The organism is Virgibacillus senegalensis (genome assembly GCF_000821245.2).
GTDB classification, from domain to species: Bacteria; Bacillota; Bacilli; order Bacillales; family Amphibacillaceae; genus Sediminibacillus; species Sediminibacillus senegalensis.
In genome coordinates this window covers 1,451,717-1,509,387 of the sequence record NZ_LN611425.1, presented here as the reverse complement: position 1 = coordinate 1,509,387, position 57,671 = coordinate 1,451,717, and the positions used below count along the sequence as shown (strand labels likewise).

At 42.5% G+C, this 57,671-nt stretch carries 57 protein-coding genes, 3 pseudogenes and 2 riboswitches (1 of these 62 cut by a window edge); of the genes and pseudogenes, 42 read left to right on the top strand and 18 right to left on the bottom strand.

The window, feature by feature from the left end:
- Positions 1 to 816: the 5' portion of a permease gene (locus BN1067_RS18455; RefSeq protein ID WP_199868566.1), read on the bottom strand. The gene continues 369 nt to the left of window position 1, outside the view; the window shows 816 of its 1,185 coding nt (coding positions 1–816); it begins with the start codon at positions 814 to 816; its stop codon lies beyond the left edge, outside the window.
- Between the two features lie 365 nt (positions 817 to 1,181).
- Here BN1067_RS18455 and BN1067_RS18450 point away from each other — a divergent pair.
- Positions 1,182 to 1,734, top strand: a pseudogene (locus BN1067_RS18450) (HAD family hydrolase).
- 5 nt (positions 1,735 to 1,739) lie between these two features.
- Here the strand turns inward: BN1067_RS18450 and BN1067_RS18445 are convergent.
- The 9 genes and pseudogenes from BN1067_RS18445 to BN1067_RS18400 form a co-directional block, all read right to left on the bottom strand.
- A complete protein-coding gene (locus BN1067_RS18445; protein WP_053220264.1) occupies positions 1,740 to 2,900 on the bottom strand; it encodes a Ger(x)C family spore germination protein in 1,161 nt (386 codons plus the stop codon).
- Entirely contained in the window at positions 2,887 to 3,987 is a 1,101-nt protein-coding gene (locus tag BN1067_RS18440; protein ID WP_053220263.1) for a GerAB/ArcD/ProY family transporter, read from the bottom strand. The genes BN1067_RS18445 and BN1067_RS18440 overlap by 14 nt, the downstream gene beginning before the upstream one ends.
- A 2-nt stretch (positions 3,988 to 3,989) precedes the next feature.
- Positions 3,990 to 5,419, bottom strand: a pseudogene (locus tag BN1067_RS18435) (spore germination protein).
- 590 nt (positions 5,420 to 6,009) lie between these two features.
- A complete protein-coding gene (cysC, locus tag BN1067_RS18425; protein ID WP_053220260.1) occupies positions 6,010 to 6,615 on the bottom strand; it encodes an adenylyl-sulfate kinase in 606 nt (201 codons plus the stop codon).
- Complete coding sequence (sat, locus tag BN1067_RS18420) at positions 6,612 to 7,766, bottom strand: sulfate adenylyltransferase (protein WP_053220259.1); 1,155 nt, start codon at positions 7,764 to 7,766, stop codon at positions 6,612 to 6,614. The genes cysC and sat overlap by 4 nt, the downstream gene beginning before the upstream one ends.
- Positions 7,759 to 8,859: an inorganic phosphate transporter gene (locus BN1067_RS18415; protein ID WP_053220258.1), complete on the bottom strand. Its 1,101-nt coding sequence runs from the start codon at positions 8,857 to 8,859 to the stop codon at positions 7,759 to 7,761. The genes sat and BN1067_RS18415 overlap by 8 nt, the downstream gene beginning before the upstream one ends.
- A gap of 16 nt (positions 8,860 to 8,875) precedes the next feature.
- A complete protein-coding gene (locus BN1067_RS18410) occupies positions 8,876 to 9,589 on the bottom strand; it encodes a phosphoadenylyl-sulfate reductase (protein WP_053220256.1) in 714 nt (237 codons plus the stop codon).
- 96 nt (positions 9,590 to 9,685) lie between these two features.
- Positions 9,686 to 10,045 (bottom strand): annotated as a pseudogene (locus BN1067_RS18405) (inorganic phosphate transporter); the annotation flags it as partial.
- Positions 10,046 to 10,061: 16 nt separating this feature from the next.
- Complete coding sequence (locus tag BN1067_RS18400; protein WP_053220256.1) at positions 10,062 to 10,775, bottom strand: phosphoadenylyl-sulfate reductase; 714 nt, start codon at positions 10,773 to 10,775, stop codon at positions 10,062 to 10,064.
- A gap of 276 nt (positions 10,776 to 11,051) precedes the next feature.
- Between BN1067_RS18400 and BN1067_RS18395 the strand changes: the two genes are divergently transcribed.
- The 8 genes from BN1067_RS18395 (at position 11,052) to BN1067_RS18365 (ending at position 17,149) form a co-directional block, all read left to right on the top strand.
- Positions 11,052 to 11,810, top strand: a complete 759-nt coding sequence (locus BN1067_RS18395; RefSeq protein ID WP_053220255.1) for a phosphosulfolactate synthase — start codon at positions 11,052 to 11,054, stop codon at positions 11,808 to 11,810.
- A gap of 24 nt (positions 11,811 to 11,834) precedes the next feature.
- Positions 11,835 to 12,233, top strand: a complete 399-nt coding sequence (locus BN1067_RS18390; RefSeq protein ID WP_053220254.1) for a VOC family protein — start codon at positions 11,835 to 11,837, stop codon at positions 12,231 to 12,233.
- A 211-nt stretch (positions 12,234 to 12,444) separates the two neighbouring features.
- Positions 12,445 to 13,305, top strand: coding sequence for an ROK family protein (locus BN1067_RS18385; protein ID WP_053220253.1), 861 nt, complete (start codon positions 12,445 to 12,447; stop codon positions 13,303 to 13,305).
- Between the two features lie 166 nt (positions 13,306 to 13,471).
- Positions 13,472 to 14,221: a GNAT family N-acetyltransferase gene (locus tag BN1067_RS18380; protein WP_053220252.1), complete on the top strand. Its 750-nt coding sequence runs from the start codon at positions 13,472 to 13,474 to the stop codon at positions 14,219 to 14,221.
- 93 nt (positions 14,222 to 14,314) lie between these two features.
- Complete coding sequence (locus tag BN1067_RS20005) at positions 14,315 to 14,482, top strand: hypothetical protein (RefSeq protein ID WP_199868565.1); 168 nt, start codon at positions 14,315 to 14,317, stop codon at positions 14,480 to 14,482.
- 221 nt (positions 14,483 to 14,703) lie between these two features.
- Positions 14,704 to 15,258, top strand: a complete 555-nt coding sequence (locus BN1067_RS18375) for a GNAT family N-acetyltransferase (RefSeq protein ID WP_110943573.1) — start codon at positions 14,704 to 14,706, stop codon at positions 15,256 to 15,258.
- Between the two features lie 85 nt (positions 15,259 to 15,343).
- Positions 15,344 to 16,600, top strand: a complete 1,257-nt coding sequence (locus tag BN1067_RS18370; protein WP_110943572.1) for an MFS transporter — start codon at positions 15,344 to 15,346, stop codon at positions 16,598 to 16,600.
- Positions 16,601 to 16,603: 3 nt separating this feature from the next.
- A complete protein-coding gene (locus tag BN1067_RS18365; RefSeq protein WP_053220251.1) occupies positions 16,604 to 17,149 on the top strand; it encodes a Rossmann-fold NAD(P)-binding domain-containing protein in 546 nt (181 codons plus the stop codon).
- Between the two features lie 632 nt (positions 17,150 to 17,781).
- Here the strand turns inward: BN1067_RS18365 and dacB are convergent.
- Positions 17,782 to 19,305 (bottom strand): D-alanyl-D-alanine carboxypeptidase/D-alanyl-D-alanine endopeptidase, encoded by a 1,524-nt coding sequence (gene dacB / locus BN1067_RS18355; RefSeq protein WP_053220249.1) that lies wholly within the window; start codon positions 19,303 to 19,305, stop codon positions 17,782 to 17,784.
- A 502-nt stretch (positions 19,306 to 19,807) separates the two neighbouring features.
- On the opposite strand from dacB, the gene BN1067_RS18350 reads away from it, so the two are divergent.
- From BN1067_RS18350 to BN1067_RS18280, 15 genes are all read left to right on the top strand, one after another.
- Positions 19,808 to 20,062: a hypothetical protein gene (locus BN1067_RS18350; RefSeq protein ID WP_053220248.1), complete on the top strand. Its 255-nt coding sequence runs from the start codon at positions 19,808 to 19,810 to the stop codon at positions 20,060 to 20,062.
- On the top strand, positions 20,047 to 22,182 hold the full coding sequence (locus BN1067_RS20540; RefSeq protein ID WP_053220247.1) for a LuxR C-terminal-related transcriptional regulator: 2,136 nt from the start codon (positions 20,047 to 20,049) through the stop codon (positions 22,180 to 22,182). The genes BN1067_RS18350 and BN1067_RS20540 overlap by 16 nt, the downstream gene beginning before the upstream one ends.
- A gap of 253 nt (positions 22,183 to 22,435) precedes the next feature.
- Positions 22,436 to 22,521: riboswitch (cyclic di-GMP riboswitch) on the top strand.
- Positions 22,522 to 22,702: 181 nt separating this feature from the next.
- Entirely contained in the window at positions 22,703 to 23,281 is a 579-nt protein-coding gene (gene folE / locus BN1067_RS18340) for a GTP cyclohydrolase I FolE (RefSeq protein ID WP_053220246.1), read from the top strand.
- A gap of 14 nt (positions 23,282 to 23,295) precedes the next feature.
- Complete coding sequence (locus tag BN1067_RS18335; protein ID WP_053220245.1) at positions 23,296 to 24,126, top strand: 6-carboxytetrahydropterin synthase; 831 nt, start codon at positions 23,296 to 23,298, stop codon at positions 24,124 to 24,126.
- A complete protein-coding gene (locus tag BN1067_RS18330; RefSeq protein WP_053220244.1) occupies positions 24,119 to 24,832 on the top strand; it encodes an SDR family oxidoreductase in 714 nt (237 codons plus the stop codon). The genes BN1067_RS18335 and BN1067_RS18330 overlap by 8 nt, the downstream gene beginning before the upstream one ends.
- Positions 24,833 to 24,852: 20 nt before the next feature.
- Entirely contained in the window at positions 24,853 to 25,773 is a 921-nt protein-coding gene (locus BN1067_RS18325; RefSeq protein WP_053220243.1) for an ATP-binding protein, read from the top strand.
- A complete protein-coding gene (locus tag BN1067_RS18320) occupies positions 25,763 to 26,806 on the top strand; it encodes an alpha/beta hydrolase (protein ID WP_053220242.1) in 1,044 nt (347 codons plus the stop codon). The genes BN1067_RS18325 and BN1067_RS18320 overlap by 11 nt, the downstream gene beginning before the upstream one ends.
- A 14-nt stretch (positions 26,807 to 26,820) precedes the next feature.
- The gene (locus tag BN1067_RS18315; protein WP_053220241.1) at positions 26,821 to 27,051 is read left to right on the top strand and encodes an acyl carrier protein; all 231 of its coding nucleotides are present in this window, start codon (positions 26,821 to 26,823) and stop codon (positions 27,049 to 27,051) included.
- A 1-nt stretch (position 27,052) separates the two neighbouring features.
- Positions 27,053 to 28,531: a class I adenylate-forming enzyme family protein gene (locus BN1067_RS18310; RefSeq protein WP_053220240.1), complete on the top strand. Its 1,479-nt coding sequence runs from the start codon at positions 27,053 to 27,055 to the stop codon at positions 28,529 to 28,531.
- A 2-nt stretch (positions 28,532 to 28,533) separates the two neighbouring features.
- The gene (locus BN1067_RS18305; protein ID WP_053220239.1) at positions 28,534 to 30,156 is read left to right on the top strand and encodes a methyl-accepting chemotaxis protein; all 1,623 of its coding nucleotides are present in this window, start codon (positions 28,534 to 28,536) and stop codon (positions 30,154 to 30,156) included.
- An 11-nt stretch (positions 30,157 to 30,167) separates the two neighbouring features.
- Positions 30,168 to 30,506, top strand: a complete 339-nt coding sequence (locus BN1067_RS18300; protein ID WP_110943569.1) for an STAS domain-containing protein — start codon at positions 30,168 to 30,170, stop codon at positions 30,504 to 30,506.
- Positions 30,507 to 30,600: 94 nt separating this feature from the next.
- Positions 30,601 to 31,338, top strand: coding sequence for a PP2C family protein-serine/threonine phosphatase (locus tag BN1067_RS18295; protein WP_110943633.1), 738 nt, complete (start codon positions 30,601 to 30,603; stop codon positions 31,336 to 31,338).
- A gap of 11 nt (positions 31,339 to 31,349) precedes the next feature.
- Positions 31,350 to 33,419 carry a FapA family protein gene (locus BN1067_RS18290; RefSeq protein WP_053220237.1) on the top strand — a complete coding sequence of 690 codons (2,070 nt, stop codon included), beginning with the start codon at positions 31,350 to 31,352 and terminating at the stop codon, positions 33,417 to 33,419.
- Between the two features lie 18 nt (positions 33,420 to 33,437).
- Complete coding sequence (locus tag BN1067_RS18285; protein WP_053220236.1) at positions 33,438 to 33,752, top strand: STAS domain-containing protein; 315 nt, start codon at positions 33,438 to 33,440, stop codon at positions 33,750 to 33,752.
- Between the two features lie 327 nt (positions 33,753 to 34,079).
- Positions 34,080 to 35,555, top strand: a complete 1,476-nt coding sequence (locus tag BN1067_RS18280; protein ID WP_053220235.1) for an MDR family MFS transporter — start codon at positions 34,080 to 34,082, stop codon at positions 35,553 to 35,555.
- A gap of 52 nt (positions 35,556 to 35,607) precedes the next feature.
- Here BN1067_RS18280 and BN1067_RS18275 read toward each other — a convergent pair whose 3' ends face one another.
- Together BN1067_RS18275 and BN1067_RS18270 are read right to left on the bottom strand one after the other, a co-directional pair.
- The gene (locus BN1067_RS18275; protein ID WP_053220234.1) at positions 35,608 to 35,793 is read right to left on the bottom strand and encodes a Spo0E family sporulation regulatory protein-aspartic acid phosphatase; all 186 of its coding nucleotides are present in this window, start codon (positions 35,791 to 35,793) and stop codon (positions 35,608 to 35,610) included.
- A 412-nt stretch (positions 35,794 to 36,205) separates the two neighbouring features.
- Positions 36,206 to 36,358: an aspartyl-phosphate phosphatase Spo0E family protein gene (locus tag BN1067_RS18270; protein ID WP_110943567.1), complete on the bottom strand. Its 153-nt coding sequence runs from the start codon at positions 36,356 to 36,358 to the stop codon at positions 36,206 to 36,208.
- Between the two features lie 136 nt (positions 36,359 to 36,494).
- Between BN1067_RS18270 and BN1067_RS18265 the strand changes: the two genes are divergently transcribed.
- Complete coding sequence (locus BN1067_RS18265) at positions 36,495 to 36,917, top strand: hypothetical protein (protein ID WP_407701375.1); 423 nt, start codon at positions 36,495 to 36,497, stop codon at positions 36,915 to 36,917.
- Between the two features lie 186 nt (positions 36,918 to 37,103).
- Here the strand turns inward: BN1067_RS18265 and BN1067_RS18260 are convergent, their stop codons facing one another.
- Positions 37,104 to 38,384 (bottom strand): MFS transporter, encoded by a 1,281-nt coding sequence (locus tag BN1067_RS18260; RefSeq protein WP_053220233.1) that lies wholly within the window; start codon positions 38,382 to 38,384, stop codon positions 37,104 to 37,106.
- A 35-nt stretch (positions 38,385 to 38,419) separates the two neighbouring features.
- Entirely contained in the window at positions 38,420 to 39,025 is a 606-nt protein-coding gene (locus BN1067_RS18255; RefSeq protein ID WP_053220232.1) for a TetR/AcrR family transcriptional regulator, read from the bottom strand.
- Between the two features lie 240 nt (positions 39,026 to 39,265).
- On the opposite strand from BN1067_RS18255, the gene BN1067_RS18250 reads away from it, so the two are divergent.
- The 12 genes from BN1067_RS18250 (at position 39,266) to BN1067_RS18195 (ending at position 51,244) form a co-directional block, all read left to right on the top strand.
- Positions 39,266 to 39,418, top strand: a complete 153-nt coding sequence (locus BN1067_RS18250; protein ID WP_053220231.1) for a small acid-soluble spore protein P — start codon at positions 39,266 to 39,268, stop codon at positions 39,416 to 39,418.
- Between the two features lie 252 nt (positions 39,419 to 39,670).
- Positions 39,671 to 40,612 (top strand): bifunctional riboflavin kinase/FAD synthetase, encoded by a 942-nt coding sequence (locus tag BN1067_RS18245; protein ID WP_053220230.1) that lies wholly within the window; start codon positions 39,671 to 39,673, stop codon positions 40,610 to 40,612.
- A gap of 45 nt (positions 40,613 to 40,657) precedes the next feature.
- Positions 40,658 to 40,906, top strand: a complete 249-nt coding sequence (locus tag BN1067_RS18240) for a DUF1450 domain-containing protein (protein WP_053220229.1) — start codon at positions 40,658 to 40,660, stop codon at positions 40,904 to 40,906.
- A 90-nt stretch (positions 40,907 to 40,996) separates the two neighbouring features.
- Positions 40,997 to 41,491 carry a DUF1189 family protein gene (locus BN1067_RS18235; RefSeq protein ID WP_053220228.1) on the top strand — a complete coding sequence of 165 codons (495 nt, stop codon included), beginning with the start codon at positions 40,997 to 40,999 and terminating at the stop codon, positions 41,489 to 41,491.
- Positions 41,492 to 41,636: 145 nt separating this feature from the next.
- Entirely contained in the window at positions 41,637 to 42,878 is a 1,242-nt protein-coding gene (locus BN1067_RS18230; RefSeq protein WP_053220227.1) for a dicarboxylate/amino acid:cation symporter, read from the top strand.
- Positions 42,879 to 43,217: 339 nt separating this feature from the next.
- The gene (locus BN1067_RS18225) at positions 43,218 to 44,636 is read left to right on the top strand and encodes a DHA2 family efflux MFS transporter permease subunit (protein ID WP_053220226.1); all 1,419 of its coding nucleotides are present in this window, start codon (positions 43,218 to 43,220) and stop codon (positions 44,634 to 44,636) included.
- A gap of 296 nt (positions 44,637 to 44,932) precedes the next feature.
- Positions 44,933 to 46,657, top strand: a complete 1,725-nt coding sequence (locus BN1067_RS18220; RefSeq protein WP_053220225.1) for a carbon starvation CstA family protein — start codon at positions 44,933 to 44,935, stop codon at positions 46,655 to 46,657.
- Between the two features lie 228 nt (positions 46,658 to 46,885).
- Positions 46,886 to 47,143 (top strand): cory-CC-star protein, encoded by a 258-nt coding sequence (locus BN1067_RS18215; protein ID WP_053220224.1) that lies wholly within the window; start codon positions 46,886 to 46,888, stop codon positions 47,141 to 47,143.
- A 19-nt stretch (positions 47,144 to 47,162) separates the two neighbouring features.
- Entirely contained in the window at positions 47,163 to 48,110 is a 948-nt protein-coding gene (locus BN1067_RS18210; protein ID WP_053220223.1) for an ArsA family ATPase, read from the top strand.
- Positions 48,111 to 48,273: 163 nt separating this feature from the next.
- Positions 48,274 to 49,338 carry a fatty acid desaturase gene (locus tag BN1067_RS18205; RefSeq protein WP_053220222.1) on the top strand — a complete coding sequence of 355 codons (1,065 nt, stop codon included), beginning with the start codon at positions 48,274 to 48,276 and terminating at the stop codon, positions 49,336 to 49,338.
- Positions 49,339 to 49,504: 166 nt separating this feature from the next.
- Positions 49,505 to 50,623: a sensor histidine kinase gene (locus tag BN1067_RS18200; protein WP_053220221.1), complete on the top strand. Its 1,119-nt coding sequence runs from the start codon at positions 49,505 to 49,507 to the stop codon at positions 50,621 to 50,623.
- Between the two features lie 21 nt (positions 50,624 to 50,644).
- Positions 50,645 to 51,244 (top strand): response regulator transcription factor, encoded by a 600-nt coding sequence (locus BN1067_RS18195; RefSeq protein WP_053220220.1) that lies wholly within the window; start codon positions 50,645 to 50,647, stop codon positions 51,242 to 51,244.
- Here BN1067_RS18195 and BN1067_RS18190 read toward each other — a convergent pair.
- Both BN1067_RS18190 and BN1067_RS18185 read right to left on the bottom strand, forming a co-directional pair.
- Complete coding sequence (locus BN1067_RS18190; protein WP_053220219.1) at positions 51,237 to 52,523, bottom strand: glycosyl hydrolase family 18 protein; 1,287 nt, start codon at positions 52,521 to 52,523, stop codon at positions 51,237 to 51,239. The two genes, BN1067_RS18195 and BN1067_RS18190, sit on opposite strands and share 8 nt — an antisense overlap.
- A 155-nt stretch (positions 52,524 to 52,678) precedes the next feature.
- Positions 52,679 to 52,990, bottom strand: a complete 312-nt coding sequence (locus BN1067_RS18185; protein WP_053220218.1) for a DUF3889 domain-containing protein — start codon at positions 52,988 to 52,990, stop codon at positions 52,679 to 52,681.
- A gap of 145 nt (positions 52,991 to 53,135) precedes the next feature.
- Positions 53,136 to 53,180: riboswitch (PreQ1 riboswitch) on the top strand.
- A gap of 139 nt (positions 53,181 to 53,319) precedes the next feature.
- Between BN1067_RS18185 and queC the strand changes: the two genes are divergently transcribed.
- Genes queC through queE form a run of 3 tightly spaced genes read left to right on the top strand, consistent with a single transcriptional unit; the run spans position 53,320 to position 55,182 of the window.
- A complete protein-coding gene (gene queC, locus BN1067_RS18180) occupies positions 53,320 to 53,985 on the top strand; it encodes a 7-cyano-7-deazaguanine synthase QueC (protein ID WP_053220217.1) in 666 nt (221 codons plus the stop codon).
- Complete coding sequence (gene queD, locus BN1067_RS18175; RefSeq protein ID WP_053220216.1) at positions 53,985 to 54,461, top strand: 6-carboxytetrahydropterin synthase QueD; 477 nt, start codon at positions 53,985 to 53,987, stop codon at positions 54,459 to 54,461. Before queC ends, queD begins: the two co-directional genes overlap by 1 nt.
- On the top strand, positions 54,454 to 55,182 hold the full coding sequence (gene queE / locus BN1067_RS18170; protein WP_053220215.1) for a 7-carboxy-7-deazaguanine synthase QueE: 729 nt from the start codon (positions 54,454 to 54,456) through the stop codon (positions 55,180 to 55,182). The genes queD and queE overlap by 8 nt, the downstream gene beginning before the upstream one ends.
- Before the next feature lie 252 nt (positions 55,183 to 55,434).
- Here queE and BN1067_RS18165 read toward each other — a convergent pair whose 3' ends face one another.
- The gene (locus BN1067_RS18165) at positions 55,435 to 56,130 is read right to left on the bottom strand and encodes a YetF domain-containing protein (protein ID WP_053220214.1); all 696 of its coding nucleotides are present in this window, start codon (positions 56,128 to 56,130) and stop codon (positions 55,435 to 55,437) included.
- A 146-nt stretch (positions 56,131 to 56,276) separates the two neighbouring features.
- Between BN1067_RS18165 and BN1067_RS18160 the strand changes: the two genes are divergently transcribed.
- Positions 56,277 to 57,308 carry a S66 family peptidase gene (locus BN1067_RS18160; RefSeq protein ID WP_053220213.1) on the top strand — a complete coding sequence of 344 codons (1,032 nt, stop codon included), beginning with the start codon at positions 56,277 to 56,279 and terminating at the stop codon, positions 57,306 to 57,308.
- Positions 57,309 to 57,327: 19 nt separating this feature from the next.
- The coding region (locus BN1067_RS18155; RefSeq protein ID WP_053220291.1) for a VOC family protein at positions 57,328 to 57,671 on the top strand (344 nt) is incomplete at its 3' end.

Genomic DNA, 57,671 nt, shown 5'->3' with positions numbered 1-57,671 from the left:
AATTGGTGGAACAATTAAGTCGGAGTATATGAAAGCCATGATGCCGGCAAAGGTTACACCACTTGATGCCAAAATGGTCGATATCGGAATGTTTCCCATCGAGCCAATAAACGTCAATGCAGCAGCCAGCGGGGCAATTATAGCGTTTTCCAGAACTACCCAAAAACCGCCTTCTGATCCCGTCAGGAATAACTTTTCCCAAAAAGATTCAGGAACGAAAGTAGCCATAATCCCGGCAACCGTAAAGCCGATCGTAATGTCTTTCCATACCATTTTCCAATTCATGACAAATTCATGTCCAACCTGGTACCACCCTTCCTTTGTCCGAATCTTCTTTCGCCATTCGAAGTCTTCCTGGTGTTCCTCTTCTGCGCGCTTGCGAGCTGTTTCTACCCATTTTTCAGGCATGGTAAACCGAGCTAGTAGTGAAGCGACTATGATCAAAAGCATACCGCCAAAGATTTCTGCCACAACAAATTGCCATCCTAAAAATATATAAATCAATATACCTAACTCAATTACCAGGTTTGTAGAAGCAAATAAAAAGGCAAGTGTAGCGATAAAATGTGCACCTTTTTTAAATAAGCTTTTCCCGGCAGCTAGGGCTGCGAAGGAGCAAGAAGAGCTTATCGCTCCAAATAGTGTTGCAAGTCCGATTGATTTGGCATTAGCATTTCCGATGTATCCAGCCAGTTTTCCTTGGGGAATAAATGCCTGAATCATCGAACTTATTAAGTATCCAAGTACAAACGCCCATCCTGCTTTCCAGAAAAAGCCAACGGACGTAATCGCCGATTGCCCGATTTGTTGTAACATGGTAATCATCTCCAAACTGTTTTTGAAAATCTAAGATCATTCGGGATCGGACCAAAGAAAGGGAAGCTTGTTCCGTATTTAATTTCCACTGACATGATTAGCTTAAACGGAACGAAGATGCTGGGATTGAGCGGGGGGAGAACATAATAGTATGGATAGGTCAGGCTAACAAAAAAGGAGAAGGAAGTGAAAACTTTAGCTATATTGCCACCGCTCTGTACACGGTTGTTTAATGTTCCGCATAATAAAAATGAATCCGGATTAGACTAGTGTTCACTACTATGGACATTACTTCTTTGCTTAACTGGCGGATAGTGATCATATGAAAATAGAAAGGAGTGGGTTGTTTGGGGGGATATAAAGCCATGATATTTGATTTGGATGATACCTTGCTTAATAGGAATAAGGCAGTAGATAATATGTTTTTAGCTGTATTAGAAAAGTGTTAAGGGGGAAATGTTAAAGGTTCTGCGAAAAAAGAAATGCTGCATAAATTCAAAGAATATGATAATAGAAGCTATGGCAATGGTGATAAAGTAAAAGTTTTGGAATCTTTTTTTAATGAATTCCCACCTGAATATAGGCTGCCAACTTATAGACAACAAGCTAAATTTATCAACACTAATTTAAATAGTTGTTTTGATAAAATAATCATTTCTGAAGAAGTGGGATTTAGTAAACCGGACAAACGTCTATTCGAATTAGCATTAAATATACTTAATGTGCAACCGGAAGACACACACCTTATTCATCGGAGATGATATAGAAAAGGATATTGGTGGTTGTCAAAATGCAAATATAAAGGGCATATGGTTCAATTCACACGGGATTGAGAACGATACCGGGATAAAGCCATATGCCAAAGTCAGTTCGTTAGATAGATTGATACTTTTTTTACTTAATAAGTGCTTTGTCTAAGCTTCCTATTGGTTTATTACTTCTTTTCTTAAAGCATTTTCATGCTGTATCGTTACCTTCACATCTACCTCTATGTTCATCTTTGGATAAATTTCCGTCCAATCGTTCTTTATGTGCTTCCATTGCTTGGGGAATTGCTCTCGAATCGCCCGACGCAGAAAAAATATATCATGATTTTCTTCCTGCATTTTTTGAATCGTTTCTGTGGTTAAATTTTTAATATGATCGGCAACAGCTTTTTCCATTTGCGGTATACTCATATCGTCCGGGCTGTCCAATATGGAAATTTCCTCTTTAATTCGGTAATGAATATTAGGGGAATCTCCACTCATGCTGATATTCGGACTGCTTGATTGCGATATACTGTTGCTAATCAGCTTTCCCTCCTCTGTGTGGATTTCTTGAATGGTTCGTTTTTCTATCTTCCCCATTAAATACATCCAAGCTTTTGCTTCCGCTGCGGTTAGTTCCGTTTCCAATTTGTAGCGATCATAAAATGCCATTCTGTTTACTTGGATCCATGTATTTTGCCCTGAAGCTTCTGCTCTTTGCAGGGAGGAATTCATAACCATATTGGCCAAAGGTGTAAAAGCCAATCCATCCGGATCTGACTGATGAACAAATAATTCATTTAAATTAACAGGGCGATAGGTTGATGATCGGTTGGCCAGGTTGAGAATGTTTTTGACTCCGCTTGCTTGAACTGTCTCAAACGGTGTCTTTGAACGCAGCAAATCTTCTCCCTTTCCATTGGCTGTTATGATATTTACCGTTCTTCTGATTTCAAATTCTCGATCAATCGTGTTGACTACATCTTCTATTCCCTGGCTGGCGATTCCTTCACCTATCACTATCAATTCCATGTGCGAATAGATGGTAGTCCGTGGAGAAATTTCCGTAAGCTTTGCCATCGCTTCTCCAAGTGAGTCAGCTTCAATGGAAAAAGTCGTGTTATCCTGATTCCCTGCGCTTTGTGACCCTTCTGTTGAAAACTGTTCGGGAAGTGCCCATTCAAAGGTTACGCGCAGCTTCTCTTCATTGGTTATGTCCAACGCCATGCCCATGATGAAATTGATATCGGATATTTCATTGCGGTCCCAGCAACCCGTCAAAAATAACATCCCAAAAAGAATGAGTATGGTTTTTTTCTTTTTAATTTGCAGCATGGTTCATCACCTTTGTCCGGATAAAAAACATCACACCCAAAATCATTGGCACAATGGCTTGAAAGACCAAAGCCACGTACACCCACTGTTTGAAGAAGAAGCGGAAGAGACTGGTGGTATCCGGCATAATAGTGACAATAACGAAGAATCCGATGATGATAAAAATGAAATCCAGGACTTTGGCAGGTATATCCCGGTTTAGGGTGTGTTTCAATGTCTTTATGGATACCGAAAAATAAATACCACTGACTAACAGGATAGCCCCTGCCCATATCGTAACCAGAAAAATTTCCATTCGTTCCATAAACTCGCCGATTTGTATCAACGTAATTAACTCTACAGTAGGATACTGAAGACGCTGAAGTTCAAACGGAGAAAAAACTCCGATTTCTTCTATTATCAGAAGGCTTGTCAGCAAGCAGGAAAATACAATTCCCGCTAGTATCTTTCCGTGCTTGCGCTTTTCATTTTTGTAATTGACGAAGGGAAACAATGTAGCGATTAAGACTACTTGTCCGTAGCTGCTAAAAGCCACAATCGTACTGTACATCAAGCCTCCAGTATCCCGGGGAAGTATCGGCTGATAGTAAGGGTAGTGTACTTCTGGAAGCACAGACAATATCAAACCAATCAAGGTAACGGTCATCAGGATTAAAACCATGTTGCTTGCCCGAGCCAACACTTCGATTCCAAGCAGGGAGCAATACAGGCAAAGCAATAAGACCAACAGAAGAATTGAAATCATTGGGGTGGCCGGGAGAAATAATACCTTGAATGTAGTAACAATCATTTGAGAGTGGATAATGAACAATACAAAATAGTAAGCGAAGTAACAGCCAGCTATCGTTTTTCCAATGAATGTTCCAAACAAAGATTGTAATACTGTCGAGAAATTTTTATTAGGAAATCGTTCGGCTATCACCAACATCATTTTCGCCAATAAAGCCGCAGAGAGGGTGGCCAATAGCAAAGGTAGCCATACATGATTTCCGATGTGTTCAGCCATTACCGATGGCGAGTAAACAAAAATCTGAACGAGCAATGTAAGCATGATGAGAGAAGTCATTTGGCCATGGGTGATTCGCAATATTAATCTTCCTCTTGTCGGTATTTTTTGCCGGGATTTAACTTGCCCGGAAATCGTTTGAGTGAAGGTTGATCAACAGTAAACTTTGGATACTTTGCCTGCTGAAATAACGGAAAACGAAAAATAGTATCTTTAAGTCCTTGCGGAAATAATGGGGCGTGCGGGGCTAAGTAGGGATAGCCAAAGGATCTGAGGCTCGACAAATATAAATAGAGCACGAGCATGCCCCAGACGATGCCGAAAAAACCGAATGTCGCTGATAGAAAAATAAAGGCGAACCGGATAATTCGAAAAGAAACGCCCAGACTGTAGTTTGGTATGATAAAGGAAGAAATAGCTGTTATTGATACGATGATAATTACCAAAGGACTGACAAAACCAGCTCGTACTGCAGCATCACCTATTACAAGGGCCCCGACAATACTTATAGTATTTCCTATCGCTTTCGGCAAACGCAGCCCCGCTTCCCGTAAAAACTCAAAAGTGATTTCCATAAACAGCGTTTCAATTAACGCTGGAAAAGGGACAGTTTCTCTGCCAGCTGCAATACTTAGTGCTAATGCGGTAGGAATCATCTCTTGATGAAAGGTAGTCAGTGCAATGTATAGACTGGGCAGCAAAAAAGACGCAAACAAAGCGATAAACCGGACCAACCGAAGTAAAGTTGCGATATACATGGAATCATAGTAATCATCCGGAGCTTGAAGCAGGGATAACATGCTGATTGGCCCATATAGAACGAAGGGATTGCCGTCGACAATGATTGCTACTTTTCCTTCCAAAATATTAGCAGCAATTCGATCAGGTCGTTCACTGCTTCCAATCAGTGGAACGATCGCATAAGAATGGTCTCTGATAAAGGCCTGTATTTGATTGCTTGACTGGACAGCATCGACTTCTATTTTGCTTAACCGTTTTTTAATCTCGCTGACAATTTCCTCACTTGCCACGCCATCCAGATACATTAAAACAACATCTGTGTTGGAAATCGTGCCAGCTTTTTTCTTTTCTACTCGCAAGCGATGGTTGAAAATACGCTTCCGTATTAAAGAAATGTTGGTTTGGTAGTTTTCCGTAAACCTTCCCGCGGTCCTTTTATTGTCGCTTCTGCAGCTGGCTCTTCAATTGCCCGTTCCTTAATGTCCACAATATTGATAACATAAGCTTCTTTTTTATGGGGAACAAAAAACACAAAATTCCCCATGGTAAGCGCTTGGACAACGTTTTTCAAACTGGTTTCTTTTTTATAACTGTATGGCAACCGCTCCAATTGGATAGCTTCGTCTGTTTCTGCTGCTCTTCTGAGATGGACAAGAAGCTGCTTCACTTTTTTATCATCAACCAATGTATCTATGTAAGCAACGCCAAATTCCCCGCCAACCGAAAATGCTTGTAAATCATCGTTATTTTTTAAGTAATGGGTTAATAACATGTCAAAATTGTCTTTGATTTTTGCGGAAATAGCGTTTTCTTCAGTAGTAAAACGGCTTGTATAATTATTGCCCGTAATCTTTTTGCCTTTTCTTTTTCTCCACATGTATTATTGGCCTTCCTCTTCCAGATTGTGTAGTTTATTGTGTGTCACAGGGAGGAATTCATACATCTTTAGCTAAGAAATTCGTTCCTAAATGAGACATGAAAGGAGCGGTTCCTTTTCGCGTGATTTGTATTTGGAGAGCAGTTCAAAGAGGAGTTGGAAATGTTTTTGTCGAATACTGTGGAAAAATAACAGTATTTTTCATGAATGCATGCTATAATGAGGGAATGGAAGAAGAAATAGGAATGTTGGCGTTTTACCGGTTACCTGGCTGAAATAAGCCAGGTAACCGTATGTTTCTTATAGCTTTTTTACTGCTTTCGGATTTATGCAAATTTAAAGAGAGAACAAGGATAAAACCATAAATGGAATCCAGACGTAAAAACCTGCTGATAAAAATCAGCAGGTTTTTTTGCGAGGAACATACAGGTATCCGGAAAGTCAATCCTTTACCTTATTAGTGTGGTGGGGGTCAGTCCCCGATGCTAGTTTTTGGGAATAATCTGTTCGTTTTCTAAATACTTAATGATGGTTTCTGCTGCCTGTTTGACTGTATAGTGTTCGGTATTGATGGTCAATTCTGGATTGATTGGTGGTTCGTAAGGGGAATCGATGCCGGTAAAGTCGCGGATGATACCTTGCCTTGCTTTTTGATATAGTCCCTTTGGATCCCGATCCTCACAAACATCGAAAGGACAATCAATAAATATTTCATGGAATTCCCCTGCCGCAAAGATACTTCTTACTTGATCCCGGTCTTTACGATAGGGGGAAATAAATGCGGTCATGACAATCTGGCCGCTGTCAACAAATAATTTAGCTACTTCTCCGACTCTGCGGATATTTTCCACCCTGTCTTCCTGGCTGAAACCGAGTTCTTTGTTCAAGCCATGACGGATGTTATCACCATCCAGTACGAAACTCCTGATCCCAAGTTTGTGAAGTTGGCAATCCAATTCGTTTGCCAAGGTAGACTTTCCTGAACCTGAGTACCCGGTAAACCAAAGCGCACAGCTTTTGTGTTGATTCAACAGTTGGCGGTCGGTTTTTGTAACAATGGCAGGATGCCAAATAATATGATTCTGTGTCATGAGTGCCTCCCCATTTCAATTACTGTTTCTTTCATTCCTTCTATTAATTTCCCGGCAACTTCCGGTCTGCTGAATTGCTTTGGAGGCATTTTACCTTCCCGAAGCATTTGGCGTACTTTGGTTCCGGATAAAGCGATGTGATGCTCGCTTCCATGGGGACAAGTCTTACTGGTTCCCATCCCTTCACATTTTCGACAGTAAAAGCTATTTTCAAAGCAAAGTATGGTGATGCCGAGTTCCTCTTTCGAAAATTGTTGAAATATTTTTTGTGCATCATACGTCCCATAATAATCCCCGACTCCTGCATGGTCGCGGCCTACGATAAAGTGAGTGCATCCGTAGTTTTTTCGTACAAGGGCATGGAATACGGCCTCCCGTGGACCCGCATACCGCATAGCGGCTGGAAACACTGCCAGAAAGACTCGGTTCGAAGGATAGTAATTTTCAAGCAAGATCTGGTAGCATTCCATTCGCAAGTCACTAGGAATGTCCCCGGCTTTAGTTTCACCTACCAAAGGGTGGAGCAACAAACCATCAACGTTCTCCAGGGCTGTTTTTTGGATGTACTCATGAGCTCGATGTACTGGATTACGGGTTTGGAAACCGACAACTGTTTTCCAGCCGAGTTCGGTGATTTTTTCCCTCGTTTGAATGGGTTCAAGATGATAAGCCGGAAAAGCTTTTTCAGGAGGAATTTTAATCAGTTTTATCGGACCGCCTAGATAAATATTTGGTCGCTGAAATAGCTTTTTAACACCGGGATGCTCGATATCCGTTGTTTGGTACACATTGGCCGCTTCTACTTCTTTGTCCGGTGTGAAAATATCTTCAACAATCATGACACCATAGACTATTCCTTCATATACAAGATTGACAGAATCCCGGATCCGGATCCTGCTTGCAGTTTCAGAGTCGACCGGCAAAGTGATTGGTATACTCCAAGGAGTACCATTATCAAGCCGCATGGTTTTAACCACTGTCTGATAATCTTTTTCTCCCATAAAGCCGGACAAAGGACTGTAAGCGCCGGTGGCAATAAGCTCTAAATCACTGAGTGCCATTTTGTCCAGCATGACTTCCGTATTATTTTCAGATGGACTGTAGTTGGTGTCGACCTGGTCTACGAGACGACCACCATGTGGTTCAATCATTTTTTATTACCTCCTGATTGGTTAGTACTACTGATTTGTCATAGCGCGGTATAGGGGCTTCGGACGGTTTCCATAAGGACAGAAGTCCGATAAGCACGATAAAGGCGAGCATCATCAGGATTCCCGACAGGTCAAAATCGCTGCTCATTAATTTGACGAGATTATAGGAGATGACTAAGGAAAATAACGGAGATAATAACCAGGTTTTGATCAGCCTGGCAAAGATCGCTCTTTTCCACAACTGGCTCCCTTGGTCTGCAGCGCCGGCTCCTAATATACTGCATGTAGTCACTTGTGTATGCGGAACAGGGATGCCCAACAGCGAGGCTGCCATCACCAGTGCAGCACCAATTCCGGAGATGGCACTCCCTTGCAGTAAGCTTAAATCGGTAATTTTTTTCCCGTTAGTTTCAATTACTTTCCCGCCCAGGAAAAATGCGCCGGCTGCTATGAAAAGGCCGCCCAGAATAGTACCCTGGCTGATTGACAGCCTCCCTGCAGCCACTAGCGGTCCAACGGAGTTGGCGACATTGTTCATTCCAGCCGAGAATGCCTCTAAACTCCCCATTACAATCACCATGACGGTAAGGAATTTTTTCAAACGTCCATGGTAAAGGTTACGATGCCCTTTCTCGACTTTGCGGATCACTTTGTTTGCTGCAAAAGCAAGCAAAAAAGCGAAAAAGGGAACAAGAAGCCAGCAAATTACGATGATAAACAGCGTTTTGAGATAAAGTACCTGAAAGGCGATTCCGACACCGACAATTGCTCCCACGGTTACTTCACTCGTAGATAATGGAATTCCACTCAGATTGGCGATGAATAATGCTACGGAGGCAGAACTGAGAATAATTAATGCAATGGGAACCGATACGATGTCTTCCGGTACGATTTCGCTTCCAAGCGTTTTGACTACTTCACTGCCTCCGAGAACGGCCCCCAGACATACTCCGGCCGCACAAAGAAACAGTGCCAATTTGCGGGTTTTGATTGCACCTGATCCATAAGCAATCCCCATGGCAGCTGCCGCTCCGCTGGCTCCAATATTCATGGCAAAGAAACCGGCAATTATAAATGCAAGTATCATCATCATTTATATCAGCATCAAGTCAAACTTGATGAAGCCCACACTCTTTTTTGGAAAAATTGGCCCATCTTCCTGACCGTGAATCTTCGTTGGATGTTGCCGGAATGGTGCATTTCGCACAGCCGATACTCGGATAGTTCTGGTCGTGGAGCTCATTGTACGGTAACCCGTTAAGCTTGATATAGTTCCAAACATCCTCCCACGTCCAATGAATCAAAGGACAGATTTTTACCTTGCCGAATTTTTCGTCCTTGTTAATATACTTTGCTTTTTCCCTGGATGCTGATTGTTCCCGTCTCAATCCGGAAATCCAGGCGTCCACTTCGGAAAGTTGGTGTTGTAATGGTTCAATTTTGCGGATGTGACAGCATAGATTTGGATTTCGTTCCCACAATTTTTCGCCATGGTCGGCAGCTTGCTGTTCAAGTGACTTTGCAGGCTTTGCCATGATGATTTGGAGCTTTGGATATCTTTGTTTAACTTTTTCAATGAGGGAATAGGTTTCGGAAAAATGCAAGTCTGTATCAAGGAAGACTATTTTTGCTTCCGGATTTACTTTTGAAATCAAGTCAGTCAGGACAACACCCTCCGCGCCAAAGCTGCAGGCATAAAGGATACGATCCTGATAGGTTTGATAAGCCCATTTGAGGACATCCATAAAATCTTTCAACTGATGATTGAGTTTTTGCTGTTCGGGATCCTGCCACGTTTCAAAGGTAAGTTTATCTGTTTCCATCGTTCTCCCTCCACTTTTTGATGAAATGGTTCAACTGGCTTTTCTTCCAGCGTTCTGGGTATTTGCCTTAAGGTATTTGTATTCAAATAGGCGNTAAAGTACCTGAAAGGCGATTCCGACACCGACAATTGCTCCCACGGTTACTTCACTCGTAGATAATGGAATTCCACTCAGATTGGCGATGAATAATGCTACGGAGGCAGAACTGAGAATAATTAATGCAATGGGAACCGATACGATGTCTTCCGGTACGATTTCGCTTCCAAGCGTTTTGACTACTTCACTGCCTCCGAGAACGGCCCCCAGACATACTCCGGCCGCACAAAGAAACAGTGCCAATTTGCGGGTTTTGATTGCACCTGATCCATAAGCAATCCCCATGGCAGCTGCCGCTCCGCTGGCTCCAATATTCATGGCAAAGAAACCGGCAATTATAAATGCAAGTATCATCATCATTTATATCAGCATCAAGTCAAACTTGATGAAGCCCACACTCTTTTTTGGAAAAATTGGCCCATCTTCCTGACCGTGAATCTTCGTTGGATGTTGCCGGAATGGTGCATTTCGCACAGCCGATACTCGGATAGTTCTGGTCGTGGAGCTCATTGTACGGTAACCCGTTAAGCTTGATATAGTTCCAAACATCCTCCCACGTCCAATGAATCAAAGGACAGATTTTTACCTTGCCGAATTTTTCGTCCTTGTTAATATACTTTGCTTTTTCCCTGGATGCTGATTGTTCCCGTCTCAATCCGGAAATCCAGGCGTCCACTTCGGAAAGTTGGTGTTGTAATGGTTCAATTTTGCGGATGTGACAGCATAGATTTGGATTTCGTTCCCACAATTTTTCGCCATGGTCGGCAGCTTGCTGTTCAAGTGACTTTGCAGGCTTTGCCATGATGATTTGGAGCTTTGGATATCTTTGTTTAACTTTTTCAATGAGGGAATAGGTTTCGGAAAAATGCAAGTCTGTATCAAGGAAGACTATTTTTGCTTCCGGATTTACTTTTGAAATCAAGTCAGTCAGGACAACACCCTCCGCGCCAAAGCTGCAGGCATAAAGGATACGATCCTGATAGGTTTGATAAGCCCATTTGAGGACATCCATAAAATCTTTCAACTGATGATTGAGTTTTTGCTGTTCGGGATCCTGCCACGTTTCAAAGGTAAGTTTATCTGTTTCCATCGTTCTCCCTCCACTTTTTGATGAAATGGTTCAACTGGCTTTTCTTCCAGCGTTCTGGGTATTTGCCTTAAGGTATTTGTATTCAAATAGGCGAATGAGTGTTAAAGCAAGTGTGCCTATTTCCTTGGGTTGTAACGGATTTCACCTAGGCGAATATACTTGGTGTAGGCTGCCGTAATAAACGGTATTACGGCGGGCAGCTATTTTTGCAAGGAAAACACCAGGTGTCAGAGTTGGTCCGGTTTATGAAATCTGATGGGGGAGGTGTGCGGTTATATGAAAGGTGAAAATTTGTGCTTACCAGAACGGGAAAGGAAACCGAGGGAAAATGGCATTACCGTGGTGATTGACAATGGTGCCCCCCTCCAGCTGCTTAATGCTGTGGTGGACAGCTCTGGGGATTATATCGACTTTGTAAAATTCGGCTGGGGAACTTCGCTGATTTCGAAGCATATCGAGGAAAAGATTGACTATTTAGGGCGAAACGGGATTGATTTTTTCTTTGGGGGCACTCTTTTCGAAAAATTTTTAAGCCAGGGGAAAGTAGAAGACTATTATACCTATTGCCGCGGGTACGGTTGCAGCTATGTGGAGATTTCCAATGGAACGCTGACGATTTCTAATCATCAAAAGGCGGAATATATACGAGAATTTTCCAGGGAGTTTTCTGTTTTTAGCGAGGTAGGCACAAAAGATGCTTCCGTGGCATTGAACGAACAATCTAAAGATTGGCTGGAAAATATACATGAGGATATGGAAGCAGGGGCAGCCAAGGTAATTACGGAAGCAAGAGAGAGTGGAAGTGGTGGTATCTGCGGGGAGGACGGCGGCATACGCACGGATATTTTCGATGAGATTGTCGCAGCTGGAATACCAATGGAGCGGCTCATATTTGAAGCTCCCAATAAATCACTGCAAACTTTCTTCATCAAACAGATTGGTTCAAACGTTAACCTGGCGAATGTGGCTTTAAACGATGTGATCGGCTTGGAAACATTGCGGTTGGGTTTGCGTTCCGATACGTTCCATTTATAAAAGAAAGAGGATGAGGTGGAAATCATGAGAGAAACAAACAAAGTGTTTCACTTAGCAATACCGTGTAAAGAGTTGGATGAGACAGTAGACTTTTATGAAAAGTTAGGCTGCAAGCTTGCAAGAAGGTATGATGACCGAGTGACCTTTGACTTCTTTGGTGATCAGGTCGTTTGCCATCTGAGCCCGGATAATATCGACCAAAATCCAAAAATGTATCCCCGTCATTATGGCATCACTTTTTTAGACAGGGAGGAATATGATCAGGCTTTAGAATATGCAATTACGGAAAAATTGCCTTTTTTTACCGACCCGATGGTGCGTTTCAAGGGAAAACAAGAAGAACACATGACTTTCTTTTTAGTTGATCCCGCTAACAACCTACTGGAGTTCAAATACTATCACGACCCCTCGATGGTGTATTAACGAGGGATAACCCGGCTGAACGAAAAGCCGGGTTATTTTCACAAAGAAATAACGGAACGCTAGAAGAAGTGTTCTTAGATAGACTATTCTGCCAATTCGCAACAATCAATGATATGATGGAAGAAAATAATCGAATCGAATTCTAAACGGTAAATGTGATTGAATCCATGAACGAACAACTTTAATAAATGAACGGCGGGAGGAAATAAAGATGTATTTCGGAGCAATCGAAGCAGGCGGAACGAAATTTGTTTGCGCTGTCAGTAACAGCCAATTGGAAGTTGTTGATCAGGTCACCATTCCAACCACACAGCCCGAAGAAACATTGCAAAAGGTGTTTGCTTTTTTTGATCAGTACTCCTTGCAGTCGATGGGAATTGGATCTTTTGGACCGATTGATAGTAACGAGCAATCCCCTACATACGGTTTTATAACGAGTACGCCGAAATCGGGCTGGAAGTATTTTGATTTTATCGGTCCCATCCAAAAACGCTGGCAAGTGCCGGTAGCTTGGACTACCGATGTGAATGCGGCAGCGTTCGGGGAATTCAAACAAGGAAGTGCCAGGAATGAAGCAAGCTGTATCTATTTAACTGTGGGAACCGGTATTGGAGGGGGCGCTGTTGTGAACGGCAAGATCCTGGAGGGGTTTGGCCATCCTGAAATGGGTCATGTATTTGTTCGCTCTCATCGTGAAGATGATTACAGTGGTTCTTGCCCCTACCATGAGCATTGTCTGGAAGGAATGGCGTCTGGTACGGCAATCGAAGATAGAAGCGGCAAAAAAGCAGAATCTCTTGCCAACTCAGATCCTGTCTGGAAAATGGGAGCCTTTTATCTGGCCCAGGCACTGGTTGACTATACGTTGGTTTTAAGGCCGGACAAAATAATCCTTGGCGGAGGAGTAATGAAACAGGCGCATTTACTCTCGTTGATTCGTACTTCCTTTGCACAATTGATCAACGAGTATGTTGCTGTTCCACCACTTGAGCAGTATATTGTTGCGCCTGGATTGGGAGACCGTGCCGGAATCACCGGCTGTCTTTTGTTGGCTTCAGAATTAGAAGGGTAACACAAGTTGTTTTGTTATGGGAAAATCTGTTGTAATCGTTAGGTTAATACCTTTTTTGCTAAATCCCCAAATTAATGGACGCACAATAGCACTTGGAGCTTTTCCGCATTGCAGGAGCTTTTAAGGAAATTGTTAAAGGGGTGTTATTGGGGGAGGAGTGGATCTCTTGGGCAATGTTATAACAGATGATGAGTCGCTTTTCAACCAGGTTAAATGTCTTCAAGGCGATGATTACTTAACGATTGAAGAAACGGGAAACCTTACGGAGGAACAAATGAAGCGAATCGTCAAAATTCTGAGTGATCACCCGGAGTATAGGAAAATTCCAGTCGTGACCATTTTGACAGAAGGCAATCTTTCGGCAGATTTAGGGCGGTGTATGCGGGATGGCGGCTTTCAGTTACAGGATGAGGTAATTATGTACTACCGGAGCCTCGACGATTTGCCGGATATTCCATCTGCTTTTGCTATAAAATCTTTGCATAAGATGAAAAAAGAAGAATTCCAAATCATATGGAAGCAGGCCATGCACGGTTCTTTGAATGCAAGTTCCAACTTTTCAACCGATAAACATATGAACAGTGTAAGAGCCGAACTTGGATGTTCCTATCAGGATTCCTGTCTTGTCGCTTTTGAAGGGAAGGAGCCGATTGGCGTACTAATGCCCCATATAGAGCCCGGTACGGAAAAGGAAGGACGATTGTTTTATTTCGGCCTTCTACCGGCTCATAGAAACAAAGGAAAGAGTCGGAAAGTTCATATGCAAGCATTGGCAATTTTAAAACATGAATTCCATGCTGAAGAATATATAGGGAGTACCAGTGTAAACAATATTCCGATGCGAAAAATTTTGAAGAGAAACGGCTGTCAACGCTTCAGGCAAAACAAGGTTTTCAGACGCATTGTGAACGAATGACAGGGGGCTACTTTTCTTTGGATCTAGCGGGAGAATGTTTGTGGAAAATGGAAGAAAGAAGAATATTTTTTATTAAGAGAGGGGGAGGACGAATTGAACAAGAACAGTAATTATATTATACCTGCAGGTTTGTTTATCGGCTTAGGAATTGGCATGCTGATTCAGAATCCGGCTGCAGGGATTTTTATCGGGTTGGGTGTCGGATTTTTGATTCGTTTTGTTTTGGCTTTTTTCGAAGATAAATCTGCAGATCCACAATAAGTAGGATTTATGAATGGAATGGAAGATTGGTAGAGGTCTTCATGTCATCGCTTTATCTTCTGATTGGAAGCCTGGAAATGCTCCCGTTCTCCATCCTGGCGGGGGCTGCTTTGCTTCAGGAAGGGTTTAGGCGGAAGACTGGCCAATTGAGTGAAGTTAGTTAAACATTATCACTCATTGGAAGTTTTTTCAATTACATACATCTTAAAGGAGCTGCTTTTTTGAATAATTTTACGATCAATACAGAAACAAAACGATTAATCATTCGCCCGCTGGAAAAGCCGGACTACCACAACTGGTTGTCGGCTTTTGAAGCAAGATTCCCGTCCAGGCATCGGTATGACAGTGGGAAAATGGATATGACTGAGTGTACGGAACATTGGTTTGCCGGGTTAGTAGAGAAACACGAGGCATTGGCAAGTGAGGATGATGCCTATATTTTTGGGGTTTTCCGAAAATCGGACGGTGCACACCTCGGCATGATAGACTTTTCCACGTATGAGCGAGGTTCCTTTCAATGGGGTAGAATCGGTTATACGATCCATAATCAATTTTGGCAGAAAGGTTACGGAAAAGAAGCCGTCAAAGCTACACTAAAGCTGGCATTGACAGAGCTTGGTTATCACAGGATAGAAGCCCATATTAACTTGGATAATAACCCATCCATTCGTCTGGCTGTTAGCTGTGGGATGGAATATGAGTGTACAAGAAAAGGCTTTATCTATGAATTTGATCAATGGACAGACAATTTAGTCTATTATCTTAATGCCGAATAAGCTTTTTGGGAAGGGCTGGTTAGCTTGTTATGTACAGACACGACTGGACAGGGCGAGGTACAAAACAGGCTGACAGAGAAGGAAGGTGATTGCGATTCAGAAAACAAAAAAACATGCTTGGATTTTGTTGGTTGGAGTAGGGATATCCTCTTTTGGTGATTTTATTTATTTAGTAGCGATTAATATTCTGGTCTTGCAAATGACCGGTTCTGCAGCTGCTGTGGCCGGACTTTGGATCATGGGGCCAGCTGCCTCGATTCTGACAAAGTTTTGGTCCGGCAGTCTCATCGATCGGCTCAACAAGCGGAGACTAATGATTCTAACCGACGTTTTTCGTGGAGTGCTTGTCACTGTCATTCCATTTGTTAACTCATTATGGCTCATCTATTGCTGTTTATTTTTCCTATCTGTTGCCAAGGCTTTTTTTGAACCTACTTCGATTTCCTACATAACTGGACTGATACCGAAGCAGCAGCGCAAACAATTCAATTCTTTCCGAAGTTTGGTTACTTCCGGAGCCTTTTTAGTTGGCCCGGCAGTAGCGGGTGTTTTACTTATGATAACGACAGCGAGCATTGCCATTTGGCTTAATGCTGGGTCTTTTTTTCTATCCGCACTTCTTTTAACCCTGCTCCCGAACCTTACCTCCAGTGAGGATGCCCCAAAGTCTTTTGCTTGGACATTCCTCATAGAGGATTGGAAGCATGTTACCGATTTTAGCAAATCACATGCATACGTGATCGCGATTTATTTGTTTGCCCAGTTGTTTATGGTTATCGCATTGGGAATGGATGCACAGGAAGTGGTCTTTACCCAGCAGGTCCTCGGTTTATCGGAAGCTGAATTTGGATTGTTGATTAGCATTACGGGAGCGGGTTCTATCGTCGGTGCTGCCGTTGTCTCGATTCTTGCTAAGAAACTATCGATTAGGATGTTGCTTGCCAGCGGCTATTTAATGGTGGCTGCTGGCTACGTTATTTATGCTTTCTCTTTTTCTTTTTGGTCGGTAGCTGTTGGCTTTATCATTCTTGGATTTTTTAACGCCTTTTCTTCTACAGGTACTATGACGTTTTATCAGAATAACGTCCCTTTATCGATTATGGGAAGAATTACTAGTGTTTACGGAACGTTACAAAGTCTCTTGCAAGTTATCTTTATTCTGTTGATCGGTTTCACCGGGGACCTTGTACCTTTACGCTACAGCATCATTGCTGCCTCTTTGTTGATTGTCGCCTTGAGCCTTATAAAGACAGTGCTCGTTTATCAGCCGTCCCGGTACAAGTATTTTATTGAAGAATCTGAAACAAACGACCAGACAGAAAAAGTATTGGAGGAAGGCTGACCGATGGAGAAAAAACATGCATTGGTCATTGGCGGAACAGGTATGCTGGCACAAGTGTCGTCATGGCTGGCAAGCAATTTTGATACCGTTTCCGTTATCGGCCGTAGTGAAAAGAAACTTGATCGACTAAAGAAAAAAGCGCAAGACATGAATCGAATCAATAAGCTGGTTGTCGATTATTATGAATTGGCTACACTAGAGACAAAACTAAAAAAAGCAATCGAAGAACACGGACCAATTACATTAGTAGTCTGCTGGTCGCCTTATTATCCAGCTGTGGAAATGGTCAGCAGGCTGATATCCGAAAAAATGGACAGTTGGCAGTTGTACCATGTCAAAGGGAGCAGAAGATATTTCGAGGACGAAGCTATCAGACTGCCTCCAGCTTGTCGTTACCGTCAGATTTACTTAGGTTTTGTCTTAACTAAAGATAAAGCGAGATGGTTGACGCATGATGAAATTACTGACGGCGTCAGGAAAAGTATCGAGAAAGAGGAGGATACTGTTGTTGTTGGGACGATCCACCCCTATGATAAGCGACCGCAATAAGGGGACATCACTTCGTTAAAATCATTCGTAAATAGACTTTCTTCTATTTTGTTGTTTGATGTGTGCTTCGTATCCCTACGGCAAGATACTACGCTTTCCACGGGCACGGCTTCAACTTCCTCAGAAAGCACCAACCGCTTACTGGCGGGATGCTCAGCTCGTGCTGTACCCATTGGAGTCTCCGTATCTTTCCTTCACTACGTTTTCGGGGTCTGATTTTCTAATGATTAAAACAAGATGAATAGAACCGTATTCTTTTAATGGTTGATAGGGAGTCGAAGACGAAAAATCAGCATATTGAGGACATTTATTCATTGAAAATTGAAAGGGCGGACCAACGGCATAAAAAGGAAAAAGAAGTAATCCGTTTTTCTAAATGGCTCCGCGTAAAACCCATCACGGTAATTGACCACACGGAAAGCATGCCAAAAGAGAAAATATCTCCAACCAACGGAGGCAAGGTATGCAGCTATAGCTTGGCAAGCGAAGTGCCTTGCCGGAGTGGGGCGTTGCTCTTTTTAAAAAGTGTCAGTTAGAATGGTTTGCTTTTTAAACCAAAAATCCGAACGAATGGAATCGTTCGGATTTTGTATTGGTCACGATACTTTTGTCCCAGTCCCTTGATTGCTTTTTTAAAATTCGTGCTTCGCAAGGATAGAGGCAATTTCATCTTCGATGGCGGTGATTCCAGAGCTGGATCCTAGATAATTGTTTACCAGGATGGAAAAAATCAGTTTTTCTCCATCTTTGGCAGTTACATAGCCGGACAGGGTTGAAACGCTATTTAAGGATCCGGTTTTTGCTTTGACATTACCTTTTGCTGGTTTCTGTTTCATCCGTGAGCGAAGAGTTCCTCCTACTAAACGGTCGGAAATACCGGCAATAGGGAGGGATTGCTCAAAGATCGGAAACCAGCTTTTTTCTTGTGCATGATACAACAATTGGGACAGGCTATTGGCGGGGAGATACGTTTTATGAGACATGCCGGATCCGTCTCGGAGTTGTATGGTATCTGTTTCTATTCCTAACTCGGCTGCAACCGATTCGGTCACTTGAAGGCCTTTATCCCAGCTTCCTTCCCCAAATTCAACTTTTCCCATTTCTTTCGTCAAAATTTCACCATGTCCGTTGTTGCTTAATTTCATAAATGGAATCAACAGTTCTTGTAAAGGCATTGATTTCTTCTGAGCAAGCAGCTGGGCTTGCTCTGGTGTCTGACTGAAAGTGATATCCGTTTTACCACTGAAGGTAATTCCCTCTTCAGCCAGCGAGTGCTTAAACACATCCAGTGTATAACCAGTCGGCTCCCAAACTGAAGACCAAGATTTAGAAGTTGATCCGTTTAACGGCATTTGGCCATCTATAACGATTTCGTTGTTGCCGTGCTGACGGGTGATGGAAATATCTTTTGCTTCCTCTTCGCCAACCATCTTGCTCTTGTTGTTGATCGTTATGTAATCATTTTCCGGCATCATCCGGACTTTTGCCGGTTTCCCAATTTGGTCAGAAGGGGTGACCTCGATAATGACCGTCCCAGCATCATAATCGGTATCAGGCGACAATGTGAGAGCTGATACTTGAGCCCCCGTATAAAAAGGTTCGTCCGACCAGTTTAGATCTTCCGATAAACGGACGTTGTCATACCAAGTGTCATCTCCGACCAGGTTGCCTTTGATATTTTGAATGCCTTGTTTTTGCAATGCTGCAGCAAATTGTTGCAGGTCTTCCTCCAGCAGCGTTGGATCCCCTTTTCCTTTAAGATAAAGATTACCGTGCAGCACGTTGCCTTTTATGGTCCCATCTGTCCACACTTCAGTAGAAAATTGGTAATCGGCTCCCAGTGTTTCCAGTGCTGCAGAACTGGTTAATAGTTTCATGTTGGAAGCAGGACGTAATCGAGTGTTTCCATTTTGCGAATAAATCAGCTCTCCTGTTTCGGCTTTTCGAATACTTACTCCTGTGACAGTACCGGCAAGTTTGTCATCAGCCAAGATGGCGTCCAATTTTTGTTTTAAGGTGTTGCTCTCGGAGTTTTTGCTTTGAGGAGAATCGTCTGCGGCGGTGATTTGCATGTTGGTAGTTTGCCCGCTTAAGGGAAGAAAGATTAGTATTGCAAATAGGAGCAGTACGAATATGCGCTTATTAATGATAGACAAATGTGTTCCATCCCTTCCTAATTGTTTGAATATTTAAATAATAACGGATTTAAAGCTGAGTATGGCAATTTTTACGGAAAATGAACCCAAATGCCTAGTCGGGTCAAAGCAGGGATGGGTATTCCAGGGGGGAATGCCATATTGAATCCTATTTAAAAAGTGTAGGAAAAAGAAGTGATTTCTATACTATTTAACAAGGTGTTTTCGGTTTATTGGGGAGCAGATGGGGAAAACAACTATTTGTAGTATATAACGTAATGAATGGGCCCTTGTTTTGTTTCCTATCCCTGCTGTTTTTCCAGCTGGAAATTCGAAACCTGGGATTTATTTGCTTTGAATGAATAGAAAAAACTATCCAGTTTATAAAATTTTCATTAAAATAGAAGGAGTGTATTAGACGAACAGTAGTAAGTCTTGTGAAGCCAAGTCTGTGTGTGTTTATCGCTATCTATAGATAAGGAAAAGTAATGACCGTTCATTCGGTTGTTTAGGAGGTAAAGCAATGCTCATTCATCAAAAGATGCTCCAGTTACAACTGGAAACGACGCTGTATTTTGAAAACAACCCGAATGTTCTAGAGACAGTGGAAGGACTGTCCAGGAAATTGGAAAGAAATACTCCAGATTTAGCTGAAATATTAAATCATCTTGTTACCTTGAAGATTCTGGATGTTCAGCGAGAAGGGGACTCGGTCGTCTATTTTTATAATCAACCTAAACTAGTAAGTGAGTTTGATTTGTCATGGGAAAAAGCATAAAAACAATTCAGCTTTTACAGGATGCATTTTCCAATCTGCTCGGTTTGGTAACGGTAATCTCTGATAGGGAAGGACAACAGATTACGGCTTATTCCGGAAAGAGTAAACTCGTAGATTTTCTCATCGAGAAAATGGATTTGGTAGAAAAAAGAAAACAATTAACTGAGGAATATCAAGCGATCAGTGGTCCGATTATTTATGACTTTGAGCCAGGAATTAAAGGGATATTGACACCTGTTTTTATTGATCCGGATACAAAATACTTTATCTGGTCCGGTTTCCTAATAGATAAAGGGGCAAAAGGCATCATTCAAAGTTATTTTCAACGAAAATATCCAAACTATTCTCGGGAATTAAAGCAAGCCATTGAAGAATTGCCGGAACTTACGGAGGAAAATAAAGCACTGCTGATGGAAAGAGTAAAATCGATGATTGAATTGCTTCGCAATCAATATCTACTCGAAAATGGAGAGGAAGGGAAGGATTCTTCCCTGTCCATGTTGATCAATATTGTAACCACGCTTTCATCGAGAGAGCTTTCGATGAAAGCGCTATTAAACCAAATAATCAGGGAAGACAAAAATATCGAATTTATTGGTATTGCAGAAAAAATGCAGGAAGACTTTTATACAGTTACCCACTTCTGTGGGCAACACGCCCCTTTGCTGCTACATAAACAGTTTTCTCATGGAGAGGGATTACTTGGAAAAGTAGCTGCAACAGGGATTGGACATCTGTGGGAAAATACAGCCGAAGATCCACGGACGACATTCTTTATAGCTAATCAACTTAATCCAACTAGTTTGTTTGCATTTCCACTTGTTGATAAAAAAGAACTGGTAGGCATTTTATTTGCTGGAAGCTGTAGCATCGCACGGATGCCAAATGAGTATATGCTGGTCGGTCAAGCATTGGCTGGAATCCTATCATTGAAACTAAGCCGTAACAAACTGGAGATGGACCTAAACCAAAACAAGCTTCTCATTTCCATGTTCGAGGATACGATGCAAATAATGTCTAATATGAAGGATATCCGCAGAGTTCTTTTTCTATTACTCGATATCAGTATAAACATGACCAATACACCGTATGCTTTTGTCATTTTAAAACCGGAGGAAAATTCGAGCCAGGCTACTGTTGTATCCAGAGGAATGGATGCACAGAAGGTCAAAATCATCGGAAACGACATTGCTAATAAGTATTTTAACGATTCAGACGGTTGGGATGTTTTTCCTTATAGACTTCAATCCCAAATGACCATACATGGTGGAGAAGATTTGTGGATACCAATATGCTATGGGAAAGAAATTATCGGCTGTTTGGCAATTGGAATCAACGAAAACCAGAGGAATACAATAAAAGAGGAATTCCTCTGCAAATTGACAAAGGCAGCTGGCGCTATCATTGCAAATCATCGCCAGACTCCGGCGGAAGAAAAAATCATTCAATCCTTAGCGCTGTCTGTTTCTCAGTTTGATCCTACAGAGTATGAAAATACAAAAGAGGAAATCGAATTGCTTGAAGATTTATTCACCCAATTTTCCACCGAGGACAAAGCAAATGTTCTATCTGCTGCCAAAATCAAAAGGATCGATCTACCGATATTGAATGAAGTGTTATCGAATCGTTCTGTCTGTAAACTGGTGGAGGAATTCAACATACACCAACGAATCTTAGAAGGAAAACAGCCGAATGGTAAAGAGGTTTTTAGTGAAGCCAGCCAGCTGCTGTTTCTTGTTTCGACTTATATACGGGGGGGCAAGAAACTCAAGAAGCTTGATGAAATCCCTTCCGTTAAAACGTCTATAAAAGAACAGTTCAGCCAATTTTGTAATAGCCGGACACTTTATGAAGGAACCATCGACATTTCCCCGCAGAAGCCAGTAGAGCTAAAGGAAAATTTCATGGAGTTATCCAAAAGAGAAAAAGAAGTGCTTGAATTGGTGGTACAGGGATTAAGCAACAAAGAAATCGCTCATTCACTATATATTAGTGAACATACGGTGAAAAACCACTTAACCAACATTTTCAATAAATTGAATGTCAGTGACCGTTCGCAAGCTATCGCCAAAGTCTATCAACTTCATCCAGTAAATTTCCAAAACATATTCGAAAGCTAGCCCTACAAATTACCTATTCCTATCTTGGAGTAGGTTTTTTGCATGTGAGTATGAAATTTCCTAGGAAGGTAGATCAATCCCCGCAGGCTACTCACCAACCATTCTGTAAAAGAGGAAGTATTTCCTATTAGAGCAACCGTGAAAAATAGGAAATACAGGTAGTAGTAAAGAAGCGCGAATCTTTTTAAACTTAAATAGAAAAGAATGTAAAAACTAATCACAGATTTTGTAGTTTATGATTAGTTACTTTTACCTGCGATAGTGGCAAACCTGTTGAAAGGTAGGGACGCAAAGCATACGGGTCTAAGGTCTTCGGACTATGACAGCCGGGCTGCCGTAAGGATTGGAAAAATATTATTTGACACAACAAGTTTTGCTGAAGGAAGCAGGAGCTCTACGTCAGATAGTCGACCAGTCACTTGGTCGGCTATTTTTTTATACCAAAAAGAGTTGGAAAAATTATGAGGTGGGCAAATCTTTGAAGAACAACGCCTGCCTCTACGATTTAGGAGGAAAATTGATGACTGTCATAAATACAGAAGAGAAAACCGTTTTGGAAAGCAGTATAAGAAGCATCTTACTTGAAATAGGAGAGAATCCCGACAGAGAAGGGTTGATCGATACACCCCGCCGTGTGGCGAACATGTACCGGGAAGTGTTTGCGGGTGTCGGTGTCGATCCTAGAATCGCCTTGTCGACTACCTTTGATTCAGAAGGTTATGAAGGAATGATCGTGGTCAAAGATATTGAGTATTATACCTTTTGTGAGCATCATTTAATTCCTTTTTTTGGGAAAGTACACATTGGCTACTTGCCGCAGGGAAAAATTGTCGGGTTAAGCAAATTTGCAAGATTGGTAGAGCTGGTTGCGCAAAGACCACAAGTTCAGGAGCGGATGACAAACCAAATCGCGGATTCCATTATCAATGTACTAGATCCTCTCGGAGTCATGGTCAGTGTTGAAGGCAGACATCTTTGTATGTGCGCGCGCGGAGTGAAGAAAACAGGGTCTTTAACTGTCACGACTGCCAAGAAGGGTGCTTTCGGAAAAGACACCAACCTGATTAATGAATTTTACAACAATATAAATAATGGTTAAAGGGGGGAGGTAAGATGGTATATTTGTCGCGAAAATTACGGTTTTCAGCTATGCATAGCTACCGTATCCAGCATTGGACGGAGGAAAAAAATCAGCAGGTTTTCGGGCTATGCAGTAATCCGAATGGACATGGGCATGATTACCAGTTGGAAGTAATGGTAAAGGGAGATTGGAAGGACCGGACAGGGATTGTTGTCAATACGACCGATATCAAACAAGTGGTTGGCAGTATAGTGGAGGAAGAATTAGATGGGAAATTTTTGAATAAGGAAAACATTTATTTTCGAGAGAAAATCCCTACCACGGAGAACCTGCTCATCTTCTTGTGGAATAAGATAAATCGGGTTTTACAAGATTGCGAGTTACACAGACTGCGTTTGCACGAGAATTCAACGCTTTATTCAGAAAAGGGAGAGGGAGACATGGTCAGTTTAACAAGGAAATATCATTTTAGTGCCGCTCATCGTCTACATAGCGACAAACTTACAGATTCAGAAAACAAACAGTTATTTGGAAAGTGCAATAACGTTTATGGACATGGCCATAACTATTATTTGGAAGTGTCGGTTCAGGGGATCCCCGATCCAGTAACAGGGATGGTAACAGATATTGCGGTACTGGATGAAATAGTAGAATCCGTGGTCTTGAAGAAATTCGATCATAAGCATTTAAATTTAGACACAACCGAGTTTGACGGATTGAACCCTACCTCGGAAGTGATGACTCAAGTTATCTATCAAATGCTTTCCCCTTATATATCCAACTTATCGAAAATAGGATTATGGGAAACCGAAAACAATTACTTTGAGTATGTAGCACCGACTGGAGGGGAGGCACATGTATAATGCCCACAGATTGGAAGACAGGGTTGTGGCAATCACGGGAGCAGGCCGTGGAATAGGAAAAGCGACGGCCGAGTTACTTCAACGGTATGGAGTCAAATTAGCATTGGGTTCAAGGAACATACCGGAAACAAAAGAGCCGTCTGTATCAGACAATCAAATCCATTTACAGGTCGATGTCACAAAGGAAGAATCGGTAAAAGACTTTTGTGAAAAAAGCACGGATTATTTTGGGAAAGTGGATGTACTAATCAACGCAGCTGGTACTGGAAAATTTGCAAATGTACTGGATTCTGAAACAGCCGACTTTGATGAGATGGTTGCCGTTAATCTGCGTGGAACTTATTTAATGTGTAAATACTTTGGCAGGCAAATGAAAAAAAACGGACAGGGACAGATGATCAATTTAGTATCTATCGCCGGAAATACAGCGTTGGCGGGTGGAGGAAGTTATACGGCTTCGAAATTCGGAGTGCTGGGACTTTCCAAAGTGCTGCAAACGGAATTACGGCAAGAAGGCATTTATACAACCAGTGTACTACCTGGTTCAGTCGATAGCTCATTTTGGGATGGAATGGAACAAACACCTGATAAAACAAAGATGATACCGGTAGAATCAATTGCAGAACATTTAGTCCTGTTATTGTGTCAACCACCTCAATCTGTTGTGGATGAAATAACCATTATGCCTCCTGCCGGAATTTTGTAAGAAAGGCGGGAGAAAGAAAGTTGATAGGATTATTGAAAAAGTTTTTTGTCCAGGAATCACATGATAGGAAAAAGCCGTCCGAAGGTGATGTATTCCCTCAGCTTTCTTCGCTAGACTCTTTTGCAGAGGTGCAACAAAAGACCATGACAGGCTGGATTCTATATAGGCTGGCTACCATGAATGGGATAGATACTAGGCAAAGGGATGCTTTATTTTATTTGAGTTTTACTGAAAATATTGACAGAGAATTGCAAGATAAAACAAGTCAATTATTTAAACTGGCACGCTCGGGGGCGAATTGGGTACGGAGCAATGCTGTCATTGAAGAAGAATTGAAGAAATTATCGTTACCAGAGGACTACAAGAAGAAAATAGCAAAAATCTTGAACGAGGTCGAACAGCACTGCAACCCACCCCGATTGGTCTCCTCGGAGAGCTGGGAGGTTTACAGGGATGTGATCTATGCATCCACCCAAGGAAAATTTTTATTGATCAAAAAAGCGGAAGTAGAGAGCTGTAAAGACGGCGAACTTTTATGCGAAATACCAGTAGTGGAGAAAGCCGATATACCAAGAGCAAGGCATTTGGCGGAAGAATCCTTTCTGAGTGAAGGTTTGAAGAAAGCTAAAATTATGAGCTACAATTTGATCATTTCAGAAGCTGTTACCAATATATTGAAACATGCCGATAAAGGCAAAATGTTTCTATATAAACTGGAAGATGCTTTTCATGTAGTAATCGAGGACAGTGGTCCGGGATTTCCGTTAAAGCTTCTTCCAAAGACGACGTTAATGCCCGGTTTTTCGACAAAGGAATCCTTAGGACAAGGATTCACGTTAATGATGAAAATGGCAGATCAAATATTACTGGAAACCTCTGATAAAGGCTCTACATTGGTTTTGAAGTTACAAAGGGATGGAGTGCAGAAGAATGAATCCTGATGCTGTGAAAGAAGAAGAGACGATAGAGAAGACTATTTTTGCTGCCAGGTTATTCACCGGATTTTGGGATCGATGGCAAGCGCATGGGATTGAAACGGAGGCTATCCAAGCTTTCAGCAAGGCAGTCCATAATAAAGAAGACTGGATTCATTATTTTTGCCGGTATGCCGATTATCATTACAAGTCTGCCGAGGAGTTTGAAGAAAAAGAATCAATGGTGATAGCTGCCAACCACTACCAACTTTCCGGGCTTTATTTCGATTTGGTTCAATGGATTTTTCCTGGGGACAGCAAAACGAAATCGAACTGGTACAAAAAATCCCTGGCAGCTTTTGACCAAGCGGATTCACTCAGGAAAGATAAATGTCAAAAGCGGAATATCCAAACCGAAGAGGGTGTCTTTAAAGGGAGAATCCGTATTCCGAGTCATCCTAAAGGGACGGTAATCATCATCAACCCGGCCGATTCAGCAAAGGAAGAGTTATTTACTTACGAAAATCATTTTGTGGAGTTGGGCTTTGCTACTGTCCATTTTGACGGCCCTGGACAAGGGGAGACACTTGCAAGCTTTGGAATTCAAGCCAGTAACTCTAATTGGAAAAGATTTGTAGATAATACGATTGAGTTTGTTTATGGAGAACTTCCTGATTTGCCAATCTATTTGTTCGGTACGAGTTCCGGTGCGAACTGGTCTATTGCAGGCAGTAAGCATCCACTGGTGCGTAAAGCAGTTGCAGTTAGTCCGGCTGTAAGTGAAGGTGCGCTGCCATCCTATTTTACCAATCGAATGAAAGCGATGATGGAACCGGAGAGCAATCAGATGCTGCCAGACTTGCAAGATTTGTCGGATGCAAGTCCAATCTATTTGTTTCATGGGAAGGAAGATACGATGGTAAACGACAGTGATTTGTATGAACTGTTTGATCGACTTCCCGAAGGAAAGAAAATGATCGAATATGAAGAGGAAGCCCATTGTTGTAACAGAAAGCTTCCGGAAATCCGTGAACTAGCAGCAGCCTGGTTTGCGATGTAGAAAGGAGGGCTGAAATGTCTTTTACACAATTTCAACTGCTTATTGAAAAAATTTCACATGTTCCGGTAGCACGGATATCACCTGATGCTTCGTTCAGAGATGATTTAGGAATCGACTCTCTTCAGATGGTAAACCTGCTGGTTGAGTTAGCAGAACAAACGGACTTTCAGCTTGAAACTTTGTCAGATTCAAGTGAATTTTCTACACCTGCACGTCTATACGCATTAATGAATAAAGGAGATTAATATGACGACATTAGAACAAGTTTGTTTTGCCGAGGAAAATCATAACAAAACCGTCATCAGTACATTTGATAAAGATTTCAAGGTGGAGGATATTCACCAATTAAAACAAGATTTTGAAAAAATGCTGGCAGGAGAAGCTGACTTGACAGGAAAACGAGTCGCCTTGCTTGTTCCAAATACGGATGCTTATATTGCCTTGGTGTTTGCGGTCAATAAATTGGGTGGGACAGTAGTTCCGTTAAGTACACAATTAAGAGAAGGCGATTTATCTGCAATATTGGACAGTGCGTCACCCCATATTATTTTTGCAATAAAACACCATCAGGGGAAAGACTTTTCCGGAATGATATCAAGTTGGACGAGCGGAAGTAACTTAGCATGCAATATATATGAATCAAATGACGGTCTGGAATGGACAAGCTGGCAATCTAGCGGAGTATCTCCTGCTATCGATTCTTTTTCCCGTCACTTCATTCTATTTACATCGGGAAGTACAGGAGTACCGAAAGGCGTAGTCCTTTCCCAGGAAGCTATTTTTACCCATATTATGATCATTTCCAGATTGATCAATGGCCGGACAGGTGATAGGTATCTACATTTACCTCCTCAAACAGTAGCTTTTGGTTTGGTCGGTATTTTGTGTGCCATCAAGTTCGGTTATCGGGTAGCCATTCCGGACGCATTCGATTTACCGAAAATCACTGCCATGATGAAACGGATTACAGTAACCAAGATGGTCGGCACCCCATCTCTATTGCGTGGTTTATATAATATTGCCCAGCATATCCAGCCTGAGGTTCTTACGGTGCTGGAAGAATGCTACCTTGCTGGCGAGATGATTAAAGAAGGGGATATAAAGGAGTTTGACCTGATCAGTCGGGCAAAGTTCATCGGTATATATGGGATCACAGAAGCTGGAGGAATCATGACCTGTGACTTAAGAGGCAATATAGAATGGGGGGTAGATGAAGTCTACCAATTCAAGATTGTCGAACGTGAATTGTTATTAAAATCACCTGCGTTGTTTACCCATTACTATCAACAGCCGGAGATCACAAAAGAAGTTTTAGAAAACGATGGTTGGTTCCATACTGGTGACATTGCAGAGCTGAACGAGGAAGGTAAGGTTGTCTTAATTGGAAGGAAAAAAGATTTAATCAAGAAGGCTGGACAACAAGTAATTCCGGGTGAAATTGAAAAAATATTGGAACAGCACAGTAAGGTAGCCCAGGCAGCAGTTATTGGAGCTCCCCATGCTGTCTATGGGGAACAAATCATCGCTTTTGTTATGGCGGAGAGTGGAACAGAAGCTCAGCAATTATATAATCATTGTGCCAGCAGAATTGCAGGCTACAAAGTACCAGATCAAGTGAAGCTAGTAAATGAGCTTCCGTCTATCTCAGGTAAAGTAGATAAGACCACTCTGAGAAAGCAATTTGACAGCAAGGAAGTAATGACATCAGGAAGAGGTAGTCTATAATAATGAACAATGCTCTGGTTAAAAATAACAAACAGCCGACCACTCTAAAGAGGCAGTTTACTGTACGGATTTTAGTTTTAATGGTGTTGGTTGCAGCCATCTCCGGCACCATTCAATTAGTGATGGCAAATAAAAGCACAGAAAAAAATGTAGCCAAAGAAGCCGAATCGATCTCCGCCTCGATTCAGCATGGCATTGATGGTACCGAGTTAGCAGCAAATGAAATCGAACATCAAATTGATTTGAAAATGGAGTCTTACTCGAAGTATATTGCAAAGCAATTAAACAATAAGCCCGTTTCTTCTATTACCACCGAAGAATTAGAGGAGCTTAAGGCAGAGTTGGGCGTATCAGGCATTACCTTATTTCAGCAAATAGAAGACGATCTTGTCGGAGTACGGGCGACAGACCAAGAGGAATTAGGATTTAGCATGAATAAAGCGAATCCACAGGGATACCAGGTACTTGACAGTTTTATGGAAGGCACAATTTTGGATGAGATGAAGCAAGCCGTTAGCTACATCACAGATAGAACGACAGTCCTGTACACAACCCAGTCTGGTTCCCATGAGGACCCGATGTTTTTTAAATATGCTTATTATCATCAGCCAGACACCGATTACTTGATTAATCCATATATCGAAGCGGAAGAAGTACATCAATATGTTGAGAAAGTTGGTCCAGAATCCTGGATTGAAGAGGTTATGGCAAACAATCAATATGCTGAAGAAATAGCAGTTCTAAATCCAGCGGTTTTCGCAGATCCATCGTTAGCAGAAAAGGTTTATCCACCGTTGGAAAAGGTGGAAAATGGTACGTTTGCTCTTGTTGACAAGCAAGACGAAGAACTGTTAATCGACATGCTGGAAAATCCGCAGGAACAAAGCTTTACGAAGACGATCGACGGAGAAGATATTTATAAAACGTTTTTTCCTGTTGGGGATGGACGAGTTATTTATGTGGCTTTGAATTATGGAGAAATGAAAGCTCCTTTTTATAAGCAGTCGTTAATATTTGTTCTTGCCAGTATCGTTGCATTAATCGCATTGGTCTTACTGACGACGAGTTTCTTTAACAAAATTTATGGAAACATCCAAAAAATCATCTCCCAAATCCGGCAGCTCGAAAAGGGTGATTTCACAGCGCAAAGCACGCTAAATGACCAAGGTGAATTGGGAAGTTTGTCAACCAGTGCCAACAAAATGGCTAGCTCTTTGAATCTGGTTTTGTCTGAAACCAGAGAACAGGCAAAGCAAACCGAGAAGCTTTCCTACATGCTGGAATCGGAAGCAGATAATTCTGTAGAAAAGGTCTATACCATATCCATGGAAGCAACAACCACTTCTCGTGAGGCCATGACAGAGGTTGATGATTTCTTAAACGAAGTCAAAGAGGTGTTGCAAACAATAGACACCCCTCAAGCAAGGGAAATACTCGACAGACTGGATGACTTCCGCCAATTATCCAAAGACCGGGCAGCTTCTACGACAGACATAACCATTACTTTAGCAGACCTGTTGAAATCGCTGCATGGACAGTCAGCCGCACTTTCAGCCATTTCCAGAAAGCTGCTTGATAACTTGAAAGTCTTTCAACTGGAAGAGAATCAAAAAACGGAAGAATAGGAGGTATTCCTTTGGAAGCAACCGTTAAAGTAACCAAGGAAATGAAAGGGAATGTTTGTACGCTTCGCGTCTTTGGCATTTTAGATTTTTCAACAATGGAACCATTTGTAAAGGAAGTACAATCTATTGAATACGAGGTATCAAAGGTAATAGTAGACTTTGAAAAATTGGAATTTATCGATTCTACCGGTATCGGAGCAATAATCAATTTGGTACATGCGGCTAATTCTAAAAAATTCACAGTAGAATTTATAAAAATGGGTGAAGAGATAATGGAGCTTTTTGACACAATCGGTGTCTTCACAATTATGGAATCCCTGTTAGAAAAGGATCGTGATTCTTTTGTTTAGCCGCGACTTAACAGTTAAGCACGAGCCAAAGTCATCGGAGGGCGAATGGACTAAAACGTTGCAGCGAGAAATAAAGCAGGCACGCAATATACAAATGAAATTATTGAACGCCCAAACTCCTACTGTCGATAAAGGAGAAGTTGCAGGTATCTCCATACCTGCAAGGTTGATTGGCGGAGATTATTACGATTTCTATCTGCTGCCGAATGGGAATTTGCGGATTGTAATTGGAGATGTAATGGGAAAAGGTATTCCTGCAGCCATGTTGATGATTCTAACTCGAGGAGCATTTCGTAGTGCAGCAGAGAGTACACAGGGTCCTAGTGAGACGTTGACAGCCATGAATAAAGCCATGTATGACGATCTTCGGACGCTTGGTTCGTTTGTAACGGTCATGTGCGCCGATTGGAATCCACATACTAAAACATTGACCTATTCCAGTGCGGGTCATAATTTTCCGGTGATCGTAAAAGCAAATAACCAATTGGTGGAAGTGCCGGAGACAAAGGGCGTTATGCTTGGCGGGTTGCCTGAAGCGGTTTATAAGGATGATACCGTCCAATTGGAAGATGACTTGGTTTTTTTCTATACGGACGGTATAACAGAAGCACGTAACAAAGACGGCGAAATGTACCAGCTTGAACGATTGAAGAAGACATTGCTGAAACACCACTCGTATGATGTTAAAGAGGTGGAAGCGGCTATTGTAGAAGAAATGGAGTCATTTACGGAAGGGTTGCCCCAGCGAGATGATATTACCATGGTATTACTGAAGACAACCGGCAGTACTACTAATATAACCAGCTACACTTCTCCTTTACTACATACTTAGGAGGTCCATTGATGCAAAACATTGTTTCCAAAGGAAAAAATGTCGAAGAGGCTATCCATTTAGGCTTAAAACTAATGGAAGTTAACAAGCAGGAAGTAGACATTGAAGTCATTCAACAAGAAACGAAAGGCTTTGTGGGTATTGGCAGGAAAGAAGCTGTCGTAAGATTATCGCTTGCCAAAGCGAGCGGTGAATCTGTGAAGATTTCAGACACCCAGGGTCCAGGATTCGAATCGTTATTGGATGAGATGAATAATATTCCTTTATACCCAAAGAATGACAACACCAGGCAAATAGAAAAGCAACCGGAACACCATCAAGCCGAGTTGGAAGGAAAAGCCTGGGTCAAAGAGCAGCAATTGTTTGTAAGAGATACGGAAGCGTATTATCCTACTGTCACAATTGATGATGATATTGCCTTTTACAAGAATGATTCTCTTGTTAACGAGAAGTCTACGATTGTAAGTCAAAAAGATAAAATGGTGCTAAAAGTGGAATCGGAATCAGTAAAATCGACTGATTGGAAAATGTATCTAGACCCAGAGGGTTTACATGTATTCTTAGAAGTCGAACCAGGATGGAAAATTATCCGCACGATCAAAGACGTGGAACCTGATAACCATATTACCCTGACCATTGAAGAAACAAAAGAGGCAGTGAACAACTTAACGTATGAAAAGGTTCTAGCCAAGTTGGAAGAACTGCGGGTTACGTTTGGTATCAATCATACGGAAATCGTGCGTGCTACCTCCGAACTGGAACCAGGAAAATTCGAAATCGCTGCCGGAAAACCGGCAGAAGCGGGTAAAAATGGATGGATAGAAGCGAAAGTAGAATTAACAACTAAAAATGGCCTGGTGGAGGATGAAGCGGGGAAAGTTGATTTCCGAGAATCTCATCTAATTCCTACGGTCGATAAAGGGAAAGTAGTTGCCATCATCCATCCACCGATTCCAGGGGTCCCGGGAACAAAAGTAACAAATGAACCGTTGCCGGCAAAGCAGACCTATCCAGTCAAAATAAATGCTGGAAAAGGAATGGTGCAGGTTGATAACAAGCTTGTCGCGTTGGAATCCGGGCGGCCGTCTCTTACCCAAAGAGGCCAGCTCGTTAAAGCGGAAATTGTCCAAAAGCTTATTCACAAAGAGAACGTGAACCTTTCTACCGGAAATATTCGTTTTACTGGAGATGTGGATGTTTGGGGAGAAATAGAAGAAAACATGGAAGTTGAAGCTGGTGGGGATATTTTTGTCTATAAATCCGTCAGCACGTCCCGTTTAACAACTTCTCAATCAATAGCTGTAAAGGGAAATGTAATCAATTCAGAACTAGCTGCAGGAAAAAATAATATGTTGACAGTTGAATTGGGGCATCTGCTTGAGAATATGCAAATAGACTTGGAAAAAATGATTATGGTTATCCGGCAGTTAATGCAATCTCCCGCATTTAAATCAAGCGACTTTTCGGTAACGGGTCTACAGCCCTTAATCACCATTCTATTAGAAAAGAAGTTTAAAAACTTTGCTGCTTCAGCCAAAAACTATCAAGAAGTCGTACAGCAGGGACGCGACTATCTAGATCACGAAGGATGGTTGCAGATTGCAGTATCAATTAAACAAATATTTTTAACTCTTTCCAATCAAGTCACGACCCTGGATCGGTTAACTCGCTTGTCTCAGCAAATGGAGGAATTGGCTGAATTAAGCAAAACACCCATTGAACCAGAGGCATACATTACGATAGTTGAAGCGATAAACAGCAGCCTGTACAGCAGTGGAGACATTCAGATAATCGGAAAAGGTTGTATTAACACAAAAGTCCATGCGGGTGGTCATTTGAAGGTTACGGGAGTGGTACGCGGCGGCGAACTTTATGGCAGGTTAGGCGCCAACATTTATGAAGCCGGCACAAACAGTGGGACAAAAACGATTATATCGGTGCCAAAAGATCAAAAGGTTTCCTTAACAAAAGGGTACGTAAATACGATAATTAAAATAGGGAATGTCACGCGTACGATAGAAGAAGATAAACAACATATCATTGCCAGATTGGATGAAAACAATCAAATTATATTCGAATAAGTAGTAGGGAGATGACTAATGCTTACTTATGAAACGACGGAGACAGTAGAAAACCATCTTGATGTTTTATTGACAGGTGATTTAGACATTGAAGGGACGGAATTGATTGAAGAGGAGTTAGCTCCGTTTTTGTTGGAATTTACCAATGTCAAGTTAAGTTTCGCCCATGTTCCATTTGTGGATTCTTCAGGCATGGGACTACTAATAAACTTAGTCAATAAATTGAAGGAAAACGAAATAACAGTTACTGTTACGGACATTAAAGATGATGTCCTGGAAGTCTTCAATTTACTACAGTTGCCAGAAATCCTGGGTGAAGAAGTATTTGTTTAACCATTCCTCTCAGACAAGTGGAAGCCGAAAGCTATTCTGTAGCTAACCGGCTTCTTTTGTTTTTTGGGGAGTATTTCAAACAAAAGCGGAGTGAAAAATCACACCACCACATTTGACGGAGAACAAAATTGACTATCGTTATAAATTGTCGTATGATCATCTTCGTGATGATTTGACTGTATGGTCATTCAAAGTTACCGATTGGTTTATGGGAAGCAAATTCATAATCTTTTAAAAAAACAACACTACCGTTGATCGTTACGCGATCTCCAGCATATCAAACTAATCAGGAACGAAATTATTTAGGGGAGAAGGAGAAGAGAATGAATGACAGAACAAAATCAACAAAACAGTAAGCCAGATATAAAGTTCGGTCCAATGCTAGCCGTCATGTTAATCGGTGCATTTGTCGGTCTGTTGAATGAAACTTTGCTGGCCACCGCACTGCCATCTATCATGGCTGATTTCGAAATTTCCGAAAATAAAGTTCAATGGCTGACGACTGCTTTTCTGTTGACGAATGGCGTGATGATTCCGATCTCCGCATTTTTAATAGAACGCTTTACGACAAGGAAATTGTTTATCACCGCGTTCAGCATCTTTGGATTCGGTACCCTGATCAGCTCTTTGTCCCACGTGTATCCTTTACTGCTAACAGGGCGAATCATACAGGCTGCCGGATCGGGCATTATGCTGCCGTTAATGATGACAGTCATCTTAACAGTAATACCGAGAGAACGGCGTGGATCTGTCATGGGAATGGCGGGTATCGTTATATCGTTTGCCCCGGCGATCGGACCAACGCTTTCCGGATGGCTGTTAGAATATTTTTCCTGGAGAGGGCTTTTCTACGTTGTGCTGCCTATCGTGGTCTTAACCATTATATTTGCTTACTACTTTATGAAAAATGTAACCAAATTAACGAAGCCAAAAATCGATATACTATCGATTATCCTTTCATCATTTGGATTCGGAGGTTTGTTGTATGGGTTTAGTAGTGCAGGTGAGGATGGCTGGACCAGCATAAAAGTACTGATTTGTTTAATTGGCGGAGCAATTATCCTGGCATTATTCATCTGGCGCCAGCTAAAATTGCCAACTCCTCTATTGCAATTCAAAGTATTTAAATTCAACGTTTTCAGTCTCTCTCTTATCATTACAATGATTGTCCTCATGTCGATGATAGGGGCAGAAACACTCCTGCCGTTATACATGCAAAATTTACGTGGTTTCACTCCGCTTGAATCGGGACTGATGCTCTTGCCGGGTGCCATTGTTATGGGGATTATGTCGCCAATCACCGGGATGATGTTCGATAAATTCGGCGCTCGTTGGCTGGCAGTTCCCGGGTTGTCCATTGTTGCGATAACCACCTATGTGTTCACCAACTTAACGATGGAAACATCCTTTACTATGCTGGCAATTGTTTATGCAGTTCGTATGTTTGGTTTAGCCTTGGCAATGATGCCGGTAATGACTGCCGGACTTAACCAAATTCCCGATGAATGGAATGCCCATGGGTCTGCTATGGCTAATACCATGCAACAGGTCTCTGCATCGATCGGAACCGCGATATTGATTACTGTGATGACAACCTCTGCCAAAAACTATCAGCCTGACATGGCGGCATTGGCAGGTCTCTCACAAGCAGATGCGAAGCAGCAGGCTGCACAAAGTGCACTGTTGCATGGGTATAATACCGCCTTTTTGTTTGCTTCCATTCTTGCTTTGGCCGGTATGCTCCTATCCCTATTTTTAAATACACGAAATACGAACGGTAGCACAGCAACAACAGAAGAATAACGAAGACCGCTGCGACATACTTTGGGAAACCAGAGGTATGTCGCATTTTTTATTACTTACGGAATAAGCTGCAGCCGTATTGATCTCCATACTTTTCCTTTCTCCAACGGACTACAACCTCGTGTAACTCGTTGGAGAGTAGAAGCATTTCCTGGTCTGATAAACTGTTCGATTTTTGATAAGAAATATACATTTCTTGTCTTAACCGCTCCATTTCTTGTTCTAGTTGTTTCAACATTATCCTTCTCTGCTTTCTTATGTAGATTGATTCCTTATCTTCATGTTTCAACACCATATCAGCGGACAAATAACGATTAAATTATCCCAACAGCTTTTTATGAAATCCTTCGTTTGGAGATAGAGCATTGAAAGGATTTTTGCTGGATAAGCAAATCTATTCGCCACTCTGTGAAGCGGCTAGGGCTTTGGGAATCAGTCAGCAATAAAGTTGTAACTTGACACCTTATGATCAAGGAAACCTCACTCCTATTCAATGAGAACGTATGTTCCGATTATATAAAAAGAAGTTTGAATAGGCAAGTAGCTGGAGAGATGTATTGCAAAAAGGAATAGAACGTTGAAGGAAAACAGCCTTGGGACGATGTTTATCTTGAGGACTTAAACAGGGTCAGGGGAGATTTGAAAATGGATTAGTGAATTGAATTTGTCTTTTGGAACTCGTTCAGCAGTTTATCTAGTGCTTGGGAGATTTTAAGGACTTCTTTCCCGTTTGGTTCTACACTATAAGCTTTATACATCTGTAGACGTAACTCTTCTATCTCTCTTTCTAGATCTTTTTTCATAAATTATACCCTACCTTATCTATCATTCTATTGAAATAGTATCCTTTTTTTTGAATTAATTCAATTAAAGTTAGTACCTTGTTCACAAAAATTCCTTAATTGGGTTTAGAAACGATTTTTAGACGGATGACATACAATGATATGTAACCATAGGAAGGAGGTTCAGAATATGTTTGATCCATGGAATGTACCTTTATTTTATCAGTCAGAGGAGTGGGAACGGGGGCAGATGGATACATTACAGCCGGGAACTCCTAGTTTTCCTTCTTTTCCGCCTCCCGGACAGCCGCCTGGTGGTAGCCCTCAAGCAGGACCCCCGACAAGCCCTCCGCCATCTGTGGTCCCACAGCAGCAGTTTCAAACCTATGCGGTTGACCCTGGAGGAATCCGCGGCTGCTTATTCCGGTTCACGTATGTGTGGCTGGAAGGCTATCAATCCTTCTGGTATTATCCGACGTTTGTCGGCCGTCGCAGTATAGCCGGTTATCGTTGGACAGGATTCCGCTGGGTTTACTTTGGAATTGATTTAAACCGCATTCAATCGTTTCAATGTTACTGATCTAAACCACGCTAAAGGCCGGTAGGGAGGGCGATCCTCTACCGGCCTTTTTACCAACCTGTATATAATTCGTATGTATTTATCGTTTAACGGGGCTTCTGTTATTTCGCTTTCAATTGGCTTGTATCAGGGAGCGCTTTCCGCCGGTAGAGCAATTGGAAGGGAATGGTAAGAGTCTATTCCTTTTTAGGAACTGATTTTTGATGCCTCTGTTTGCGCATTTGTCGCTTTTCCTTTCGCAGTCAAACCAATAAAAATGAACATCGTAACTGCTCCCATCAATAGAAAAATAAGAGATATTACGTTAGCAGACAGATAGTTGCTTAGAAAAATAAACATACCAGCGAACATGACACCGAGTATGGTCATTAATCCAAATACCGCCATATACGTACTTCTTGCGTGGTCTGGGACCATGTTGGCCAGCATGGTCTGTTTTACCGGGATGTGAAGTAATTCGCCCAAAGTAGCAAAAAACATAGCGACGAGCAGAACAATGGCCGAATGGTGATAGCTGAGGACGGTGTAACCAAGGAAGTAAAGCACGAGTCCTCCAAGTAAAACAAAACGATCGCTAAACTTCCTTAACAAATAGGATACGACAACAGTTAAGCAGACAACCAAAATCGTGTTCTCTGCTTTTAATATTCCTAGTAAATTGATGCCATCTGCCTGAAACGGTAAGAAAGAGACCAACTGTCTCGCTTCCGGGATGTCTTCTGCAAGACGGAGCCCGATGTAATTCGTCAATTGTTCCTCTGTCGCGATAATAAGTAAATTGGCTAAGGTGAATACCGCAAAGGTTTTATGTTTTAAAACACTGAAATAAGTTCTGACTCCATTGCCCACTTCTTTCTGAGAAGAAGTCTTTTTATGTTCGGCGGCTGTCTCGGGTTGAAACGATTCCTTGATAAAGAAAACGGTCATTGCGAGCGAAATCATAGTTGCTGCTGCTACGCCTAAAAACAGAAGGAAATGATGGTCCATAAATAAAAAGGCACCAGTAATTCCTCCTATAGATACGGCAAGGTTTTGCAGCCAATAAGAAAATGTGTAAACTGCTTTACGGTTTTCTGGATTACTTTCATCGATAATCATCGCTTGGTAGGCCGGGGTTGCTGACCCGAGAAAAAAATGAATGATGACAAATAGAACAAAGGTGACATAGGGAAGGCTCAACCAGGGGGAATTGACTGCTGCAACAAAGAGAAAACCACCTAGTACGGTTGCTTCTGAGCAGAGGATGACCGGCTTCCTTCCTTTTTTGTCCGATATGTATCCACCTGTAAAGGAACCGGCGATATTAGCTGCCATCACACTCAAAAACATAAAGCCAGTAACTACCGTTCCCAGTATGCTCGAGAAAAAAACAACCAGATAGGGAGTAACGGCAGCATTGGCAGTTGTGGTGATAAATTGAAGGGCTAATCGAAGTTGAATGGTTTGGGAAAAGGTGAAAAAATTCATGTTTCCATCTCCTTTTTGAAGGGCAGACCGTTTCCTTATGGAAGTTTCGGTCCAAATAATTGCATGGCAACAGGTGCAAGATCAGACCAAATATTATTCTCAGGCTGATCGGTCAAATTTAACCGGATTCCCATCAGGAAGGAGGTGTAGGCAATTGAAGAGGTGACGGGATCTATCCCACTATGAAGCTGGCCGCTTCTTTGACCATGTTCAACCAAAGCTGCAATTTTAGAACGGAAGGTATAATGAAATTGGTCCAGTTTCTTAAATTGGCGTTCGAACCTTTTGGGCTGTCCGATTACTTGGGTAACAAGCCGCAAGTAAGTACCGACACTGGCAAATAAACGGATATGCTTGTCGATCATCGCTTCTAATTCTTTGTAAGAGTTTTGTGCATCTGGATTGAAGTCCATTAACAGAGGGGAAAGTTCTTGTAAATGATCCACAACAGCGTGATGAAATAATTCTTCTTTGTTTTTAAAATAGGTAAATACACTGCCGAAACTTATTCCGGAAGCCTTTGCCACCTTGGAAATAGTGGTATCGTTGTAACCGTGTTCTGAAAACAGAATAATCGCCTGTTCCAAAATTTTATTTCGTTTTGCTTTCATATTTTCGATTTGATTAGCTGAAAGTGGCATCATTATCTCCCTTTAGAACAATTGATTGATCAATCAACTGTAATAGTAGCAAAGTATGCAAAGAATGTAAATAATTTCTTGTAAACGATTTCTACATTGAGAGGCGCTCTCGTAAAACTGAACGGCTTGACTTTCACTCCTCATCTAACTTAAATAGGGATGGTTGATAGGCACTGTTTATTCGAATAAGAAACTTGCGTTATCCAGAAACTACTATCATAGAAGAAAGGAGGGCAGAAAATGTCTGGAAGACGCGATGGTCCCAAACAGCAAAAACAACCCAGCCTGCCGAAAAGCCCGAGGCAGCCTTACGGTGAACCACTTAGCGGATCGCATCAAGTAAAAAATGAAAACCACTCCCGTCAAAAACGAAAATCTTCGCATGATTTATAAAACGTCACAGGCAGCCTCCCATGGCTGTCTTTTTCATTCAAAAGTGCGTGGCACTTTACAGTTTGGAGGTCTTATCTAGTATAATGGGTATGTCTGGGATTTTTTCTGACCAAAAGAAACTGGACACAGGTTAGGGAAACAAACTTTTATGGTTTGATAATAAATGGTTTTGCCCATGACGGGTATCGATAATAGAGGAATGTGAGTGGCTGTCAAGGACAGCGAGAATCAGCGAATGGGAGCTAAAAAGGAATGGAGATTATTCAAATTCAAGATGCGCCTCCAGCGAATGAAGAACCAATTATCTTAAGTATCGGGAAATTTGATGGGGTACATTTGGGACACCAATCTATCTTGCAGCAGGCCGGACGTTTAAAACAATCCGGACATTCATTGGCGGTGATGACGTTTCATCCCCATCCGCTTTGGGCTTTGAAGCGGGATGAACGATATAGGAAGTGTGTAACACCGCGTGAAGAAAAATATCGACAACTGGAGCGTTACGGTGTTAACAAAGTATATGAAATCGAATTTACGGAAAAATATGCGGAAACGACTCCTGAGACATTTGTATATGAACATTTATCTTTGCTTAACATAAAAGGAATCGTAGTGGGGGAAGGCTTTAATTTCGGAAAAGGTCGTGAATCGGATACAGACCTTTTGACAGAGTTAGCTGCCGACATCGGTATACCGGTGACAATTGCCCCCTTGATGACCATTGGTGGACCCAAAATCAGTAGTACTGATATAAGGGCGTCGATCAGGGAAGGAAAGTTTGAAAAAGTGAATACGCTTCTTGGCAGAAATTATTCGGTAAATGGAAAAGTAGTACAAGGCGATGCACTTGGCAGGCAACTCGGTTTTCCAACAGCTAATCTAGAGCCGGACGGTGATTACGAGCTGCCCGGCAGCGGAGTATACTTGGGAAGTGTTGAAGTAGAAGGGGAAAACCACACAGCAGGTGAATGCTGGTATGCACTGATTAATGCCGGATACCGACCAACAGTCAATGGAAAAGATTATTTGATTGAAGCCTATTTACTGGATTTCTCCGGTGATCTCTATGGTAAGTCAATGAAGGTGTCGTTTATTCAAAAAATGCGGGAAGAAGAAAACTTTGCTTCCTTGGATGAATTAGTCGAGCAAATGAATAAAGATAAAGCTGAGGCGCGCCTTAAACTTGGACTATAATCACTCCTGAAAAGCTGCTGTTTGCAGCAGAGAGAGGGGCTGAAAATGGGAATCGTTGTAGTCGAAATTTGCGAAGCCAGTTTAATTAATGAGGTGGATGTCGAGCAGATTTTAGAATCCGAATACCCGGAAGTATCGGTAGTAACCTATGACTGCTTGTCTTTTTGCGGTCTTTGCCGTGTACGGCCTTATGCCATGGTAAATGGAACCCGAGTGTTCGGCAAGACAGCGGATGCGTGTCTCGAGGCGATCCGGGAGCAAATCGACAATGAACTGGCTTTTTACATGGACTGAATATCCACTATTCGTCACCGTCACGCGAAAGCTGTGCTATAATGAAAGACGTTCCGATTTTCGGAGAGTAGGCTGCAGGAGTTGAATGACGTGCAATTGTGGAAAATATTTAGACATAGTGTGACCTTGCCGAAAAAACAGGCAGTTTTCTGGTTGAATAGAATAAGTATGAGGGATACGCTGGTATATATCTTTTTGCTGATATTTATCCTGTATCTACCTGAAGGCTATGCTTTAGCATTTCAGGACAACCTCTTGTTAGACAGTGACTTACGAAGTGTCTTCATTTTACAAAGCATAACCTTTTATCCGATGTATGTGATTTTTTCAGGTCTTGTTGTCATTTCCGTTTTAGCGGCAGGCGCCCTGCTAATGGCCCGGCTCCTGGACAGGAAACTTGCTTTCCAGCATGTTTGGAAAATGACTGCTTTTGCGTTGACTCTTCCACTTATTGTATACACAGCGGTAAAGCTGGCAGGCTGGGATAATGGCATTATTTTTCCGCTGCTTATTCTCGGGTTTTATGTGATCCTTTATAAAATGGTTACTGTTTATCCCAAAAGAAAGAATAAAAACCATCCATGAACTTTTACCAAAACCTTTTCCGTACACTAGATATGGAAAAGGGTTTTTTTAGGTGAACATAAATTTTTATAATATTCGGATAATATTACCTATAAAGGCATATCTTTAGGTTAGAAAGCGCTTTCAACCTAAAGGAGGGGATAAGATGAAACTGACGACCAAAATTTTCATTGGTCTGATTCTCGGTGCCGTGATAGGACTTATATTGCATTTTTCCGCACCGAACTTGTTTGAAACGCTTGATAATTATGTGTTCAGTCTGCTGGGAACCTTGTTTCTGAATTTGATCAAAATGCTGGTCGTACCGATTGTGTTTGTCTCGATTGTCCTTGGAACCGCCTCACTAGGCGATCCAAAAAAGCTTGGCAGAATAGGCGGCAAAACGGTGGCTTTTTTCGTGGCGACAACTACAATCGCTATCACGATTGCGCTACTGCTGGCTTATATATTCCAACCTGGCAATACAGGAATCGATACAACTGGTGCCAGCTTTGAAAGCAGCGATGCGCCGACAGTGGTGGAGACGTTCACCAATATTATTCCGGCTAATCCGATTCAATCGATGGCAGAAGGCAACATGCTGCAAATTATCGCCTTTTCCATCTTCATCGGTTTTGCCTTAGCAATGCTTGGCAAAAAAACCGAGGGAGCATTGCGGTTATTGGAACAGGGCAACGATATCTTGATGTTTTTAGTTAATTTAATCATGCGCTTTGCCCCATATGGTGCATTCGGCTTGCTGGCTTCCGCTATTGGAAGAATGGGATTGGATGGAGCCAAAGCGATGGCTTCGTATATGCTGATTGTGCTTGCAGGCCTGTTGATTCATGCGGTGATTACGTATGGAACTGCTGTATCCCTGTTAGGAAAAATGAATCCTATCCAATTCTTTAAAGGGTTCTTCCCGGCAATGACCGTGGCATTCAGTACCTCCAGCAGTAGTGCCACACTTCCGGTTTCCATGAAAGCCGCCCAAGAAAACCTAAAAGTCCCTAAACCAATCAGCAGCTTTGTCCAGCCGCTCGGTTCCACCATCAATATGGACGGAACAGCGATCATGCAGGGGGTAGCAACGGTCTTCATCGCGCAAGTATATGCGGTTGACCTTTCTTTTTCCCAGTTGTTGATGGTAGTATTGGTCGCTGTACTGGCAAGTATCGGAACGGCCGGTGTACCGGGAGTAGGGCTGATAATGCTGGCGATGGTATTGAATCAGGTTTCCCTCCCTGTCGAAGGAATCGCATTGATTATAGGAATCGATCGTCTGCTTGATATGGCCAGAACCGCTCTCAATGTAACTGGGGATGCAGCTTGCGCGGTTGTAGTCTCAGAAACAGAAAAGAAGCATCAGGAGGACTCGGATCCTGCGGAACAGCTGCAAGCGTAAAAATTTTTTCTAAGCAAAAAACAGAACGGGCATGGGTTTTCATGTCTTGTTCTGTTTTTTTGTTCCGCCAACTGTGTATCCATCCTCTCCGCAAAGGACTCATAGGAAGGAAAGAACATAGGCAGTTACCGAAAAATATTGCCCCATTCCCGCCAGGCAGGAGGTTGTCCAACTTTATCCTTCTTCTTTTGAACCTAACATAAAACATAAGGCGCGATAATAGAATTAATCCTGGAAATCAGGTAATCTATTGTAAGGAAATGAAGACGTGTATGTATGATACATATGGAAAACAGTCGGATGACCTGGCTGGGAAACAATCAGGAGAGGGAGAAGAACATGACAACAACGAGCTACAAAAGGTCAACGATTGTGGCCTTGCTGCTTGCTGGAGCATTTATTGCTATTCTTAATCAAACATTAATGATTACCGCGATTCCTCCTATAATGGAAGAGATGGGGATATCGGCGAATACTGGACAGTGGCTGACTACTGTTTTCATGCTCGTTAACGGTATCATGATTCCGGTTAGCGCGTTTTTACTTGAAAGATTTACGACCAGGCAATTATTTATCACGGCTATGAGCGTGTTTGCCGTTGGAACACTTGTTGCTGGAATAGCACCGAATTTTTCCATTTTATTGCTTGGCCGGGTGATCCAGTCAGCCGGTGCAGGCGTGATGCTTCCTTTAATGCAGACAGTCTTTTTGATGATCTTTCCAGTTAATAAGCGAGGGGCAGCGATGGGGCTGATTGGCCTGGTCATATCGTTTGCTCCGGCAATTGGACCAGCATTATCAGGATGGATAACGTCGAATTATTCCTGGCGGCTGCTATTTTTTATCATTCTGCCGATTGCACTCATTGATATTATTGTGGCTGTTTTTGCCATGAAAAACGTGACCGAAGTGAAAAGGCCGCGGGTCGACATCCCGTCCATTGCCATGTCTTCCCTTGGGTTTGGCGGACTATTGTATGGTTTTACGAGTGCTGGAAACAACGGCTGGTTTGCATCGCTGACTTTGCTGTCACTTGGAATAGGAATACTGTCGCTGGTTCTTTTCATTACCAGGCAGCTTCGTCTCGAGCATCCAATGTTGGAGTTCAGAGTCTACAAGTATCCGATTTTTCCGCTCGCTGTCCTTATCGGGATGATTGCGTTTATGGGGTTGATCGGAGTGGAAACCATCATTCCGCTTTACATGCAGAATATGCGCGAATTCAGTGCCTTTGAGGCCGGATTGGCCTTGTTGCCTGGTGCCCTGATTACAGGGTTTATGTCTCCGGTGACAGGACGGATTTTTGACAGGGTTGGTGCCAGATGGCTGGCCATCATTGGCTTGAGCATCATAACCGCTTCATCCTTTGCATTCACGAACCTGGATACTTCCACGTCCTTGAGCTTTATTACGATTATGTACAGTATCCGTATGTTTGGGCTATCGATGGTGATGATGCCGATTGCTACTGCTGGTTTGAACCAGCTGCCGCAGCGTCTGATACCGCACGGAGCCGCAATGGATAATACGATGCGCCAAATCGCTGCTTCTGTCGGGACGGCGATTCTAGTCACAGTAATGACGTCTACTGCTTCCAATGCAGAAAGTCGTCCGGAAATTTCTTATCCGGACATTTATGGAGCAAATATGGCATTTATCGTCGTTTCTTTGTTATCACTGCTTGGACTTATTCTATCCTTCTTTATTAAAAAGACGAAACCAGAAGTCGAGCAAAAAGAACAAAGGGATCGGGGTTAATAAAAAGACTTCCCCAGAAATAATCCTTACTTAAATAGAAGCGGTCCCATGAATATACAGGGGCCGCTTTTCTGTTTCCTTTTAATTCCTTGTGAAACGTGCAATTTTTTTCCGGCTGTCTATGTTACATCGTTTTACAGAACCGAAACAGGTGCTGTAAGAAAGCAAAGTGAATTGCTTGTATTTCTTTCTATCTTTTTTTAAGCTGTTATTAGCATCTGGGTAAACGCTTACACATATAGTGGTAATGAATACTTACAGCTTGAACAAAAAAGTAGAAGAGGGAGGTAGTTTCATTGAGCAGTTTGTTAGTAGCTGCAATTGGGATCATTATCTTTATTCTTGGTTACCGTTTTTATTCAAAGTTTGTTGCGGAAAGGATTTACCGGCTAGACCCGAATTATGTGACACCAGCCCATCGCTATAAAGATGGAGTAGACTTTGTTCCGACCAATAAATATGTGGTCTGGGGTCATCATTTTACTTCCGTAGCTGGTGCAGCACCGATTCTTGGACCTGCTATAGCCGTTTATTGGGGTTGGCTTCCAGCTTTCCTTTGGGTCGTACTCGGCACCGTGTTTGCCGCTGGTGTACATGACTTCGGAACCTTGGTCTTGTCAGTGCGGAATAAGGGCCAATCGATCGGAACCTTAGCTCATCGTTTAATTGGCAAAAGAGCAAAACTTTTGTTTTTATTCATCATTTTGATTCTTGTTTTAATGATTAATGCTGTTTTTGCCTGGGTAATATCGAATTTATTTATTTCTTATCCTGCCAGTGTTCTCCCTGTGTTTATTCAAATTCCGCTGGCGGTATGGATCGGTTTTGCTGTTTATAAAGGGAAAACGAAAATGCTTGTACCATCCATCATCGCTCTGGTCGTTATGTACGGGGTAGCAATTTTATCCAGTAATGTATCGGCCTTGCAAATTGATGTCGTCAGCTACTTTGGAGGAGAAGGTGCACCTGGCCTGTTTGGTATGGGGGCTGTTTCCAGTGCCTTTTTGATTTGGATTGTAATATTGATGGTGTACGTGTACATTGCTTCCACGCTTCCAGTTTGGAAGTTGTTACAGCCACGGGATTTTATTAATTCCCATCAGCTGGTAGTAGGTATGGGGATTCTCTATCTTGGGCTGTTATTCACCAACCCCGAGGTAACTGCTCCTGCAGCTAACGCGGCGAATGACGTGTCGTGGTTTCCATTATTATTTATTACCGTCGCCTGTGGAGCGATCTCAGGATTTCACGGACTCGTGTCATCCGGCACTTCATCCAAACAGTTAAACAAAGAGACAGATGCTCGCTTTGTCGGATACTTTGGAGCGGTCGGTGAAGGAGCGCTTGCCCTGGTGTCGATTTTGGCTGTCATTACCTTATTTCCTTCAGCAGGGGAGTTCACGGCGGCTTATTCCAGCTTTACCCAGGCAAATGCTACAGGGCTTGGAAATTTTATCGAAGGGGCAAGCCAGCTTGCTGGCGGGTTGGCAATTCCAGCTGGGGTAGCCACCACGATTGTTTCGATAATCGTTGTCAGTTTTGCTGCAACAACACTTGATACATCGGTAAGACTTATGCGCTATATTATCGCTGAACTTGGGGTGGAGTATAAGATTCCGGCACTCTCTAAAATGCATGTAGCTACTAGCATTGCGGTCATTTTGAGTGCTGTACTGGTCCTGTTGCCGGAAGGATCCAGAGGATTTGGCTCTGGAGGATATCTGTTATGGCCGTTGTTCGGAACTTCCAACCAATTGCTCGCAGGTATCAGCTTGTTATTGATTTCCATCTGGCTAAAACGGCAGGGACGGAATTTCCTTGTCACCTTGATTCCAATGGTATTCCTGTTGGTCATGACCTTGCTTGCGATGTTTAATCAGGTGCTGTTCCAATGGTCGTGGTTTGGACCAGATGCCAATATGCTGTTGTTTGTGTTAGGTGCAATCATTTTTGTGTTCGCCGTTTGGATTATCATCACGGCAATCTCTACCTTGACAAAAGACAAATTAAACGAAACGTAAGACAGGAAAAAGATAACCGGCTTTATTCCGAGATTTTTTTGTTCGGATGGAAGGGAGTTACACCACCATCCGGTTAAAAGAAGGAGCTTACCAAAAGGTGAGGGGTAGCTTTGTGGCCCCTCCTTTTTCTTCCTCATAGAAATCGAAAAACTTTTTCAGTGGTCTTGATTACTATCTTTGACTGGAGGAGTTTCTCGCCAAGTTTTTTAACAAGAAAAGGAGAATGAAATGAAAGATAAACTTAAAACGTTGATTCAGTGGTATGAAGACGTGTTAAGTCTTCCACATCGAAGTGAAGTGGCCAGGGAATTACGGGATGAGGACGATTTGTTTATGCTGCTGCTCTACTCGGAGATGGTCGGTATTCCGAATCCCGTTTACTATTACACGCTCGAAATGTATCCCTACATATTAGAGAAATTTCATGACTGGCATTTGCGGATGGGGATGGAAAAATCACCGCTGGACGGAATTCGCTGCTGCTGATAGGAAGGAGGGGGTATTTATGGATTTGGATTTGCAACAGCCGATTTTATTTGTTGGCGGTAAAGGAGGAGTCGGAAAGTCTACAACTGCCGCTTCACTGGCATTTGCCGCGGCTTCCGGGGGAAAGCAGGTTCTGCTCGTTTCCACTGATCCTGCCCATAATCTTGGAGATATTTTTAACTGTTCAATCGGAACGGGGAGGAAACAAGTTGCTGATCGTTTATCTGTGATAGAAGTGGATGCTGCACATGAAGCAGATGCTTATATAAAGGGTGTGAAGGACAATCTATCAGGATTGGTAAAGTCCAGTCTGGTAGAGGAAGTCAATCGACAGATGGACATGGCAAAAACATCGCCAGGTGCTGAGGAGGCCGCTTTATTTGATCGGATTGTTTCCATCATTCTGGAAGAACAGGATCGTTTTGATCACATTATATTCGACACGGCCCCTACTGGCCATACGGTCAGGCTGCTCAGCCTCCCGGAATTAATGGGCGTGTGGATGGACGGAATGCTCGAAAGAAGACGTAAAACGAATCAAAACTACAGTCAGCTGTTAAATGATGGGGAGCCGATTGAGGATCCGATTTTTGATGTGCTGATGAAACGCAGAGAAAAATTCGAACGGGCTAGAGAAATACTGCTCGACCATGCGAAGACAGGCTTTATCTTTGTTCTCAATCCGGAAAAACTGCCAATCGAAGAAACCAAAAAGGCGATTGCACAGCTTGAACCATTTCATATGCATATTGATACGTTGGTTATCAACAAAGTGCTGCCCCAACAGGCGGAGGGTGAATTTTTCCATAAGCGAAAACAAATCGAAAAGCGGTATTTGGAGGAAATTGACCGCGCATTTTCTGATAAAAAATTGTTTTATGTACCACTTTTTTCCGAGGATATGTCCGATGTTGAGGGCCTATCGAGGTACGCGCAGTTTTTGACCAGTTTGCCACCTGTCAAATGAATAAGGGGTAAGGGTTTCTTTTTTCTCTTATTATATGACAGATGTCATATAATAGGCTTGACGTTTGTGTCTGTTTATCGATCTGGGTTTCCTCTAACATAGGAATAAGTGAAGCGATTTATTCCAGTATAAGCATGGTAGGACATGCTTGAGGAGGATAACAATGAGTAAACAAAAACAAGCTGAATTAAGAAAAAAAGTAGCTCCATATGAAAAAGCGGACAGCAAATCGAGTGTGATACAACTGGTCAATACGATACCGGCCTTTTTGATCCTTTGGTTATTAGCCTACCAAAGTCTTTCTCTGTCAATATGGATAGCATTGCCTTTAGCCGTTGTGGCAGCCGGTTTTGTAGTAAGAATATTTATTATTTTTCATGATTGTGCACACCAATCTTTTTTTAAAAATAAAAAAGCCAATCGGATACTTGGGACCGTAACCGGAATTATCACCCATTTTGCGTTTGAAAAGTGGAAGCGAAGCCATTCGATCCACCATGCCACTAGCGGAAATTTGGACAAGCGTGGAACCGGTGATATGTGGGTAATGACAGTAGAAGAATACTTGCAAGCTTCTTTTTGGCAAAAACTGACCTATCGGCTATACCGCAATCCTTTGGTTATGTTCGGTCTTGGCCCGATCTTTTTATTTCTGATCGATAACCGGTTTAACCGTAAGGGAGCAAGAAAGAAGGAACGGTTAAATACCTACTTCATCAATGCCTCGCTCCTGGTCATTTACAGCCTGCTGGTATGGCTTGCCGGCTGGGAGGCAGTGCTGATCATCCAAGGAACGATTTTATTCGTATCGGGAGCCCTGGGTATTTGGCTGTTTTATGTACAGCATCAATTTGAAGATTCCTATTTTGAAAATGAGGCGGAGTGGGATTACGTAAAAGCTGCCGTAGATGGCAGTTCTTATTACAAGCTTCCAAAAATAATCCAATGGATCACAGGCAGCATAGGCTTTCACCATGTACATCATTTGAATCCGCGGGTGCCTAACTATTATTTGGAGCAAGCTCACGTGTCTACCCCGCCCCTGCAAAAGGCAACGACGATCACCTTTTTATCGAGCCTGGAATCATTGAAGTTCCGTTTATATGATGAAAAAAGCAAATCATTCGTCAGTTTTAAAGCGGTAAAAAAGATGGATGCAACCCAACGGAAACAAGCAATGACAAACTTGAACCTTACGAATAGCAAACCAGGTTTTCAGGATGAATAATCTTATTCAGAGCCCTCCCGGTAATATGGGAGGGTTTCTCTTTAAACAATCAGTTGAAAGGTGGCTTCACCGCAAGCTTTTGATTCTGCGTAAGGATGCACAAGCCATCCGGTTTTGCTATACTTTTGCTAAATGAAGATTGTTTGACATAAAAAGGAGTCCCTCTATGCATAATTGGTTTCATATTATTCCAAAAAACACAGGCTTAAGTATCTACATATGGATCATCTTTTGTATTCTTCCCTTTTATTTTATTTTCCGTTCTTCGACTCTATATGAAATCATTTTCGGAGTTTCGATGATTTTGCTGTTTTTCACTGTTTACCGGTTGTCGTTTATTAAAAACGGTTGGCCGGTCTATATATGGGTCAGCGTGGAAATGATCATCAGCATTGTCATGACGTTGTTTTTTGGATACGTCTATTTTGCTCTGTTTTTAGCTTTTTTTATAGGCAGCATTCAACATAGAGGTGGATTTATCACCCTTTATATTATTCATCTGGTCACTACAACTGCTGCAACCACTTACGGTGTCTTCCGTCATTTTGATTTGTTCATCACGCAGCTCCCTTTTGTAATTGTCAGCTTGATCGGCGTGATATTATTGCCGTTCAGCATGTACAGCCGGATAAAACGTGAAAAATTGGAGGGACAGCTGGAGGATGCAAATAAAAGGATTTCTCAATTAATGGTTATCGAAGAGCGCCAGCGGATTGCCCGTGATTTACATGATACCTTAGGTCAGAAATTATCTCTGATAGGATTGAAGAGTGATTTGGCTGGCAAATTGCTTGCTTCCAAACCAGAAGCTGCAAAAAAGGAGATAAACGATATCCACCAAACAGCTCGGACTGCGTTAAAGGAAGTGAGAGAGATGGTTTCCGATATGAGGGCTGCTAAATTAGAGGAAGAAGTCTCTCATATACGTCAATTATTAAAAGCCGCTGAAATCGACTTCGCCATTGAAACCAGGCAGGAAATGACGGATAATACGCCATTACTCATAGAAAATGTGTTAAGTATGAGCTTGAAGGAAGCAGTAACCAACGTAGTGAAGCACAGTCAAGCGACTTTTTGTAAAGTAACAATGCAGAAATCTCCCAATGAATGGAAAATTATAGTGGAAGACAACGGTCGGGGGATCGGGGAACGAGATGTCACTTTCTTAGTAGGGCATGGCTTAAAAGGAATGAGGGAAAGACTTGAATTTGTGAACGGTAACCTGGAGATTTCTTCGGCAAATGGAACAGCTGTTTATATTCGTGTTCCAAATCCTGTACAATAATCGAGAATTAGGGGGATGGATATGATTCGAATCGTCATCGCTGAAGATCAGCAGATGCTCCTGGGGGCATTAGGTTCATTGTTAGACTTGGAAGTAGATATGGAAGTGATCGGGATGGCGCGCAACGGAGAAGAAGCAGTTGCCCTTGTCAAGGAACACCAGCCTGATATTTGTATGATGGACATCGAAATGCCGATAAAAAGCGGACTGGAAGCAGCAGAAGAACTGAGGGACCATCCTTGTAAAGTAATTATCTTGACGACCTTCGCCAGACCGGGATATTTCGAACGGGCGAGAAAAGCAGGGGTGAATGGTTACTTGCTAAAAGATAGTCCCAGTGAAGAATTGGCAAACTCGATACGGGTTATTATCGATGGGAGAAAGGTATATGCACCGGAATTGATCGATATCGCTTATGCAGAAGCAAATCCGCTGACTGAACGGGAAGAACAGGTGATGAAGCTGATGGCGGATGGAATGGATACAAAAGAAATAGCGAGTCAGTTGTCGATTGCCAACGGGACGGTTCGAAACTATATTTCTGTGATCCTGGATAAGCTGGAAGTGAGTAATAGAATAGAAGCCATATCTCGTTTCCGGGAAAAGGGCTGGTTTAAATAGTCCCTTCTTTCCATATGGCCGTGTTTTTACGAAGATAGGCCCAATTTTGCGGAAAAGCGTACCCGAGCCTCCAGTAGGCAGCTCCTCCCAGCTGATAAGCTTCCATCAGCCGGTATTTGGCTGACAGACTGCGAATGTCTTCAAACCAGACAGTCCGTCTGTTTCCGTTGCCACTGTATGTGTAAAAGGGGGCTTGGGCTTCCTGATCATATTGAATGACTGCATAATTGTCCAACGCCTGCTGCTGGGCGTTCCGTGCAGACAAAGCAATTGCCATTCCGTCAGTATCCTGCTGGTTAGTACCGGGCCAATCGTAACCGAATAAAGCAATGGCGATGGTCAGTTTAGGGGATGGAATCAAGCTTGTTGCATAGCGGACAATGTCTTCCATCCAATTGATTGGAGCAATCGGGTCTGGCTGACCTGCGGCATATCCGTAATCATAAGTCAGTACGGTCACCAAATCGGCCGATTCCCCAATAGCCTGATAATCAAATGCCCCCGAGAGCGGATTGTCCGGTGCATCTTCCGTTTTTGAAAAAACGTTTACGTGAAGCAACAAATCCCCCATTGCAGCCTTCAATTCCTGCACAAAGGCAGTAAAATCTTTTCGGGAAGCAGGAGGGATGAATTCGAAGTCCAGGCTTACTCCCTTATAGCCTTTTTCTCTCATTACCCGAATAATGTGGGTAATCAAAACTGATCGTTGTTCCGTCTTAAGGACGTTCCCTGCCAATTCTGGACTGAAAGAACCTTCTTCATAATTGCTCACAACCATAAGTGGTTCAATACGATTGCGAATTAATGTATCGATTAGCTGCTCGTCTTCCAAATCAGTCAATCCCCCGCCAGGAAGCGCTCCATAAGTGAAAACTGCTGCATAAGTGAGAGAAGCTCCTGTCTCATCCTGCAAATCACTCAAAGAGGGAGGATCAAACGCATCAATAAAACCAAGTGTGCGAATTGGATAACGGAGAGGGGAAGGAATGGCAAGGACCTGTCCTATGGGAAGATTGGTCGAGGTGATTGCAGGATTGGCATAGAGTAAGAGAGGGACGGAAGACTGCCATCTCTTTGAGATTTCTGCCAGGGTGTCACCAGGTTGGATACGGGTATAACGTACTGGCAGTTCTGCCGATGTGGGAATGTATAAGGCAAGACCGGGCATCAACAAATCATTTTCCAACCCGTTCGTATGTGTGATCATTTCGATTGTCGAACGATAGGAAGCTGCTATGGACCAAAGGGTGTCTCCGGGCTTTACAATATGAATCCCCATAATCATCCATCCTTTCTGTTACCTCATTTTATGGTGACAACAGCATCATTTATGCATGATGGAAAACAGACACTCTATTTTAGGAATTCAACGAGAACAAAAAAGGCATGCGTTGTTTAAGGCATGCCTTTTCAATCGAAACTTCCAACGGAAATTTATTCGATTTCATCAAAAAATACATCGATCAATTGCTCTGTTTGCGGGTTGACCAGAACGTACACCCGAACCTCTTTTGTTTCGTTTCCCTCCAAGGTGATCAGAAATGTGAACTGTTCTCTTTCATCCGAAATATATACTTTTCCCTGGTAAGCATAATCCGTTGCATTATAGTCCGGATACTGTTCCTTCGCTTCTTCCAGGGCAATTTTTCCCCATTGGGCGTACTCTGGCTGGGCGAATGCTGTTGCTGGCAGTACGAGGAAAAGAACAGAGACTGCCAGGATAAATTTAGCGGCATATGTGTGCAAATATCTTCAACTCCAATCTGTTTTCCTTATTTTTTACTACTGTTGGCTGGTTATGCATATGCCGTTTCGTTTTTAGAATTTTGCTTCGAGGAAAAAGATTCTTTTCGTTTTTCAACTGACATGTTAAGATGAAAATAATTAAAATAAATAAGAGGTTCTAGCTACACCCTCTATAAAAAACTAAGAAATGACTATACTTTCTTAGGTATAGTTTTTTTAATCTCGTTTTTTTGTCTGATCGATCTGCTTTCTTTTTGGCGAAACATACCGATTTAAATGAATGTGTAGATAGAATTCTCGTTTCAATGATGGAAAGGGGAATTTTTTTTATGAAAAAAAACAAAGCGGTTGTTGTATTTAGCGGTGGTCAGGATAGTACTACCTGTTTGTTTTGGGCAATGGAGAATTTCGACGAAGTAGAAGCAGTCACATTTGATTATCAACAACGACACCAAGAGGAAATTGACGTTGCCAGGGATATCGCTGCTGAACTGAACATAAAGCATACGGTGCTAGACATGTCGCTATTGAACCAACTGGCACCCAATGCACTGACAAGAACAGAGATAGATGTCACCGAAGGGGAAGGGGGCGGCCTTCCTTCTACCTTTGTACCTGGCCGAAACTTATTGTTCTTATCATTTGCTACGATCATGGCGAAACAAATTGGTGCAAAACATGTCATCACTGGTGTGTGCGAAACGGATTTCAGCGGTTATCCGGACTGCCGGGATGTATTCGTCAAGTCACTCAATGTTACGCTTAACCTCTCGATGGACGATGATTTTGTCATTCATACCCCATTGATGTGGCTGGACAAAGCTGAAACGTGGGAGCTCGCCGATAAACTGGGTGCATTTGAATATGTTCGGGAAAAAACATTGACCTGTTACCAGGGAATCCGGGCAGATGGATGTGGAGAATGTCCGGCGTGCAAACTGCGCCGTGCCGGCCTGGAAACCTACTTAGCAAAGCTGGAAGGGGCACAAGGTTAATGGAAGGTCTCGGTTTTACCATTGTAGAGAAGTTGGAGAAGCTTGGCGAAGATATAAAAAAAGAGCAGCTGAAGTATCATCAAAAACGTGTACTGGTAAGCAAAGAGTTCACTTTTGATGCTGCACATCATTTGCATTGCTATGAGGGTAAGTGTAAAAACTTGCATGGCCATACTTATCGGGTCATCTTCGGTGTCAGCGGTTATACGGATGATATCGGGCTCGTAATCGATTTTGGCGATTTGAAAAAATTATGGAAAGAAAACATAGAGATGCATCTTGATCACCGTTATCTGAATGAGATGCTGCCGGCAATGAACTCAACGGCGGAGAATATCGTTGTTTGGATTTACCAGCAGATGGTTACGGCATTGAGCGGTTTGGAAAATGACAGTCTCCGGCTCGAATTTGTCAAATTGTACGAAACACCGACCAGTTTTGCCGAAGCACGAAGGGAGTGGATGGAAAATGAATAAATTCCCAGTGCTGGAGATCTTCGGACCGACAATTCAAGGAGAAGGAATGGTGGTCGGCAGAAAAACGATGTTTGTCAGAACGGCCGGCTGTGATTATGGTTGTTCCTGGTGTGATTCTGCCTTCACATGGGACGGTAGTGCAAAGGATGATATCAGAATGATGACCGCTTCCGATGTTTTCGAAGAACTGAAGGCGATCGGCGGCAGCCGTTTTGACCATGTAACCATTTCCGGCGGTAATCCTGCATTGTTGCAACACCTGGGCGAACTGATTGATAGGCTCCAGGAAAATGGAATCGAAGTGGCTTTGGAAACACAGGGAAGCCGCTGGCAGGAGTGGTTCGTTGATATTGATGATTTGACCATTTCTCCTAAACCGCCAAGTTCCGGTATGAAAACCAATTGGCAGATGCTCGACAGGATTTTGAGCAAGATGGATGAGTATGGGCGGCTGCCCCATACGAGTCTGAAGGTAGTCATTTTTAATGAGGAGGATTTACATTATGCCTCCAAGGTACATGAACGGTACCCGCAAGCAAACTTTTTTCTGCAAGTAGGAAATGATGATTTGGCAGAAACCGATTCTTCCAACTTGGCAGATAAACTTTTGGGTAAGTATGAGTGGTTAATTAATCATGTCATGCAGTCTGAAACCCTTAACCGTGTCCGCGTCCTGCCGCAAGTACATGCACTCGTTTGGGGAAATAAACGGGGCGTTTAGTAGAGCACGCATATTGTTTAAGAGAACCGCTTAACTTGATTGATTTCAAGTAGGCGGTTCTTTATTTATTGTATTCGTAAGAGAATCTGGTTGGACTTTCGGGGGTGTGCAAGGCGCTTATGCTTTTCTTATTGTCTAGCTTCAGCGCCTACCCCCTTGAGGTCTTAAGTCAATCCTCTATGTGGCAGAAACCGCCACACTGCGTATTGCCTTAAGCTGGTCGGGGGTGTGCAAGGCGCTTATGCTTTTCTTTCAATGGAGTAAGTTGTCTTTGCTGTCGATAAATAGGGAACCGTCCTGCTGTACTTCGGCATAAAAGACATCTTCCACCGAGTCGATACCAGCCTGCTGAAGTTGTTGCTCCAGCCAAGCGTTGTCCAAATTCAGTTTAGACAAATTATTGGAGAGAATCCGCCCGTCCGAAACGACCTCTGTAGCGATCGTATAGGTTTTTGGTTGACTCCCTACTTTCATATCACTCTTGGTAACGGATTGTTTTTCCTGTTTTTTCATGACAGAAAGCTTGCCATTAGTTTCAAATACGGCATAGTCGACATCTTTTAAAGAAAAAACATTCTTTTGTCTTAACAGCGCTTTTAGCGAATCAAGATCCAATCTGCTTTCCTTTAGTCCGTCTTCCACTATTTTTCCTTCTTTTATGACGGTGATTGGACTGCCAGTTACGGTTTTTCTAGCTTTTTTCGATTTTATATCAACCAAGTCCATTACCAATGTATAGGCAGTCCAGCCAACTAAGGCAATAACACCGTTCCGAACACTGAAATTTTGATTAGCGACTAGATTGGCGGTTATCGAACCAATGGCAATAGCAGAAACAAAATTGAAAAAGGTCATTTGACTGATTTCTTTTCTTCCCATTATTCTTGTCATAACGAACAAAACCAAAAAGCCGATGGAGACCCGGAGTATTAGTTCGTAAAGGTCCATACTTAACCATCCTCTTTTCTTTTTTATTTCAGCTTAGTTATTTGTCTTAGGGAAAAAACTATTCGGCTCGATGAAAATAAAAATTGGTAAAAGGAATTCTGCTTGTTAGAACGAATTAATAGTGTAGAGAAGAGGTGAACAGGAACATGTTAATTAAACCAGAAAAACTGAATCCGGGTGACCGGGTAGCTACGATTAGTCCTTCCTGGGGAGGTGCTGGAGCTCCAGAATTACGTTGGAGATATGAGCAGGGAATCGACAGGTTGAAGACTGTTTTTGGTTTGCAGGTGGTGGCAATGCCAAACAGTTTGAAAGGCCCGGATTATCTTTACCGTCATCCGGAAGCACGTGCAAAGGATTTAATGGACGCTTTTCAAGACCCTTCGATAAAGGCGGTCATCGCCAACATCGGAGGAGATGATAGTATACGGCTGTTACCTTACATAGACTTTCAGGTCATACGCGACAATCCAAAGATTGTTATGGGATATTCGGACGTCACGATTGTACATCTACTTTGCCATAAAGCAGGTTTGTCGTCGTTTTACGGACCTGCAATTCTAACAGATTTCGCTGAAAATATCGAAATGGATTCTTATACAATCGAAATGATCAAAAGGACCCTTTTTAATACCGAACCAATCGGGGAAATTGAACCGGCCAGGAAATGGACGAGTGAACGTCTGGAATGGGTAGAAGAAAATAAACACAAACAACGACCCCTCCGTAACAACAGCAGCTATGAGCTTTTACAGGGGGAAGGCCGTGCACAGGGCCGTCTTATCGGAGGTTGCATCGACGTTCTGGAGTTTGCTAAACAAACGGTTCTGTGGCCGGAGGAAGAACATTGGGAAGGCGGCATTTTGTTTTTTGAAACATCCGAGGAAAAGCCGGAACCTGATTTTATCAAATACTGGCTGCGTAATTATGCTGCACAGGGGATTCTATCCAAGATCAATGGAATGGTATTCGGGAAACCAATGGATGAGACGCATTACGACGAGTATAAATCCGTTATTTCACAAGTCTTGGAGGAATATGGAGAGACAGATTTGCCAGTTCTTCTTAACCTTAATTTCGGGCATACGGAACCGAAGTTTATTCTTCCTTATGGAGCAAAGGCGGAAATTGACTGTGATCATACGACTTTTTCTATTCTGGAAAGCGGCGTGAAATAAGAAAGGGGAGTGTAATCAGTTGAATCGTTTGAATCTAGTGACATTGGGTGTGCGGGATATGGTGGAATCCTTGCACTTTTACCGTGATGGGCTCGGATTTGATGTGGTTGTGTATGGAGAGGAAGCGAGTCCTGAGGTGATTTTCTTCAACAACCGTGGAACGAAAATATCGCTTTTTCCGTTGGAGCATTTGGCGAAAGATATTAATGAACAAGAACCGCCGTCATTAAATGCCGGGGCATCTGCAATCAGTCTGGCGTATAACGGGAAATCGAAACAGGAAGTCGATGAGGTATTTGCTTTGGCGGAAAAGGCGGGAGCCAAAATCGTCAAGCAGCCGCAAGAGGTATTCTGGGGCGGTTA

Bases quoted from the DNA above. Each gene is read 5' to 3' on its own strand.
- BN1067_RS18270 (WP_110943567.1), bottom strand. From the start codon at position 36,358: ATGAAAAAAGATCTAGAAAGAGAGATAGAAGAGTTACGTCTACAGATG.
- BN1067_RS18335 (WP_053220245.1), top strand. From the start codon at position 23,296: ATGGTATATTTGTCGCGAAAATTACGGTTTTCAGCTATGCATAGCTAC.
- BN1067_RS18280 (WP_053220235.1), top strand. From the start codon at position 34,080: ATGACAGAACAAAATCAACAAAACAGTAAGCCAGATATAAAGTTCGGT.
- BN1067_RS20540 (WP_053220247.1), top strand. From the start codon at position 20,047: ATGGGAAAAAGCATAAAAACAATTCAGCTTTTACAGGATGCATTTTCC.
- BN1067_RS18240 (WP_053220229.1), top strand. From the start codon at position 40,658: ATGGGAATCGTTGTAGTCGAAATTTGCGAAGCCAGTTTAATTAATGAG.
- BN1067_RS18285 (WP_053220236.1), top strand. From the start codon at position 33,438: ATGCTTACTTATGAAACGACGGAGACAGTAGAAAACCATCTTGATGTT.
- BN1067_RS18295 (WP_110943633.1), top strand. From the start codon at position 30,601: ATGAAATTATTGAACGCCCAAACTCCTACTGTCGATAAAGGAGAAGTT.
- BN1067_RS18215 (WP_053220224.1), top strand. From the start codon at position 46,886: ATGAAAGATAAACTTAAAACGTTGATTCAGTGGTATGAAGACGTGTTA.
- BN1067_RS18400 (WP_053220256.1), bottom strand. From the start codon at position 10,775: ATGGAAACAGATAAACTTACCTTTGAAACGTGGCAGGATCCCGAACAG.
- BN1067_RS18260 (WP_053220233.1), bottom strand. From the start codon at position 38,384: ATGAATTTTTTCACCTTTTCCCAAACCATTCAACTTCGATTAGCCCTT.
- BN1067_RS18445 (WP_053220264.1), bottom strand. From the start codon at position 2,900: ATGCTGCAAATTAAAAAGAAAAAAACCATACTCATTCTTTTTGGGATG.
- BN1067_RS18160 (WP_053220213.1), top strand. From the start codon at position 56,277: ATGTTAATTAAACCAGAAAAACTGAATCCGGGTGACCGGGTAGCTACG.
- BN1067_RS18190 (WP_053220219.1), bottom strand. From the start codon at position 52,523: ATGGGGATTCATATTGTAAAGCCCGGAGACACCCTTTGGTCCATAGCA.
- BN1067_RS18410 (WP_053220256.1), bottom strand. From the start codon at position 9,589: ATGGAAACAGATAAACTTACCTTTGAAACGTGGCAGGATCCCGAACAG.
- folE (WP_053220246.1), top strand. From the start codon at position 22,703: ATGACTGTCATAAATACAGAAGAGAAAACCGTTTTGGAAAGCAGTATA.
- BN1067_RS18310 (WP_053220240.1), top strand. From the start codon at position 27,053: ATGACGACATTAGAACAAGTTTGTTTTGCCGAGGAAAATCATAACAAA.
- BN1067_RS18245 (WP_053220230.1), top strand. From the start codon at position 39,671: ATGGAGATTATTCAAATTCAAGATGCGCCTCCAGCGAATGAAGAACCA.
- cysC (WP_053220260.1), bottom strand. From the start codon at position 6,615: ATGACACAGAATCATATTATTTGGCATCCTGCCATTGTTACAAAAACC.
- BN1067_RS18200 (WP_053220221.1), top strand. From the start codon at position 49,505: ATGCATAATTGGTTTCATATTATTCCAAAAAACACAGGCTTAAGTATC.
- BN1067_RS18290 (WP_053220237.1), top strand. From the start codon at position 31,350: ATGCAAAACATTGTTTCCAAAGGAAAAAATGTCGAAGAGGCTATCCAT.
- BN1067_RS18305 (WP_053220239.1), top strand. From the start codon at position 28,534: ATGAACAATGCTCTGGTTAAAAATAACAAACAGCCGACCACTCTAAAG.
- BN1067_RS18365 (WP_053220251.1), top strand. From the start codon at position 16,604: ATGGAGAAAAAACATGCATTGGTCATTGGCGGAACAGGTATGCTGGCA.
- BN1067_RS18195 (WP_053220220.1), top strand. From the start codon at position 50,645: ATGATTCGAATCGTCATCGCTGAAGATCAGCAGATGCTCCTGGGGGCA.
- queE (WP_053220215.1), top strand. From the start codon at position 54,454: ATGAATAAATTCCCAGTGCTGGAGATCTTCGGACCGACAATTCAAGGA.
- sat (WP_053220259.1), bottom strand. From the start codon at position 7,766: ATGATTGAACCACATGGTGGTCGTCTCGTAGACCAGGTCGACACCAAC.
- BN1067_RS18205 (WP_053220222.1), top strand. From the start codon at position 48,274: ATGAGTAAACAAAAACAAGCTGAATTAAGAAAAAAAGTAGCTCCATAT.
- BN1067_RS18230 (WP_053220227.1), top strand. From the start codon at position 41,637: ATGAAACTGACGACCAAAATTTTCATTGGTCTGATTCTCGGTGCCGTG.
- BN1067_RS18350 (WP_053220248.1), top strand. From the start codon at position 19,808: ATGCTCATTCATCAAAAGATGCTCCAGTTACAACTGGAAACGACGCTG.
- BN1067_RS18255 (WP_053220232.1), bottom strand. From the start codon at position 39,025: ATGCCACTTTCAGCTAATCAAATCGAAAATATGAAAGCAAAACGAAAT.
- BN1067_RS18320 (WP_053220242.1), top strand. From the start codon at position 25,763: ATGAATCCTGATGCTGTGAAAGAAGAAGAGACGATAGAGAAGACTATT.
- queD (WP_053220216.1), top strand. From the start codon at position 53,985: ATGGAAGGTCTCGGTTTTACCATTGTAGAGAAGTTGGAGAAGCTTGGC.
- BN1067_RS18415 (WP_053220258.1), bottom strand. From the start codon at position 8,859: ATGATGATGATACTTGCATTTATAATTGCCGGTTTCTTTGCCATGAAT.
- BN1067_RS18315 (WP_053220241.1), top strand. From the start codon at position 26,821: ATGTCTTTTACACAATTTCAACTGCTTATTGAAAAAATTTCACATGTT.
- BN1067_RS18165 (WP_053220214.1), bottom strand. From the start codon at position 56,130: ATGGACCTTTACGAACTAATACTCCGGGTCTCCATCGGCTTTTTGGTT.
- BN1067_RS18385 (WP_053220253.1), top strand. From the start codon at position 12,445: ATGTATTTCGGAGCAATCGAAGCAGGCGGAACGAAATTTGTTTGCGCT.
- BN1067_RS18390 (WP_053220254.1), top strand. From the start codon at position 11,835: ATGAGAGAAACAAACAAAGTGTTTCACTTAGCAATACCGTGTAAAGAG.
- BN1067_RS18210 (WP_053220223.1), top strand. From the start codon at position 47,163: ATGGATTTGGATTTGCAACAGCCGATTTTATTTGTTGGCGGTAAAGGA.
- queC (WP_053220217.1), top strand. From the start codon at position 53,320: ATGAAAAAAAACAAAGCGGTTGTTGTATTTAGCGGTGGTCAGGATAGT.
- BN1067_RS18250 (WP_053220231.1), top strand. From the start codon at position 39,266: ATGTCTGGAAGACGCGATGGTCCCAAACAGCAAAAACAACCCAGCCTG.
- BN1067_RS18265 (WP_407701375.1), top strand. From the start codon at position 36,495: ATGATATGTAACCATAGGAAGGAGGTTCAGAATATGTTTGATCCATGG.
- BN1067_RS18275 (WP_053220234.1), bottom strand. From the start codon at position 35,793: ATGTTGAAACAACTAGAACAAGAAATGGAGCGGTTAAGACAAGAAATG.
- BN1067_RS18395 (WP_053220255.1), top strand. From the start codon at position 11,052: ATGAAAGGTGAAAATTTGTGCTTACCAGAACGGGAAAGGAAACCGAGG.
- BN1067_RS18225 (WP_053220226.1), top strand. From the start codon at position 43,218: ATGACAACAACGAGCTACAAAAGGTCAACGATTGTGGCCTTGCTGCTT.
- BN1067_RS18330 (WP_053220244.1), top strand. From the start codon at position 24,119: ATGTATAATGCCCACAGATTGGAAGACAGGGTTGTGGCAATCACGGGA.